55 protein-coding genes (2 of these 55 cut by a window edge) are annotated in these 57671 nt (G+C 36.3%); 54 read left to right on the plus strand and 1 reads right to left on the minus strand.

The window, feature by feature from the left end; all coding sequences use genetic code 11:
• The 30 genes from BHU72_RS00210 to BHU72_RS00355 all read left to right on the plus strand — a co-directional run.
• Positions 1–259: the 3' portion of a motility associated factor glycosyltransferase family protein gene (locus tag BHU72_RS00210; protein ID WP_069700612.1), read on the plus strand. It extends 2663 nt beyond the left edge of the window; 259 of the gene's 2922 nt are visible here — the last part of the coding sequence; the start codon falls outside the window, past its left edge; it ends in the stop codon at positions 257–259.
• A gap of 175 nt (positions 260–434) precedes the next feature.
• Complete coding sequence (rfbB, locus tag BHU72_RS00215) at positions 435–1448, plus strand: dTDP-glucose 4,6-dehydratase (protein WP_069700613.1); 1014 nt, start codon at positions 435–437, stop codon at positions 1446–1448.
• A 12-nt stretch (positions 1449–1460) separates the two neighbouring features.
• Positions 1461–2192 (plus strand): sugar phosphate nucleotidyltransferase, encoded by a 732-nt coding sequence (locus BHU72_RS00220; RefSeq protein WP_069700614.1) that lies wholly within the window; start codon positions 1461–1463, stop codon positions 2190–2192.
• A 21-nt stretch (positions 2193–2213) separates the two neighbouring features.
• Positions 2214–3320, plus strand: a complete 1107-nt coding sequence (locus tag BHU72_RS00225; protein WP_069700615.1) for a DegT/DnrJ/EryC1/StrS family aminotransferase — start codon at positions 2214–2216, stop codon at positions 3318–3320.
• Positions 3321–3328: 8 nt separating this feature from the next.
• Complete coding sequence (locus BHU72_RS00230; protein ID WP_069700616.1) at positions 3329–4603, plus strand: ATP-grasp domain-containing protein; 1275 nt, start codon at positions 3329–3331, stop codon at positions 4601–4603.
• Between the two features lie 4 nt (positions 4604–4607).
• A complete protein-coding gene (locus BHU72_RS00235) occupies positions 4608–5144 on the plus strand; it encodes a methyltransferase domain-containing protein (protein WP_069700617.1) in 537 nt (178 codons plus the stop codon).
• A 2-nt stretch (positions 5145–5146) separates the two neighbouring features.
• On the plus strand, positions 5147–6175 hold the full coding sequence (locus tag BHU72_RS00240; protein ID WP_069700618.1) for a radical SAM/SPASM domain-containing protein: 1029 nt from the start codon (positions 5147–5149) through the stop codon (positions 6173–6175).
• A gap of 15 nt (positions 6176–6190) precedes the next feature.
• A complete protein-coding gene (locus BHU72_RS00245; protein WP_083248147.1) occupies positions 6191–6964 on the plus strand; it encodes a class I SAM-dependent methyltransferase in 774 nt (257 codons plus the stop codon).
• Between the two features lie 62 nt (positions 6965–7026).
• Positions 7027–8940 (plus strand): TDP-N-acetylfucosamine:lipid II N-acetylfucosaminyltransferase family protein, encoded by a 1914-nt coding sequence (locus BHU72_RS00250; RefSeq protein WP_069700619.1) that lies wholly within the window; start codon positions 7027–7029, stop codon positions 8938–8940.
• 38 nt (positions 8941–8978) lie between these two features.
• Positions 8979–10973: a heparinase II/III domain-containing protein gene (locus tag BHU72_RS00255; protein WP_069700620.1), complete on the plus strand. Its 1995-nt coding sequence runs from the start codon at positions 8979–8981 to the stop codon at positions 10971–10973.
• Positions 10974–10997: 24 nt separating this feature from the next.
• Positions 10998–13139, plus strand: coding sequence for a glycosyltransferase family protein (locus tag BHU72_RS00260; protein WP_069700621.1), 2142 nt, complete (start codon positions 10998–11000; stop codon positions 13137–13139).
• Positions 13140–14825, plus strand: coding sequence for a glycosyltransferase (locus BHU72_RS00265; RefSeq protein ID WP_069700622.1), 1686 nt, complete (start codon positions 13140–13142; stop codon positions 14823–14825). It abuts the gene before it with no gap.
• 1 nt (position 14826) lies between these two features.
• Positions 14827–17208, plus strand: coding sequence for a hypothetical protein (locus tag BHU72_RS00270; protein ID WP_069700623.1), 2382 nt, complete (start codon positions 14827–14829; stop codon positions 17206–17208).
• A gap of 27 nt (positions 17209–17235) precedes the next feature.
• Entirely contained in the window at positions 17236–18456 is a 1221-nt protein-coding gene (locus tag BHU72_RS00275; RefSeq protein WP_069700624.1) for a glycosyltransferase family 2 protein, read from the plus strand.
• 96 nt (positions 18457–18552) lie between these two features.
• Positions 18553–19701 (plus strand): UDP-galactopyranose mutase, encoded by a 1149-nt coding sequence (gene glf, locus BHU72_RS00280; RefSeq protein WP_069700625.1) that lies wholly within the window; start codon positions 18553–18555, stop codon positions 19699–19701.
• 20 nt (positions 19702–19721) lie between these two features.
• Positions 19722–19958 carry an acyl carrier protein gene (locus tag BHU72_RS00285; protein WP_069700626.1) on the plus strand — a complete coding sequence of 79 codons (237 nt, stop codon included), beginning with the start codon at positions 19722–19724 and terminating at the stop codon, positions 19956–19958.
• A 3-nt stretch (positions 19959–19961) separates the two neighbouring features.
• Positions 19962–20717: an SDR family oxidoreductase gene (locus BHU72_RS00290; protein ID WP_069700627.1), complete on the plus strand. Its 756-nt coding sequence runs from the start codon at positions 19962–19964 to the stop codon at positions 20715–20717.
• Complete coding sequence (locus BHU72_RS00295; protein WP_069700628.1) at positions 20714–22165, plus strand: AMP-binding protein; 1452 nt, start codon at positions 20714–20716, stop codon at positions 22163–22165. Before BHU72_RS00290 ends, BHU72_RS00295 begins: the two co-directional genes overlap by 4 nt.
• 26 nt (positions 22166–22191) lie before the next feature.
• Entirely contained in the window at positions 22192–23271 is a 1080-nt protein-coding gene (locus tag BHU72_RS00300) for a LuxE/PaaK family acyltransferase (RefSeq protein WP_069700629.1), read from the plus strand.
• Positions 23246–24502, plus strand: a complete 1257-nt coding sequence (locus BHU72_RS00305) for an acyl-CoA reductase (protein ID WP_083248150.1) — start codon at positions 23246–23248, stop codon at positions 24500–24502. The genes BHU72_RS00300 and BHU72_RS00305 overlap by 26 nt, the downstream gene beginning before the upstream one ends.
• A 17-nt stretch (positions 24503–24519) precedes the next feature.
• Positions 24520–25053 carry a UDP-4-amino-4,6-dideoxy-N-acetyl-beta-L-altrosamine N-acetyltransferase gene (gene pseH, locus BHU72_RS00310; protein WP_069700630.1) on the plus strand — a complete coding sequence of 178 codons (534 nt, stop codon included), beginning with the start codon at positions 24520–24522 and terminating at the stop codon, positions 25051–25053.
• Between the two features lie 14 nt (positions 25054–25067).
• Positions 25068–25802, plus strand: coding sequence for a cytidylyltransferase domain-containing protein (locus BHU72_RS00315; RefSeq protein WP_083248152.1), 735 nt, complete (start codon positions 25068–25070; stop codon positions 25800–25802).
• Entirely contained in the window at positions 25803–26888 is a 1086-nt protein-coding gene (pseG, locus tag BHU72_RS00320) for a UDP-2,4-diacetamido-2,4,6-trideoxy-beta-L-altropyranose hydrolase (RefSeq protein ID WP_069700631.1), read from the plus strand.
• The gene (gene pseI, locus BHU72_RS00325; protein ID WP_069700632.1) at positions 26863–27912 is read left to right on the plus strand and encodes a pseudaminic acid synthase; all 1050 of its coding nucleotides are present in this window, start codon (positions 26863–26865) and stop codon (positions 27910–27912) included. The genes pseG and pseI overlap by 26 nt, the downstream gene beginning before the upstream one ends.
• 42 nt (positions 27913–27954) lie before the next feature.
• On the plus strand, positions 27955–28911 hold the full coding sequence (locus BHU72_RS00330; RefSeq protein ID WP_069700633.1) for a GDP-mannose 4,6-dehydratase: 957 nt from the start codon (positions 27955–27957) through the stop codon (positions 28909–28911).
• 45 nt (positions 28912–28956) lie between these two features.
• Positions 28957–30183: a UDP-4-amino-4,6-dideoxy-N-acetyl-beta-L-altrosamine transaminase gene (pseC, locus tag BHU72_RS00335; protein ID WP_069700634.1), complete on the plus strand. Its 1227-nt coding sequence runs from the start codon at positions 28957–28959 to the stop codon at positions 30181–30183.
• 42 nt (positions 30184–30225) lie between these two features.
• A complete protein-coding gene (locus BHU72_RS00340) occupies positions 30226–30420 on the plus strand; it encodes a hypothetical protein (RefSeq protein ID WP_069700635.1) in 195 nt (64 codons plus the stop codon).
• A complete protein-coding gene (locus BHU72_RS00345; RefSeq protein ID WP_069700636.1) occupies positions 30417–31295 on the plus strand; it encodes a GNAT family N-acetyltransferase in 879 nt (292 codons plus the stop codon). The genes BHU72_RS00340 and BHU72_RS00345 overlap by 4 nt, the downstream gene beginning before the upstream one ends.
• A 54-nt stretch (positions 31296–31349) precedes the next feature.
• The gene (locus tag BHU72_RS00350; protein WP_069700637.1) at positions 31350–31568 is read left to right on the plus strand and encodes a YjfB family protein; all 219 of its coding nucleotides are present in this window, start codon (positions 31350–31352) and stop codon (positions 31566–31568) included.
• Between the two features lie 102 nt (positions 31569–31670).
• On the plus strand, positions 31671–31928 hold the full coding sequence (locus BHU72_RS00355) for a hypothetical protein (protein ID WP_069700638.1): 258 nt from the start codon (positions 31671–31673) through the stop codon (positions 31926–31928).
• A 6-nt stretch (positions 31929–31934) separates the two neighbouring features.
• Here the strand turns inward: BHU72_RS00355 and BHU72_RS00360 are convergent, their stop codons facing one another.
• Positions 31935–32366, minus strand: a complete 432-nt coding sequence (locus tag BHU72_RS00360) for a helix-turn-helix domain-containing protein (protein ID WP_176720354.1) — start codon at positions 32364–32366, stop codon at positions 31935–31937.
• A 182-nt stretch (positions 32367–32548) separates the two neighbouring features.
• Between BHU72_RS00360 and BHU72_RS00365 the strand changes: the two genes are divergently transcribed.
• The 24 genes from BHU72_RS00365 to argB all read left to right on the plus strand — a co-directional run.
• Positions 32549–32818, plus strand: a complete 270-nt coding sequence (locus BHU72_RS00365; protein WP_069700640.1) for a hypothetical protein — start codon at positions 32549–32551, stop codon at positions 32816–32818.
• A gap of 39 nt (positions 32819–32857) precedes the next feature.
• Positions 32858–33073, plus strand: a complete 216-nt coding sequence (locus tag BHU72_RS00370; RefSeq protein ID WP_069700641.1) for a hypothetical protein — start codon at positions 32858–32860, stop codon at positions 33071–33073.
• 191 nt (positions 33074–33264) lie between these two features.
• Entirely contained in the window at positions 33265–35934 is a 2670-nt protein-coding gene (locus BHU72_RS00375) for a CBS domain-containing protein (protein ID WP_069700642.1), read from the plus strand.
• Positions 35935–36024: 90 nt separating this feature from the next.
• Entirely contained in the window at positions 36025–37464 is a 1440-nt protein-coding gene (locus BHU72_RS00380; protein ID WP_069700643.1) for a flagellar hook-associated protein 2, read from the plus strand.
• 65 nt (positions 37465–37529) lie between these two features.
• A complete protein-coding gene (locus tag BHU72_RS00385) occupies positions 37530–37928 on the plus strand; it encodes a flagellar protein FlaG (protein ID WP_218076064.1) in 399 nt (132 codons plus the stop codon).
• A 31-nt stretch (positions 37929–37959) separates the two neighbouring features.
• A complete protein-coding gene (fliS, locus tag BHU72_RS00390; RefSeq protein ID WP_069700644.1) occupies positions 37960–38349 on the plus strand; it encodes a flagellar export chaperone FliS in 390 nt (129 codons plus the stop codon).
• A complete protein-coding gene (locus BHU72_RS00395) occupies positions 38350–38760 on the plus strand; it encodes a hypothetical protein (RefSeq protein ID WP_176720355.1) in 411 nt (136 codons plus the stop codon).
• Between the two features lie 581 nt (positions 38761–39341).
• Positions 39342–40124, plus strand: coding sequence for a basic amino acid ABC transporter substrate-binding protein (locus BHU72_RS00400; protein ID WP_069700646.1), 783 nt, complete (start codon positions 39342–39344; stop codon positions 40122–40124).
• A gap of 273 nt (positions 40125–40397) precedes the next feature.
• On the plus strand, positions 40398–41060 hold the full coding sequence (locus BHU72_RS00405; protein ID WP_069700647.1) for an amino acid ABC transporter permease: 663 nt from the start codon (positions 40398–40400) through the stop codon (positions 41058–41060).
• Complete coding sequence (locus tag BHU72_RS00410) at positions 41057–41779, plus strand: amino acid ABC transporter ATP-binding protein (RefSeq protein ID WP_069700648.1); 723 nt, start codon at positions 41057–41059, stop codon at positions 41777–41779. Before BHU72_RS00405 ends, BHU72_RS00410 begins: the two co-directional genes overlap by 4 nt.
• Positions 41780–42061: 282 nt before the next feature.
• Positions 42062–42610 (plus strand): ribosome hibernation-promoting factor, HPF/YfiA family, encoded by a 549-nt coding sequence (hpf, locus tag BHU72_RS00415; RefSeq protein ID WP_069700649.1) that lies wholly within the window; start codon positions 42062–42064, stop codon positions 42608–42610.
• 121 nt (positions 42611–42731) lie between these two features.
• A complete protein-coding gene (locus BHU72_RS00420) occupies positions 42732–42998 on the plus strand; it encodes a hypothetical protein (protein WP_069700650.1) in 267 nt (88 codons plus the stop codon).
• Between the two features lie 286 nt (positions 42999–43284).
• Positions 43285–45846: a preprotein translocase subunit SecA gene (gene secA / locus BHU72_RS00425; protein ID WP_069700909.1), complete on the plus strand. Its 2562-nt coding sequence runs from the start codon at positions 43285–43287 to the stop codon at positions 45844–45846.
• 80 nt (positions 45847–45926) lie between these two features.
• Positions 45927–47621: a spore germination protein gene (locus tag BHU72_RS00430; RefSeq protein ID WP_083248153.1), complete on the plus strand. Its 1695-nt coding sequence runs from the start codon at positions 45927–45929 to the stop codon at positions 47619–47621.
• Positions 47622–47638: 17 nt separating this feature from the next.
• Positions 47639–48760, plus strand: coding sequence for a GerAB/ArcD/ProY family transporter (locus BHU72_RS00435; RefSeq protein WP_069700652.1), 1122 nt, complete (start codon positions 47639–47641; stop codon positions 48758–48760).
• Positions 48757–49911, plus strand: a complete 1155-nt coding sequence (locus BHU72_RS00440; protein WP_069700653.1) for a Ger(x)C family spore germination protein — start codon at positions 48757–48759, stop codon at positions 49909–49911. The genes BHU72_RS00435 and BHU72_RS00440 overlap by 4 nt, the downstream gene beginning before the upstream one ends.
• Positions 49912–50142: 231 nt before the next feature.
• A protein-coding gene (prfB, locus tag BHU72_RS00445; protein ID WP_245671818.1) for a peptide chain release factor 2 occupies positions 50143–51253 on the plus strand; the annotation gives its coding sequence in 2 pieces (ribosomal slippage) (positions 50143–50214 and positions 50216–51253; 1110 coding nt in all).
• Entirely contained in the window at positions 51253–52116 is an 864-nt protein-coding gene (locus BHU72_RS00450; RefSeq protein ID WP_069700654.1) for a YitT family protein, read from the plus strand. Before prfB ends, BHU72_RS00450 begins: the two co-directional genes overlap by 1 nt.
• Positions 52117–52230: 114 nt before the next feature.
• Positions 52231–53079 carry a transketolase gene (locus BHU72_RS00455; protein WP_069700655.1) on the plus strand — a complete coding sequence of 283 codons (849 nt, stop codon included), beginning with the start codon at positions 52231–52233 and terminating at the stop codon, positions 53077–53079.
• A complete protein-coding gene (locus BHU72_RS00460; RefSeq protein WP_069700656.1) occupies positions 53079–54008 on the plus strand; it encodes a transketolase family protein in 930 nt (309 codons plus the stop codon). Before BHU72_RS00455 ends, BHU72_RS00460 begins: the two co-directional genes overlap by 1 nt.
• A gap of 63 nt (positions 54009–54071) precedes the next feature.
• A complete protein-coding gene (locus BHU72_RS00465) occupies positions 54072–54479 on the plus strand; it encodes a c-type cytochrome (protein WP_069700657.1) in 408 nt (135 codons plus the stop codon).
• A gap of 287 nt (positions 54480–54766) precedes the next feature.
• Positions 54767–55831 carry an N-acetyl-gamma-glutamyl-phosphate reductase gene (gene argC / locus BHU72_RS00470; protein ID WP_069700658.1) on the plus strand — a complete coding sequence of 355 codons (1065 nt, stop codon included), beginning with the start codon at positions 54767–54769 and terminating at the stop codon, positions 55829–55831.
• Between the two features lie 203 nt (positions 55832–56034).
• Positions 56035–57249, plus strand: coding sequence for a bifunctional glutamate N-acetyltransferase/amino-acid acetyltransferase ArgJ (argJ, locus tag BHU72_RS00475; RefSeq protein WP_069700659.1), 1215 nt, complete (start codon positions 56035–56037; stop codon positions 57247–57249).
• Positions 57250–57539: 290 nt separating this feature from the next.
• A protein-coding gene (argB, locus tag BHU72_RS00480; RefSeq protein ID WP_069700660.1) for an acetylglutamate kinase crosses the window boundary here: on the plus strand, positions 57540–57671 show its beginning. 738 nt of this gene lie beyond the right edge of the window; the window shows 132 of its 870 coding nt (coding positions 1–132); it begins with the start codon at positions 57540–57542; the stop codon falls past the right edge of the window.

Genomic DNA, 57671 nt, shown 5'->3' on the forward strand with positions numbered 1-57671 from the left:
AACTAATGAATGGGATAGCTATATATATAGTGATATTTTTAATGAAAGCATTTGGAATTGTCAAAGTATAGGTTCGTGGTGTCAAGAACAGTCATTATTTTCGTTTGGTATTCGTGACATAGATAACTATAAGGTCGTTCGAGGGCCTGTAATCTCCGATAAACATAAGAAAGTAATAACTTTTTCTGTATTCACTATAGTAGGAGTTAATCATCTTAGAGGATATAGACCAGTTAGTATCATTAACTTAGAAAAATAAAGAAAACTTAGTTCAGATGAGTTTTTACTCCACCTAAACTCTAGTTGCACTTATTTCGAAGCTTGGCGGCACTTATCTCCCACTTATAGTAGTGTGAGTATTAGTAAACGCCGCTGAGATAAAAGAGTGGCTAAACAATATAGATCCTAATTCAATTTAAAGCGAGGAATATGTCGTGAACATATTAGTAACTGGTGGGGCTGGATTTATTGGTTCAAATTTTTTAAATTTATTTGTACCTAAATACAATGAATATAATTTTATTAATATAGACAATCTCACATACGCATCCAATTTACGTAATTTACGTAATATTGAAAACATGTCGAACTACATCTTCAGGGAAATTGATATTTCTAACCAAGAAGAGCTTTGCAAAGTATTCGAACAGTATAAGCCAGATTGCATTGTTCATTTTGCTGCTGAAAGTCATGTGGATAAAAGTATAATCGAACCACAGCAGTTCGTGCTAACAAATATTATAGGTACATTTAATTTATTGGAACTATGTCGACAATATTGGACTACGTTTGAGGGAAAATTATTTCATCACATTAGTACAGATGAGGTATATGGTTCCTTAGGAAAAACAGGTCTCTTTACAGAAAATACGCCGTATAATCCAAGTAGCCCGTATTCCGCCTCAAAAGCATCCAGTGATCATTTAGTAAAGTCATATTATAAGACATATGGATTACCAGTAAAAGTAACAAATTGTTCGAATAACTATGGACCCTACCAATTCCCGGAAAAGCTAATACCAACTATAATTATGAATGCACTTAATGGTAAACCATTAAAGATCTATGGCGACGGTTTAAATGTTCGTGATTGGCTTTATGTTGAAGACCATTGTAAAGCTATCTGGACAGTCATGGAAAAAGGGGCAATTGGTGAAACATATAATGTTGGTGGTAATAATGAATGGACGAATAAAGATATAGTGATTAGAATTTGTGAACTGCTAGCAGAAGAAATAGGAGTAGAGACCAACGAGCTTCAGAAACTTATTGAATATATTGAAGATCGTCCAGGTCACGATCGGAGATATGCAATAGATTCCTCGAAAATTATGAATGAATTAGGTTGGATGCCAGTAGAAAATTTTGAAACAGGTTTATTAAAGACAATTCGATGGTATATTACGAATCAATCCTGGGTTCAGCATCTTTCTTCTAGAAATATATAGGGGGTTAATATCATGAAAGGTGTTATATTAGCTGGAGGATTAGGAACAAGATTATACCCGTTGACGAAAATTACTAATAAACATCTTTTGCCAGTAGGTAAAGAGCCTATGATATTAAACCCAGTCAAACAGTTAATTTCGGCGGGAATCAACAACATTTTAGTTGTAACGAGTAAAGAGCATATGGGAGATGTTGTGCGATTATTAGGAAGTGGTAGAGACTATGGCTGTAGCTTTACTTTTAAAGTGCAAGAAGAGGCGAAAGGTATAGCAAATGCTCTGTTATTAGCTGAAGATTTTGTAAACAAAGACAGTATTACCGTTATACTAGGTGACAATATCGCAACACATAGTATAAAGCCGTATGTTGATAATTTTATTCGTCAAGAGTCAGGTGCAAAAGTGCTTTTAAGAAAAGTATCTGATCCAGAAAGATACGGTGTTGCGGCTCTCGATGAACAAAACGTTATTGAAATCGAGGAGAAACCAAATAAACCTAAAAGTGATTATGCTGTGATTGGAATTTATATGTTTGATCATAAGGTTTTCGACATTATTAAATCTATTAGACCATCTTCTAGGGGAGAATATGAAATTACATCAGTTAACAACGTATATTTAGAGAAGAAAGAACTCACGTATGACATACTTGGTGGTGAATGGACAGATGCAGGTACATTTGAATCACTTCAATATGCTAATGAAATTCTCTTGAAATACGATAATACTATTATAGATTCTTAAAACAAACACGGGGTAATTCGTATGAGTCATAGTGATGAAAAATTATTCGTAACAAAAGCATTTCTACCACCAATAGAAGAATACATTCAATATTTACAAAGAATATGGACAACGAACCAACTAACGAATAACGGTCCATTATTACAAGAATTAGAAGATAAACTGAAACACTACCTAGGCGTTAAACATTGCTTTGTTGTTAGTAATGGAACACTTGCATTACAATTGTCGATTCGTGCCTTACAATTAACAGGAGAAATTATTACTACGCCGTTTTCTTTTGTTGCTACAAGTTCTTCAATTGTGTGGGAACAATGTACTCCAAAGTTTGTTGATTTAGAGCAAGATCAAATACACGTAAATATTGGTCAGATAAAGAGTGCCATTAATAAGAATACCTCAGCTATTCTACTAACCCATGTATATGGGCAACCATGTGATGTATATGCTTTAGAGGAGCTAGCGAAAGAACATAATCTTAAAATTATATATGATGCTGCTCATGCATTTGGAGTTAAATTCAAAGGGAAATCACTTTTGACTTTTGGTGATATTTCTACTCTTAGTTTTCATGCGACAAAGTTGTTTCATACCGTTGAAGGTGGAGCACTACTTACTGAGAATGATGAAGTTGCACAACGTATATCATGCTTGAGAAATTTCGGGATTTTAGATGCTGAAAATTTTGGCGGAATAGGAATTAACGCGAAGAACTCAGAGTTTCACGCTGCAATGGGTTTGTGCATATTTCCTTATTTAGATACTATCATTCAGTTGAGACGAGAGAAATATACTTTTTACTGCTCACTTCTTAAGAAGTATCAACATCGTATCCATATCCCAATTCCTAGGGAAGGAACAGAGAGTAATTATGCATACTTCCCGATAATTCTAGAATCTGAGCGATTATTATTGGATTTAATACAAGCTTTTCATAACCATAACATTTATCCAAGAAGGTACTTCCATCCGTCACTTAACAAGCTGAGTTTTTTATCGAATTCCTGTAGCTTGCCTTCTGCAGAAGATGTTGCTTCAAAAGTCTTATGTCTACCATTCCATGCAGAAATAACCTATGATGAAATACTGAGGGTGGATCAAATTATTGAAGACGTTATAGGAAAGTAGGAAATCTAATGAATGTACTAGTTTTTCCATGTGGTTCAGAGATAGGGCTGGAAATCAATAGGGCTTTATCTAATGTGAAAGGGATTAAACTTTTTGGAGCATCTAGTGTGTCATCAAACCATGGAAAATACGTATATGAAAACTATATAGGGGATGTTCCGCATATTCACAATGAAGAATTTATCGGGAGGCTTAATGAGCTCGTTGAATCTTATGAGATTGACGTCGTATTTCCTGCTCATGATTCTGTCGTTTTAGAGCTATCGAAACATATCGACAAGGTAAAGTATAAGATTATTACTTCGCCTTATGAAACGTGTTTTTTGTGTAGATCTAAGCTTCGTACATACAATTTCTTTAAAGACATCATTAATACACCGTATATTTTTGAAAATAGCGATATAGAGAAGAATTTCCCGATTTTTATGAAGCCTGATATCGGTGAAGGTTCACGGGGTGTTCATTTAGCTCATAACAAAGAAGATATTGATTTTTATTTAAGTAAGGACCCGTCACTATTATTATTAGAATATCTTCCAGGAAGCGAGTACACGATTGATTGCTTTACGAATACAGCAGGGCAACTATTGTTTGTCAGCGGCAGAGAAAGAGTAAGAATTAGCAATGGAATCAGCGTGGAAACAAAACCTGTAGAGTTAACAGAAGTATATGAGATAGCTCATAAAATAAACAACTCTATTCCATTACAAGGAGCTTGGTTTTTTCAATTGAAAAAACGAAATAACGGTGATTTAGTGTTATTGGAGATTGCACCAAGGATTGCGGGTTCTATGGGATTAGTTAGAAATATGGGTGTGAATCTGCCATTGCTTAGTATTTATGATAAAAGTGGAATTGCCGTTAGTATTCTTGCTAATTCTTATGACATAGTGATGGATCGAGCCTTACATTCAAAGTATAAAATTAAAATAGAGTACAATCATGTATATATAGATTTAGATGATACTATTATATTTAATGGGAAACTGGTACCGACAGTGATGCATTTTATTATCCAATGCATAAATCGTGACATTAAAGTCCATTTGCTATCTAAGCATAGAGGAGAAATTATAAGTTATCTTGAACGGTATAGAATTAAGCAATTATTCGATACTATTACTAGGATTGATGACACAGATGAGAAACATAGATTTATAAATCAACGGGATGCAATCTTTATTGACGATTCTTATCAGGAAAGAATAAGTGTTAGTCAGCGCCTAAAAATTCCAACTTTCGATATTAATTCAATTGAATCACTTATAGATTGGAGAGTTTAAGTATATGAATGTAAGTGAAATCGATAAGCTACATTTACAAATTATTAGAAAAAATGTAGAGGACTTTCTCTTTCAATGTGCTTCTTCGTATGATATGTGCGATACACAACTATTAGAAATCGCACCCCAAATCCATGAAGGGGCTAAAGCTTTCTTTACAAAAACAACAATTTCAACTTTGGATATAGATTCTAGTTCTGGTGCGGATTTTATTGCTGACATATGTCAAGATAACTCTGCAATTATCTCGGCAGAGTCATTTGATTATATAGTTTGTACTGAAGTTTTAGAACACACATTAAATCCATTTTGCGCAGTTGATGAAATCTATAGAATTCTTAGAAAAAACGGAAAAGCATTTATTACCGTACCTTTTAATTTTCGTATTCATGGACCCCTCCCAGACTGCTGGAGATTTACAGAGTATGGGTTGAAGGAGTTGTTTAAGAAATTTAAGATTCTTGCTCTTGAGAAAATCGATACAACTGATCGAGACCTGATGCCTATACAATATACTTTAATCGTTGAGAAGGGGGACTAGCAATGAAATTATCTTTTGCCGAAAAGAATAGTACTCGTATGGACTTGAAAACCATTGTACCTCTAAATATGCCATTAGGAATCTGCATTGAACCAACAAATGTATGCAACTTCAAATGCAAAATGTGCCCTGTAAGCTTTAATGATTTTTATGATATCAATGGTGGTAGAAATTTTATAGACTTTGAACTGTACAAAAAAATCATACAAGACGTATTAGAAATGGGAAGGCTAAATAACCTTAACTTATATGGGGATGGAGAACCTTTTTTAAATAAGAATTTAATTGAAATGATTCGTTATGCTAAGGGAAAAGATGTATCGAATAATATTACAGTAACATCTAATGGCTATTTACTAAACGAAAAGCTTGCAGAAGAGACTGTCAAAAGTGGGCTAGATTATATTCGTTTTTCAATATATGGTTTTAATGATGAGGAATTTAAGTCGATTACACAGACTAAAAACGATAGTAACGTCATTTTGAATAATATAAAAAGACTTCGAGAATTAAGAGATGAGCATAATTCTAACTTGCATATCTATGTGAAAACTATTTTACCGCAAGACCAAAAGAATCTTGAGCAAGATTTTATACGAACGTTTACAAATATAGCTGATGAAATCGGAATCGAGCATCCTATGAACTGGAATGGGTATGACAATAGAAAGTTAATCTCGAATATTGACGAAAATTGTTCCACAGACGAAACTATGATTCAGGGCTATTATAAAGAAAAAAATAAAGGCGGATATAAGAAAGTATGTACAACGCCTTTTACTAGCCTAAACATTAAATCAAACGGCGATGTAGTAATATGCATTGTTGATTGGAATAAAGGGACTAAAGTAGGGAATATCAAGGAAAGCTCTCTGAGTGAGATATGGAATGGCGATACTTTAAGGGAATTTCGAAAAATGCATTTAATAGGACAAAAGCATGAAAATGAATCATGCATGAACTGTAAGCACATGTATAGTAATCCTGATAACATAGACGAAATCTCGGACATTCTCATGAGTAAAATATAGAGGGACGTGCTGCTGATGGAAAAAACTAATACAATACATGAGATGGCTTTTTTGGAAGAAACGAGTAAAACTTATCGAGATTCTCTACAAAGTGATACGATTAGGAGGCTTGCTATTCAAACATTTCTTCCCTATTTAAATGGTGGTGTAGCGTTAGAGTTAGGCTGTTCTGATGGACTAGCTACTAATATGATTGCTTCGAAAGTAGATCAGCTTGATGTTATAGATGGTAGTAAATATTTTATTGAAAAGGCAAAAAACAATCTAGAGCAAGATAACGTGTACTTCTATTATTCTTTATTCGAAGAGTTCCAACAAAAAAACAAACAAAAATACGATTACATATTTGCTTCCTACGTTTTAGAACATGTTATGAATGTGGAAGAAATATTTCATATGATGAGAAGTAATCTTAAAGATGATGGATTATTATTTATAACGGTGCCAAATAGTAGGGCTCTTTCTAGACAATTAGCTCTTCACATGGGTCTCTTAGATGATTTGAAAATCCTGACAGCAAATGACACTTTACATGGTCATAGGCGTGTGTACGATAGAGTCACTTTAAATAAAGAAATAGAGAAATTTGGTTTTATTAGTATATCTCAAGGCGGAATTATGTTGAAAATATTAGCCGATTTCCAGATGGATGAGTTAATGGGAAAAGGAATCTTATTAGAAGAACATATTCAAGGTTTATATAAATTAGGCCTAGAGTATCCTGATTTATGTGGTTCTTTGTTTTCTGTGTGTAAGAAAGCTCGCGATTGTAATCATTCGTCAATATGAGTTAGATCATTCAGTCCTATAGACAAATTGATTATAGAATAGGTGATACAATGAGGATTTTCATGAAAACATTTGAAGGTAAAAAAATAGGAATATTCGGAACGGGGTCAGCTGCTAAGTGTATTACAGAGAAAATGGCTAACTCTGTTTCATTTTATATAGATAATAACCCATACAAGTGGAATGAAGATTTCATGGGGAAACAGATTAAGTCACCGAAAGATTTATTATCTGAGGAAAAAAATAATCTTATTATTATTGTAGCTAGTATGCACTACGAAGAAATTTGTCAGCAGCTTTATGGTTATGGGTTTCAAGAGAATATTAATGTATTTAATATGAATATATTCGTAAACCCCTTAAATCTACCGTTTGAAGCTATTGTTAGAGAAGAATATGAATTGCTTTTAGAAAAAGTGAAAACATATCTACATTCGTCTTTAAGAAACGATGTGGATCAATTTATCGTCGGATATGAAAATTTAATACCATTAGATGAAAGGGTTGTTCTAATAAAAAACTTTCTTGACAATGGGTATGATTTTTTAGATTCCCATTTATATTTATTAAAAGACATTCTTCCGAAGTATGATGTATACTTTGACTATTATCTTGCGTTAAAGTTTGAAAAAGAAAAGTCTTTTAGTGATGCATTAAGCTTATATGAAAAAATATTAGCTTCAGGATTAAATCCAAGTATTAAAGAAAAGACGATTGAACATATAACACATATTTATAATCACAAAATAAGCCAATCACAGAGGTCAATACAAAAGCAACAAATGGAAGCGACATCAGGGAATTACTATGTCCATTTAATGCAAGATAGTATATATAGCGATAAATTCATTGAGTATATTAAAGAAAAACACAATTTTGACAAGCATAAATTTCTAATAATAAGTTATAAAAAGAATATCCAATATGTACATGAAAAAAATCTTAAAGAGGATAATGTATATACTTTTGATAGTAATACATTATCTTTTGTTACTGGTTCTGAGTTGTTTCTAAAACTTATTTTGGAAAGTAAGAAAGTATTAATTCATTCCTTAACTGATCTAATCTGTTGGTGTATATGTCGTTATAATATAGATTATACAAATCTTAATTGGATAATATGGGGCGCAGATTTATATTCATATATTGATGTCAATATCTACACGAAACTTACTGAGAATTGTTTGGAAGAACTTGACTTACTTCCACCAAGTGGGAATAATAGCTTGACAAATGAACAATTGCTTTATCGAAAAGGGGCAATCAGACGCTTAGACAATATCCTGACATGGAATCAAGGGGATTATGATTTAGTGCGAAAGCATTTTTTCACAACAGCAAAATTGAAACATTTCTACTACCCGCTCCCGGTTGACCATGATAGTACAGACCTAACAAATACTGAGAAAAAGTGCAAATTGAATCTTAAAGATAAATTTAAGTATGTATTACTGCTGGGTAATTCAGCGTCACCTAATAACAATCATCTAGATATAATATATTTTCTAGGAGAACTTAGTAGCAAGAACTTTTGCGTGGTGGCGCCTCTATCGTACGGTGGTCCTCAACAATATGTAAATAAAATAATTGATGAGGGAAGGAAAATTCTTGGGGATCGTTTTATTCCTATTACGGAATTCTTAGACCCAACAGACTATCGTGATATTCTAAACCAAATTGATGTTTCTATTATGAATCATAAACGGCAGGCAGGTGTTGGGAATGTCATATCATTGTTAATTCTGGGAAAAAAAGTATTTATGAATTCTGAAATTACTACGTTTTCAGTATTCAAGAATCATGGGATAGCATTATGTAGTATTCAGGAACTCTTTGCTTGCAACAATATTGACGAAATAATATCAATGGATGAATATTACAAAGAAAAAAATATAGAAAACCTTAAGCAATTCTATAATGAAACAAAATTGGATTATTCTCTTCAAATGTTATTTGATGACACAGAAAGCTTATAGCATGGGTGATTATATAAAAAACTAAGGTGTGAAATCAATTGCAGATTCGGGAAAAAGCTATCCTATTTGGCGCATCTACTTTGGGAGTATTAGTTTTTAATGAGTTACAAAAAGATTTAGATATTTTATTCTTTTGTGATAATGAAAGAAAGAAAAGTGGTTCTAGACTATGTAATATTCCAGTTGTTTCACCTGATGTATTGCTAGATGAAAATTTAATGTATGACTATATCATTATTAGTAGTAGCTACATTCATGAGATCCAAAAGCAATTAGATAACATGGGGCTGTCCCATAAAGTGCGTTTTTTGGTGAATGTGAATGGAATTGATTACAACATGAATGATGATAATATATCTAAACTTAGGGTTATTGAATTTAATTTCACAGTAATAGATTCAGAACGAGATAGTACTTCTAAGGTTGATTGTCCAGAGGATTTAATAGTAGATGACCATGTTTATGTAGATCCAAGATGGGAACCCGTTCGTTATACAAGCTGGGATGAAGTTTGGCCTCAAGACCCGTTTTTAAATAATACTTGGAAATTAAGACTGCATATATTAGAACCAATAAAATATCTATTGAATGCTTATGAGATTACAAGAAAAGACATATACCTACTAAAAGCTAAGACAATCATCGAAAGTTGGATGAAAGAAAATATAATTATAATCAATTCAAAGAATTATTTTCTAAGCAAAAGTTATTGGGCATGGAATGATCACGCAGCAGCAGATCGGATTATATATCTAATGGAATGGTTATTTCATTTCATGAAATATGACAATGATAAAAGTTTTTTGAAACTACTTTATAAGTCAATAATGCTGCATGGCTACTTTCTAGCTGATAAAAATAATTATTCATACTATAATCATGGGATAATGCAAGATCGATCGTTACTTCTAATTTCAACAGTTTTCGATACTGAAGAAATATCCAATCAATGGAGAGAGTGCGCCGTCGAACGAGTTGTCGAAAGACTTGAAAAAGATGTCTCGATAAACGGCGTTTATAAAGAACACAGTACATATTATCATTATTTTGCATGGAAGCTGTTTAAAGAAATTTTATCTTTTAGTGAAAGTAATCGGATACCATATATCACCTCTTTTAAAAAGAGGGTTGATCTTATGACTAGATATTTAAAGCATATTTTAAGAAATAACGGTACGTTGCCCCAAATTGGGGACTCAAATAGTTTTAAAATAGATCAATACATAGAATGTATTGAACCGATGAAAGAAAGTGTATTTAGTTGCCAGGATGCTGGTGTTATTGTGGTAAAAAACCAAGCAGATCAGTTATTATTTCAGGCTGGATTCCACTCTTTAATACATAAACACGCAGATGATTGTTCCTTTGTGTTTAGTAAAGGAGATATAGATATTTTTGTCGATTCTGGCATGTATAACTATGAAGAAAGAAATGTGTATAGAAAATATGTCAGGAGCACATATGCTCATAATACGGTCACGGTCGATAATAAAAGTTACGAAATTTCACAATCTAACGTTGGCAAATCTGAAATTTTAGATTTTGCAGAAAAAGATAACATTATTTTTATGCGGGGTAAACACACCTTATATGAAGGGGTAGTTTATTATAGGAGTATATTTTATTTTAAGGAGTATTCCTCTCTATACATTTTAGATGAAATGTTTTCTTGCGAGCAACATGAATATAGGCAAATCTTTAATCTAGGTGAAAACGTTCATATTATCTCATTGAATAGTCAAAAATGTCTTATGAATGTAGACAATAAATACGTAGTAGAAATCATCCAATTAAATGCAGTTACTTCTTGCAAGGAATATAAAGGGAATGATGATCCATTACGTGGCTGGATATCAAGAAAATATAATCAGATTACGCCCACTAATTCTATAGATTTTATTAATTATTCAAATAATGGTAGTTTCTCCACTATTATAAATACCGATGTAACTGGGATAAAACTAGTAAGTAGAAATGGAGATAAGATTCTATTTACTTTTAATAATAATGTAGAAATCATGTATTCATTATAAATCGAGAAGAGGTTTGGTTTATAAATGACAAATAAAAGTGGTCTTAAGAAAGTTAAAGTAGCTTGTATTCTTGATACGTTTAGCTACGAATGTTTCAAATATGAGTGTGATTTGCTGTATTTAATGAAATCAAGTTGGCGAGCCCAGATACAAGAATTTCAACCAGATTTTTTATTTGTAGAATCATTTTGGAATGGCATGGATGGAAGTTGGGAAGCAAACATTGTCGACATGAACTACTTGGATAACGAAGTGGCGAAGTTAATTAGCTATTGTAACGATATGGGAATTAAAACTGTTTTTTGGAATAAAGAAGATCCACCGAATTACTATCGCTTTTTAAATGCAGCTAAATTATTTGATTATGTATTTACTACTGACGAAAAATGTATTCCATATTACAAAAGAGATTTAGGGCATGATAATATTTGGTCATTATCCTTTGCTGCTCAACCTGAAATACACAACCCTATTGGACACAATTATTGTGATAAAGATGGGATTGCTTTCGCTGGATCTTGGTATAATAATAAACACTTTCTAAGACAAATAGAAATGAAAACATTGTTAGATGGAGTGTTAGAAGATACGTTAATAATATACGATAGAAATTATAATGAAATCCAACAAACGGATAATTTGAAGTTTCCGAAAGAATATCAACTTTATATAGAAAAATCACTAACTTACAGTGAAATGTTACAAGCATATAAAAAGCATAAAGTTTTTTTGAATGTTAATTCTGTCCGAGACAGTGATTCTATGTTTTCTCGCCGAGTATATGAAATCTTAGCTTCTGGCTCTCATGTGATAAGCACGTATTCTATAGGAATCCTGAATAGATTCAAAGGAATCGTTCCGATTGTATATTCTGAGAGCGATGTTAAAAAAGCAATAAAAGAAATTCTCCTAGACAAAGATTTTGGGAAAAAGATAAGTATTAGAGGCATAAGAGAAGTATATAAGCAGCATTTATATAGCCATAGGATGAATGAAATTTTAGAGAGAATTGATGTAGAAAAAAGTGTAATCGAAAGAAATATTTTAGTCGTCGGGTTTATTAATAGTTATGATGAAGCAGTTACAGTATTTGAAAGCTTTAATCGACAATCATACCCTAATAAAGAATTAATTATATTTAATGTGGGTATTGAAAATATAGAGATGGATAGGGTAGTTAAAACAGATAGTTATGAAAAGGTAATACATGATATCGATTTTGACTTTATCTCAATCTTTTCATATAGTTGCTACTATGGGGTTAATTTTTTGATAGATTTATTTCATGCTAGCCTAATCGGAAAAACTGAGGTTATTGGTAAAGCTAGCTTCTTTAGTTATTATGACGATGTGCTTTTCGAAGTGAATCCAGGTCATGAATTCACTTATGAGCATGAGTTTACATTACATCCATTTACTATGCTAGTATCTAATAGATTATCAAAAAAAATACAGTTTAATACATTGGATATCAAAAATCTCAATGATACGAATAGTTATATATCGTTATTTAAATCTGCTTTGAATGAATCAATTATTTTTAGTTCTGATCAATATAGCTTCTTAGATAGGCTAAGTATGACAGGGGCTGAACTAAGTACGATTCATAGCGATTTTAAATTAGATTCTGCAATTCAATACGTCTGTGCGGACGATATAGCTTTTTCTCAAAAGCATATACCAGAGAAAGAATATGTCCAATCACTTATAAAGAAAATATTTTCACAGGATTACCCAGGATTAAATTCTTTATTAAAAAACGAAGTAGATTGTAGCGATTCTAAGATTGTTATTTATGGCGCTGGCGATCATACGAAAAAAGTTCTTAGAACTATCGACAAACGACAGTTCAATATTATAGGTATTGTAGATAAAAATGAAAATCTACGAGGGCAGAAAATTGACTGTATTCAAGTCTATTCATTGGATGAACTAGCTTTGTTAGAGCCACAATACATATATATTTCTTCTAGGGCTTTTGAAGAAGAAATATATAATGAATTAACAAAAAGTATCGGCGAAAAATATAAAATAATTCCTATGTATTTAAAGCACACTACATTTGCCGACGATATATACAAGGAACTCTTTTTAGAAGACTTCTCTCCAAGAGCAGTAGGAATTTCAGTCTTTGAAAAATGCAACTTAAATGAAGGTGATGATTAAATGAGAATATTGCATGTATACGACAAGAGCACGGGTGGAGTCAATCGGTACACACTGAACATGAATCATGCCATATTAGATTTGCGAAATGATGTGGAGATTTATAATTATGTTTTGTCTACTGCCAATGAGTCTTTGGATTTGTTGCAATATAAAAATGATCGTAACCATTTTCATTTTTTTTATGACGAAGAAAACGAATTTAGAGAGCTAAATGTTTTAAATGATTGTTCGAATTCAGATATTGAAGCTGATTTCGATACATATATAAAAGAAATAAGACCTGATGTTGTAAACTTTCAACATCTAAACAAGATAGGTATGTCACTAGTATCGATTTCAAAACAAAATGATGTTCCAACCATTTTGACTTTACATGACTATTGGTTAATTTGCCCAAGATATTTCTTGCTAAAGGACGATTTTACCGTTTGTACAGATAATAATCGAGGTATTGACTGTTACGAGTGTAATGAATTGCCAGATGCAAATTATTATAAACTGAAAAATAATGAGTTGGAATACAGATATCGCTATTGGTATATGAAAGGTATTATTTCAGATAATGTGGATAGACTGATTGCAGTTTCAGATTCTATTAAATATAGATTGATGGAAGAAGGTATAGACAAAAATAAAATTACGACTATATATCCAGTTGTAGTGAATCATGAATCAGTTGATAGTCACAAAACAAACAAAAGAGTTGATAACAGTATACACTTTGGTTTTATTGGTTACGTATCTGCGCTAAAAGGGACTCATATATTATTAGAAGCATACAGATTATTAGATCGATGTGATATAGAGTTGCACATATATGGTACGGTTGATCCCTTGTTCCAGAAAGAGTTCGAAAATTTTCAAGGCTTACCTAAGCTTAACATATACGGTGAGTATCGACCTGACGATTTGATGACTATTTTTGAAAATATTGATATATTGATTGTTCCTTCTACGTGGCCTGAAACTGGTCCGCTTGTGATACAAGAAGCATTAATGCATAATACTCCAGTTATTGCTGCAAATATTGGAGGGGCTCCAGAATACGTTAAAGAGGATTACGGCCTATTATTTTCTGCTGGGGATATCGAAGATTTAAAGAATAAGATGTCAATCATTACTCATGAGATGATAGATACGCTTAAGAAGAATATTCCTGTATTCCCTTCCATACAAGATTTTGCTTCAGAAATTATGGAAACTTATATCAATCTCATAAATACTAAGAGTAAAATTCAGAAAAGAAGAGTATATGCTAATAATAATCATAGATTTGTACTGAGTTTACAAGATGCAGTTGGTATAAAATCTGTGAGAATAAGAAATAGCATCAAGAAAATACTGTGTCTTTTAGAGAAATATGGCATGAAACAAGTCATAATTTTTGGTGCAGGTAAATATGGGAAGAAATTGGTAAATGTGCTACTGCAAGAAGGATTTATCGTAGCAGCTATATTAGATAATAATCCTAAATTAAATAACACATTTTACATGAATGTTCCAATTTACGTACCAACAACCTATAGTAAAATGTCACAAATAGAAGCGGATATTATTATTATAGTCTCGGAATGGGAGTTAGAAATCAAAGAACAACTAGGAAATATGGGGCTAGGGATACCTGTTATAGGAGTATATAGCTTTAATAAAGAGAATTTTGAAACTCACAAGGAAGGGCCATAGTATGGATAATCTTTGGGTGAATGATAGATGTTTATATGATTTCTTTGAAAGAAAATGTGAAGTTCTTAGTTTGGATATATTTGACACCTTATTGTTGAGGAAAGTAAAGAAACCGAATGATGTGTTCCGTTATGTTGGAGAACAAGCAATTAAAAGAAGTTTACTTAAATATGGTATATCAGCAACTGAATTCAAATTATTGAGGCAAATCGCCGAGGATAGAGCCAAAAGAAAAAAGTTTTTAACATTCAATCATAAAGAAGTAACGTTAAGTGAAATATATCATGAGTTGCCAGAAAATATCGGCAATAAATATCAAATTATGAAAATCGAGATTGAGTCTGAGAAAACATTAACATTTATTAATCCTAGTGTTTTTAGTTTGATAAAAGTTTACAAAGAAAGACATAATGGCAAATTGGCATTGCTATCAGATATGTATTTAAGTTCGAATGAAATAATGGACGTATTAAGTCACCATGAATTCCCAATCGACTGGATTGATTTACTATTAGTATCTTGTGAGCATGGTGGAGACAAAGAATCTGGACTACTATTTCAGAAATTAAAACAATCATATAGTATGGTTGAAAGTGAATGTATTGTTCATATCGGAGATAAATACACGGCTGATATACTAGGTGCTAAAAATGAAAATATAGGACATATTCATTATGATGTAATTCCTTCAGAACATCATGAGATGTTTTTGTATGAAAGAGTCTTCAAAAGTTACGATATACTTCCTGAAATATACTCATTAAGAAAACTTGCAGTCAATCTGGATGTTCGAGTTCCTGCGGATAAAAAAGATTGGTTTACTTTAGGAGCAGGTCTATTAGGACCTTTGTTAGTATCATTCGCCGAGTGGGTCATTGATGTATGTTTAAGAGAAGGGAAACAAAGAGTTTTTGGTCTTATGAGAGAAGGGGAAATTATATCCCATGTTATTAATTGTATTTCAAGAAAAAGAGATTTAAATATAGCAGTTAAACCGTTATATGTTTCTCGAGAATCAACGGTTACTGCCTCTTACGAAAAAATTGGACACGCAGAGTTAGAGGAATTCTGGGACAGGAAAAATTTCACTGTAAGGAATTTATTTGTTACTTTGCATCTTTTTCAAGAGATGGACACTTTTGAAGAATATCTTGATGTAAGCTTGAAGGAAACAAATGAAGTATTATACAGTCGAGACTTATGTTTAAAACAGAAATTATATGAGTACATTTTAAGTGATAGTATTCAGCAAAAATTAGATGTGTTAATATCTGAAAAGAGACAAATTCTGTTTGACTATTTAAACCAAGAATTTAGTGGAGATTTTTCAGACCTAATTACAGTTGATATTGGGTATAGAGGAACGATTCAAAAATCTATAGAAAAGGTAATGAAATCAAAGTCTCTCATCCCGAACATCACGCACATATTAATGATTGCAGATGAAAAAATCAAATATTTACAATTTGATGGCTTAGATATTAGAGGATTTATCAAACCTGAAATACATCATAGAGCAGTCAAAAGCGCTATGAATATAAGTGAGCCATTAGAGCGCTTGATGATGCCTGAATGTGGTTCTGTTACACATTATAAAAGGATAGATGACACTATAGTAGTTCCTGAGATGAGGGATAACTTATTAGCTGGAGATTCGGAATATTCTTATTATATTAGAGAAGGTGTAAACGCATATTTAGATTTATGGCTTAGTTTAGAAGCACGGATTGATATCAAAGGAACCTTAGAAACAACAAGAATAATTCATCTGGGTGATATAATAGAACGTCTCATTGAATTTCCAACACCTATTGAAGCTAGTAAAATTGGCGAACTCTATTATGAAGAGAACTTTGGAAGTGATACTTGCTCCCAAATATGCACACAAAACGACATACACTTAATTAGTAATCTGGGCGTTGAGAATTTTTTGGAGGTGGTGGGATTCGGATACTATTATAATGGGATAAGGTGGCCGAAAGCTATAATCACTAGATACTCGCCTAATTATTTGTATAGAAAATATTTAGAAGAAAACTCAACGGATTATTACTTCACTCTAGCAATCTTTATGATAAAAAAACTCATGGCAGAAAAAATATCTGAAATAGTAATATATGGCGCAGGAGAAGTTGGTCAATCAATCAAAAAGATTGCTGAATTGTATGATATTAAGGTGAAATACTTTGTAGATAGAAAACAAGAAATATGGGGAACATATATAGATGGTATCGAAGTAATATCATTAGAACAGGCAAAGGACAGACTAGAGGATAAATTTCTGATTGGATCAGTCGCATTTATTACAGATATTAAAATGATAATTGAAAAAGTATATGCCGATAGTGATATTAAACCTAAGATTTATATGCTAGATATTTAAATTATTTTATTGAAAATGGTGATTATTTTGGAAAATATCGAAGAAATATACAATAAAATATCAGTCATAATCCCTGCCTACAACGCTTCGCAATTTATTGAAGCTACATTAGATAGCGTTATAGGACAAACACACCCTATTGATGAAGTGCTAATCATTGATGATTGCAGTACTGATAATACTGTAGAGATTGTAAACAAGTATAGAGGAAGATATAAGAACATCCAACTGATTCAACAACCAATGAATCAGGGAGGTTCTGCAGCGCGCAATCTAGGTTTGAAGATTGCAAGAAATGAGTGGATTCTGTTTATGGATGCCGATGATGTAGCCCATCCGACGTTATTGGAAAAAGAAGTGAATCTTCTTAGTGAAATAAATGAGAATCAAGCAGACATCATATTGGTCCACCCAGCGTATATACAAATTGACGAAAATGGAGCCGAAATTCCTGGTAGCGAAATGCGAGGCAAGCAACTAGAAGCACATGAAATCTTTGGTACATTATTGTTTCGTAACCATATTATTACTCCATCCGGTTTGTTACTGAAAAGAGAAAAAGCACTAGAAGTTGGTGGCTTCCAGAAGTTTCAAATTGTAGAAGACTATGATTTTGTTTTGCGGATGTCAAGACAGGGGTACTTTGCTTATGTCGATGAACCTCTTATCTACCTGAGGCGCCATGGGGCAAATTTAACAAAAGATATTTCAAAGGCAAGAGATGCTGAGAAAGCTATTGTAGAACAGTATGGTATAGATACAATAAAGAAAGCAATATTTGCACGAAATTTACCTTATGCTCAGAATCTTATTGATTTTGTAAATATGCTGTTTCGATATGAACAATGGGAAGAAGGTTTTAACCAGTTAAAGGCTTCAGAAGTAGTAGATGTAGAGAAAGAAAATATACAAATCTCTGTCACTTTCCTCTATGGAATTTACTATTTGCATAAACAATCCTATACAGAAGCTTTAAACTTCTTCCATGATATCATTGAGAAAAAACCATCACATGGTGCTGCTTTGAATAATATATCAGTGCTATATATTCTTGAGAAAAAGAATATAGAAAAATCGATGCAACTACTGAAGAAAGCAATAGAAATATATCCAGGTTATATGGACGCAATGCATAATTTGCAACTTATAGAAGAAAATAGGGTTAATTATGATGAGAATCATCCAACTCAAAACGATTTTAGATTTACCTGGAGAGAATTAAGACCCCAATTATTACGTTATTCATAAGCCCATTACGATTAGTAATTGGGTTTTTCTATTCACATTAATAAAAAATAATGATTAGCCGATAATGATGGTAGTAAATCTTAAAGAGGTGTAACTATGTACGATGTAGTAGTTGTTGGAGCTGGATTTGCTGGATCGGTTTTGGCAAGAAAAGCAGCAGAAGCCAATCGAAAAGTACTTGTAATAGAGAAGCGTGCTCATATTGGTGGAAATGCATATGATGAGTACCAGCAAGATGGGATTTTGATACATAAATACGGCCCACATATATTTCATACTAACGAACGTAAAGTTTGGGATTTTATATCACGTTTTACAGAGTGGTATTTATATGAACATAAAGTATTAGCTGCGATTGAAGGTACACGGGTACCAATACCTTTTAATTTCAACACGTTGTATGAGCTTTTCCCAAGCACGATGGCTAATAGGATTGAATCGCTATTACTCGAAACGTTTGAATTTGGGAGTAAGATCCCTATTCTGCAATTAAAGCGGACTTCAGATAAAGAGTTGAAAAACCTAGCAGAATATATTTATAGATATGTTTTTTTAGGTTATACAGTAAAACAATGGGGCTGTAAACCGGAAGAACTGGATGAGAATGTCACAGCAAGAATTCCTATACATCTTTCTAGAGACAACCGTTATTTTCAAGATCAGTACCAAGGACTTCCCCAGTCAGGGTATACCAAAATGTTTGAAAAAATGTTAGATCATAAGAATATTCATATTATGCTGAATACACCCTTGCATGATGTGATTCAAATTAACCATGAAACGAAACAAGCGTATCTGTTAGACTCAATAACTTTGAACTGTTTAATCTACACAGGGAAAATAGACGAATTTTTCAATTATAAATTTGGTTCGTTACCGTATAGAAGTTTAGACTTTACTTTTGAAACCCTCCCTATGGAACATTATCAAGAATTGGGGCAAGTGAATTACCCTAACAATGACGATTTTACGAGAATTACAGAATATAAGTACCTCACAGGTCAGAATAATAATAATGTTACTACTATATCGAAGGAGTACCCGGTTGCACATAAAGACGGGTTTAATACTCCGTATTATCCAATTCCCAAACAAGCAAATAGTGAGTTGTTAGAACGATACTCAAAGGAAGCATTACAATATAAATCAGTTCATTTCATAGGAAGATTAGCAGAGTATAAATATTATAATATGGACACTGTAGTATCCAAAGCACTAAACTTATCAGAAACCTTGTTTAAATAAATGTGATAGGAGATGCCAGAATGAATGAACAAAAATTAAGACAAATTTTTTCGCAATCTTTAGGGATAGATGAGTCACAAATTATAGACACCTTAGAATATAGCACAATTCCAGAATGGGACTCGATTGCCCATATGTCATTGATAGCAGCAATCGATGAGGCTTTTGATATTATGCTTGATACGGAAGATGTAATTGACATGAGTTCTTATGGAAAAGCCAAAGAGATATTGAAAAAATACGATGTGGAGTTTTAATATATGGACCTTTTACTAGGGAAGATTGCTCTAATAACTGGTGCAACTAGAGGAATTGGGAAAGCCACTGCAAGCATTTTTGCTAGAAATGGAGCAAAAGTATTGCTAAACGGCAGAAACGAGCAGGAATTAAAGCTACTAGCAGACGAAATCAATGAGCTAACTGAGTTTCATGTTAGAAGGGCAGAAGTCGTAGCATATGATGTATGTGATGATAATGAGACAAAAAGGACATTTCAATATATTCAAAAACAATATAAGCGCTTAGATGTTCTAGTAAATAACGCAGGTATTCTAGATGACGCTTTGCTTGGCATGATTCAATATAGTCAATTACAGCAAACGATGGAAACAAATCTCTTTGCGACTATCTCTCATATGCAGTGGTCGGCACGACTCATGCAAAGACAAAAGACAGGGGCCATTATAAATATTAGTTCTATTATTGGTCGCGTTGGTAACGCTGGACAAGTTGTATATGGTGCTAGCAAAGCGGGAGTCATAGGAGCCACTTTGTCTGCTGCTAAAGAATTAGCAAGCTACAATATTCGGGTGAATGCCATAGCTCCAGGGTTTATTGATACAGATATGGTAAAACAATTACCAGAGAGTAAATACTTAGAGCGGTTGCAAAGCATCGCGATGCAAAGGATTGGTAAGCCAGAAGAAGTAGCAAATACTGCACTTTATCTGGCATCAGATTTATCTTCATATGTTACTGGGCAAGTGATTGGGGTCGATGGAGGAATGCTAATATGATACCCAGTACAAGTTCGTTCTTCTGGGATCTTCCAAAAAGCTCGGAAATTGCAATAATCGATTCGGGGTTGGGAAACCAATATACCTATGAATATCTGTATAATAAAACGGCTAAGAGTCAGGAAGTCTTATTACGTATCAATAGACGAGAGCACTATGAGAATAAAAAACTATTAGGTTGTATTCTTACAGGAAATAAACTAAACGATATCATCTTTTATTTAGCGGCATTACAAATTAATGACGCTATTATGCTTATAGACAGTAAAACCACATCGGAGCTTTTGACTACTATTCTAGCACAATATTGTCCTGACTGGATTTCTGGACAAGATTTAAACGATGATATAAAAGCCCATCTTGTGGAACGAGGATATTGCTATCATTTAGAAAGTAATCTCTGGATCAATGATAGTCATCTGAATAGTTATCCACCGATATATGGCGAACTTGCAGTATTACTTTCAACATCCGGATCGACTGGTAATCCTAAAATGGTTCGATTATCGCGGAGAAATCTACAAGAAAATGCTAACTCTATTGCAAACTATTTAATGTTATCATCAGCAGAGAGGGCTATTACCTCTTTACCGATGTCATATTCCTATGGATTATCTGTGATTAATAGCCACCTTTATGCCAATGCATGTCTGATACTAACGAACGAAAGTATTATCTCACCAAAATTTTGGAGCCTTTTTAGAGAGGCAAATGCTACTTCATTAGCGGGCGTTCCATACAGTTATCAAATGCTGCATCGCTTAAGATTTCATACTATGGAATTACCCTCGTTACGAATGCTAACACAGGCGGGTGGGAGACTATCAGAAGAACTTATTTCATGTTTTCACCAACTGTCGTTAGACAATGGATGGAAATTTTTTGTGATGTATGGTCAAACAGAAGCGACCGCTCGAATCAGCTTTGTTCCACCAGAGCGTCTATCAGATAAAATTGGCTCGATAGGAGTAGCAATACCCAATGGACATTTGGAGTTAGATGAACATACCAATGAACTCATATATTCTGGACCAAATGTAATGTTAGGGTATGCTCAGAACCGTTATGATTTAGCAAAAGAGGATGAGTTAAAAGGAGTATTGCACACTGGTGACATTGCGTATCGAGACGATGAAGGTTATTTTTATATCACTGGCAGGATGAAGCGGTTTGTTAAATTGTATGGACTTCGCCTGAATCTAGATGATATTGAGAAACAGATGTATTCAGAATTCAATATTCCAGTTGCATGTACGGGTGACGATGAAAAGTTATCTATTTGGTTAGAAGAAAATACATCAGCAAAGACCATCAAAGAATGGGTTAGCAAACGCTTTCAGATTCATCATTCGGCCATTCAGTTACAAGTGGTTGAGGGAATACCATATTCTTTGAATGGAAAAGTAGATTATAAACTCTTAACAGAAAAGATGAACGAAGTCATATAATATTTTATAAAGCAAGGGAGATCATCATGAAACGGAACATAAATGATTCACCCTATCAGTTAGACTCTAATGAAAAACAAGCTTACATGTTGTCAATCTTAAATGATAGACTCATCCACCATTATCAGAACTGTAGTCCCTACCAGAGAATTGTGGAGAAACTGTTTTCCATAACACAGTACAATACACTTACGAGCTATCCGTATCTTCCAGTGGGACTTTTCAAAACGGTAAAACTCGCATCGGTTCCAGACGATAAAATTATAAAAACTCTCACATCTAGTGGTACAACCTCTAAAGAAGTCTCCAAGATATATCTGGATCGGGAGAATGCTATGAATCAATCCAAGACACTCGTTCAGATTGTTACTGATTGGATTGGTAAAGCTAGACTTCCCATGATTATTGTTGATCATAAGAATGTACTGAAAGACCGCTCATCTTTCAATGCACGAGGAGCTGGAATTGTTGGATTTTCTCAGTTTGGCTACGACCATTTTTATTTGTTGGATGATAACATGATCCCGGATTGGGAGGGTTTAGGGAAGTTCTTACATAAACATGGCAATGATAAGATATTCATTTTTGGTTTTACTTTTATGATATGGCAATATTTCTATCAGGTTGCTGTGAAAGAGCAAATCACGCTTTCTTTAGGGAATTCTATACTGATTCACGGCGGCGGTTGGAAGAAATTACTGGAGAACGCAGTAGGAACAGCTGAGTTTCGCCAATGCTTAGAGCACCAATTCGGAATCCAGCATATTCATAATTACTATGGGATGGTAGAGCAAGTTGGATCTATTTTTATGGAATGCTCAGAAGGCTTTCTTCATGCGCCAGACTATGCAGAAATTATTATTCGTGATCCGAATAATTTATCGCCAGTAAACATTGGCGTGGAAGGAATCGTGCAGACATTAAGTACTCTTTCGAGTAGTTATCCAGGAAATAGCTTGCTAACAGAGGATTTGGGTACGATTCATGGTAAAGACGACTGTAAATGTGGTCGGAAGGGCACCTATTTTACTATCTCTGGGAGAATACCTTCAGCAGAACTAAGGGGATGTAGTGACACTCATGCGTATAATAGCTCCTTTAAATAATCAAGATTTTAATAATCAAATAGACATGGAAGCAATCGATTGGAAAAACCAAGTCGAGTCTCTAGTAGCTACTACGAATCTTCCAGTTTTTTCTCCAATAGCTGAGGAATTCATTCAAGCATTTTCAGCAGCTATATTAAAAGATCAGAGCTTAAAAAAGTATCCAGAAGTAATTTCTCTAGGATATTGGTTAAGAAAGAGTAATATACAAAAGATTAAGCAAGCTTTTTCTGATAAAAACAAACATAGCCTAGTTGTTTCACGAGGGGTTGCACTTGTATACGCACCTGCTAATATAGATACAATATTTGTATATACATGGGTTATTTCCCTGTTGGCAGGAAATGCAACAATCATTCGGGTATCGAATCGCCAATCAGAACAATTTAAAATCTTGATTAATAGTATCAATCTACTCTTATCAAGTAGTATCTATAACGAGATTCGAAAGCGTATATTAATCATACATTATCCTCACGACCAATTGATAACAGAATGGTTATCGCAAAGATGCCATATTCGAGTCATTTGGGGAGGCGATAATACGATTCAGATGATTCGCCAGTCAATGCTAGCGCCAATTGCGACAGAGATGGTATTCCCAGATCGAACAGCATGTTCAATGATTTGTGCTACAGCAATTAAAGACTTAAAAGAAAATGAAATGATTAGGCTTGCAGAAAAGTTTTTTAATGATACATTGTTTTTTCACCAAAAAGCTTGCTCGTCTCCTAAACTAGTCGTTTGGGTTGGTACAGATGAAGATATATATATTGCAAAGAATAGGTTTTGGCAGTATTTCCAACAGATCATTAAGAAGAAGGAATATGCTTTAGCGTCAGCGAATCATATGGAACGCCTTACATTAGGTTTTTACTATGCGACGTTAAAGCAAGTAAAAGAAATATCTAATCATGACTTTGAACTTCCCCTCCGAATTCTTGTTGGGAAACTGGATTCTCCGTTAAGAGAAGCGAATCGCGGAACGGGGTTGTTCTTAGAATATCATACAGAGCATATCTCAGAGCTCTCTAGCTTACTTCAAGATAAAGATCAAACGATTACTTATTTCGGTTTTACTAAGGCGCAACTAGGTGAATTCGCACAATCTTTAAGTGGCAGAAAAGTGGACCGAATTGTACCTATAGGACAGGCTTTAGATTTTTCTTCTATATGGGATGGTTATGATATGCTATCATATTTCACAAGAGAAATTCAGCTTAATGTCTAATTACAAGGATGTATTTCATGGAATTTATAAAATTGAAAGAAGAACATCTTGAAATAGTATATAAATGGCGGCGTGCGCCACACGTTACACAATTTATGTATTCGGATATATCGGAGGACTACAACAAGCATCTTCAGTGGTATCAGACTACACTTAATGATTCTCATAATAAATATTGGATGATTAAGAGCAAAGACTCTTTAATAGGCCTTATTTCTCTGAATCGGATGGACACTGTCCATCGTCATGCTACTTTCGGATACTATATTGGTGATACTAATTTTAATATTATTGGTGGGCGAATCCATCCATATCTTTATAACTATGCTTTCAATACATTAGGGTTACATAAGTTGTTTGCTGAGGTAATGGAAGGTAACACGAATATGTGTAAAATGCACACGATTTACGGGTTCAGGGAAGTTGGTGTGTATAAAGAGCACATATATAAATACGAAAAGTACCATGACGTTACCATATTCGAGCTATTGGCGGAAGATTGGAAAAAAAATCATAAATACCAACGATATGTAGCAGAATTTGAGAAATAGAAAGAGGGATTGCCGTGAATACCATTGCTATTATACAAGCAAGAATGGGTTCTACAAGACTTCCAGGGAAAGTTTTACTACCGTTAGGGCAGACAAATGTTCTAAATTACGTTGTGACACGATGTAAAGAAATTCAAGGTATTTCTAAAGTTATTGTAGCTACGTCTCACTTAGACCAAGATCAACCGATTGTAGATTGGTGTAGAACGAATGATATTCTATATTTCCGAGGCTCTGAGGATGACGTATTAGATCGATACTATCAATGTGCTTTAGAATATAACCCTGATTATGTAATGCGTGTTACGGCAGATTGTCCATTCTTAGACTACCATTTAGCATCGAATATGGTAGATGCAATCCAAGAATCTACTACGGAAATTGATATAGTAACTTTGTTAAGTCCGATACCGCGCGGTATGCCAGTTGAGATTATTTCTTTTGAAAGTCTGCAGTATATACATAATCATGGCAAAGAGTCGTATCATCGTGAGCACGTGACCTATTACGCATATGAAAATCCAAGTACTTTTCATATGCATGGAATTAATGTAGATACACATAAGAACCATCCAGAATTGAGAATCACGTTAGATACCCCAGAGGACTATTTATTATGTCAGGAAATAGTGAAGGAATTTCCAGACGATATACTAGTTCCAGCTGATAAAGTTATTGAGTTTCTTTTAATGCACCCAGAAATTGTTGCCTTAAATGCACATATTGAACAGAAGGTAGTGAAGCTCTAAATGGGTACTAGAACAATTTTAATTAGAGCTGATGCTTCTGTAAATATCGGAACTGGTCATATTATGCGCTGTTTGACACTTGCAGAACAGATTCGTTCGATGACCCAAAATGTAGAAATCTGCTTTATCTGTCAGAGACTTGAAGGTAATCTAATTACATATATTCAAAATCAATATAACATTCCAGTACTAGAAGTTCATGGAGACGACAATCCTGAGCAACTAATTCATAAAATCATTAAGAACTATAGTGCAGTTGATCTCTTAATTGTTGACCATTATCAATTAGATTCCATTTGGCATAAGAAAATGAGAGATATAGCAAAAAATATTTTAGTGATAGATGATTTATCCAATAGAGAACTTGAATGTGACGCTCTGCTAGACCAGAACTATAACGAGAACATGTTTAATAGATACAAGCACTTTGTTCCCGAACATTGCAGGCTATTTATAGGTCCTAAACACCTATTGTTGCGTAATGAATTTTTGGAAACTAAAGCTAAAGCTCGTCTTGTAGGACAAACAAAAGAAATCTTGAATTTAACAAAAATTTTAATTTTCTATGGTGGTAGTGACCCTACGAATGAAACGGAAAAAGCGCTAGAAGCATTAATGCTACTGAAGTGGCAATCATTCAAAATTAAAGTTATTGTGGGGATAACAAATCCAAAAAGTCATGATATCAAAAGTTTTTGTAAGTCGCATAACATTGAAGTGCTGCAAAACGTGTCGAATATGGCTGAAATCCTTATGGATATAGATATTGTTCTAGGTTCTGGTGGTGTTTCCATGTGGGAACGATGCTATCTGGGCATACCAACTATTACAACTATAGTTGCTGAAAATCAAAGACAGACTACAATAGCAGCCAGTGCATTTGGTGCGGTTTGGAACGCAGGATGGCATGAAGAGGTTCAAGTTGATAACTTGGTAGAACTAATACAAACTGCAGTGAGTCAACCTGAGGAATTACATCGCATGGCGAAACTGTCGTTCGAGCTCATGCAGCTTGGAACAGAGGGTAAACTACTAGAGTGGATAAATGAGGTGGTCACTTATGAAGGAAATACGCATTCAAAATAGAATCATTGGAAGTGGGCATAAGCCTTTCATAATTGCAGAAATGTCCGGTAACCATAACCAGTCCCTTGAGAGAGCATTACAATTAATTGAAGCTGCTGCAAAATCAGGGGTAGATGCACTAAAGATTCAAACATATACCGCTGAAACTATGACACTCGATATTGATGAGCGAGAATTTTTTATTAATGATCCTAGTAGTCTATGGCAAGGCAAATCCCTTTATAGTTTGTATGAAGAAGCGTATACGCCTTGGGAGTGGCATGAAACCATATTTGAACGTTGTAAAGAACTTGGAATCATTGCCTTTAGTACTCCATTTGACGAAAGTGCAGTAGATTTTTTAGAAGGGCTTAATGTTCCTTGTTATAAAATCGCATCTTTTGAAAACACAGACTTATCGCTTATACGAAAAGTGGCAAAGACAGGCAAACCCATTATAGTTTCAACTGGCATGTCAACAGTCTCTGAGTTAGATGAGATGGTAAGAGCATTAAGAGAGTATGGATGTGATGATGTAGTATTACTTAAATGCACGAGTACATACCCTGCCACACCAGAAAATAGCAATATATTGACAATTCCTCATTTGAAGCAACTTTTTGATTGTGAAGTCGGTTTATCTGACCATACTTTAGGTATAGGGGTTAGTGTCGCTGCTACTGCCTTAGGTGCATCTGTAATAGAGAAACATTTTACTTTGTCTCGAGCAGAGGGTGGAGTCGACTCTGCATTCTCATTAGAACCTGAAGAAATGAGATTGCTAGTATCAGAAACTGAAAAAGCATGGTTAAGTTTAGGAAAAGTGCAGTATGGTCCCTTAACTGTTGAAAAGACCTCATTGACGCATAGACGTTCCTTGTACATATCGAAAGATATGAAAGCAGGCGACACATTAACGAAAGAAAATTTGCGATCGATTCGCCCAGGTCTTGGACTTCCGGTGAAATATTTAGACGTATTCCTTGGAAAATCTATAAAAGTAGATGCAAAAAAGGGAACACCTATGTCATGGGACTTATTATAAACTAGAGAATAACTTATTATAACTAAGAGAAGGAAGTGAAGCATGAGGGTATTAGTTACTGGCGGAGCTGGTTTTATTGGTCGGTGGGTGGTTAAGAGGTTACTAGAAGATCAGCACGAAGTATGGGCTTTAGACGATTTATCGAATGGCCGCAAAGAAAATCTTGATGAATTTAAGGTTCAACCTAACTTTAAAGATTTTATTATAGGTGATATTCAGAGTCAGGAATTATTAGGCAATTTATTTAACGAAATAGCATTTGATATATGCTATCATCTTGGGGCTTCCATCAACGTACAAGACTCGATTGATGATCCGATGACTACATTTAACAATGATACAATCGGAACATTTTATGTCTTAGAAGAATGCAAAAAGCATAAGGTAAAGATGGTGTTTATGAGTACTTGTATGGTTTATGATCGGTGTATGGATGAAACGGGAATTACAGAACAGCACCCAATTAAACCAGCTTCACCTTACGCAGGAGCGAAAATAGCCGCTGAAAATATGGTGTTATCATACTACTATGCGTATCAACTACCTGTTGTTGTAATTCGTCCTTTTAATACTTATGGACCTTTCCAGAAAACTGGTGGTGAAGGTGGTGTTGTAGCAATCTTTATCAAAAATAAACTAGCAGGATTGAATTTAAATATTTATGGTGATGGAACACAAACAAGAGATTTATTATATGTAGAAGATTGTGCAAGATTCGTTGTTGAGGCAGGATATAATGATAATGTAAACGGTCAAATTGTAAATGCTGGTCTTGGTAGAGATATTAGTGTAAATGAGCTAGCGAAATTAGTCCTAGAAAAAGAGACGGAATATTCGCGAATTCAACACGTAACTCACATTCATCCACAAAGTGAAATCCAAAAACTTTTGTGTAATTATAATAAAGCTAAAGAATTGCTTAATTGGGAACCAAAGATATCTCTTGAAGAAGGTATTAAAAGAACTGAGGAATGGATCAAGAATAGTCACCTGATATAATGGTGGCTTTTCGTATATAATGACATGCATTGTGGAGATGAATATATGAATAATAATAATTTGGCAATCATGGGTGGTCAACCTGTTAGAAACGAATACTTGCCATATGGACAACAGTGGTTGGATGATCATGATATTCAAGCAGTTATTGAAACGCTTAAGAGCCCTTATTTAACGCAAGGACCGAAGATTGCAGAATTCGAAGAAAAGGTTGCTAACTATGTAGGTGCGAATTATGCAGTTGCCTTTTGCAATGGGACAGCAGGACTTCATGCAGCTTGCTATGCTGCAGGAGTTAGTGAAGGGGACGAAGTAATCACAACACCGATTACTTTTGTAGCTAGTGCTAATTGTGTCAGGTATTTGGGTGCTAACCCTGTCTTTGTAGATATTAATAATTCTACATACAATATTGATCCAGAGAAAATAGAAGATAAAATAACGTCGAAAACAAAGGCAATTATACCTGTTGATTTTACTGGTCAGCCTGCAGATATTAAACGTATTAAAGAAATAGCGGACAAGTACAAATTGGTTGTTATACAAGATGCAGCTCATTCTTTAGGAGCAACTTATGATCACGAATATCTGAACATGGAAGAAGGAAATAGTTGTAAAGTTGGAGCCATAGCTGATATGACTATGTTTAGCTTTCATCCTGTAAAGCACATTACAACTGGTGAAGGTGGAATGATAGTCACGAATTCTGAAGTGTACGCTAAGAAATTACGTAGTTTTAGATCACATGGTATAACAAGTGATCGATCCATCATGCTTGAAGATCACGGCCCTTGGTATTATGAAATGTTGGAACTCGGCTATAATTACCGCATGACTGATATTCAAGCATCTTTAGGCATATCACAGTTAAATAAACTTGACGCATACATAAAGATTAGAAGAAATTATGCTAATATATATAATCAAGCATTTCAAGGGTTGAGCGGAATCATCATTCCATACCAACTCAATGGAACACATTCAAGTTGGCACTTATATAGCTTGCGCTTTGAATTACAAAAATTCACGGCGAATCGAAGGCAAATATTTGATGCCTTGCGTGCCGAAAATATCGGTGTCCATGTTCACTATATACCTGTACATCTTCAGCCGTATTATAGAGAACGGGGATATGGTAAAGGACTATGTCCAATTGCAGAACAGTGGTACGAAGAAATAATAACTTTACCTTTGTTTCCTAAAATGACAATGGGAGATATTGAGTCAGTCATCGAAGCGGTTAATAAAGTATATTATGCTTATAAAAAATAGCATATGGTATCATCGATATATTTTACGAAGGGAGACATGTAGATGGACTATGGAAATTTCTTAGATACAATTATAAATTTCTCGTTAATCATTGGTTTCGTCATGTTAGTAAACTATCTTACGAATGTTTACAATAGAAGAAAACAGAATCAAGTTTCTGAATTTCTGAGTGGTGAAAGTGTTAACGAAGACGGTAATAATCAAAAGAATGATCGTAACGGGAAGTATCAGGAATGAAGATTAGTAATTTATCGACAAAGGATAAAAATGCGATTTTCCATCTCATACAGATTTTGAACGATCACGATCAATTCGATTATTCTTTGACGGATGAGTGGTTTGCAGTAGTGTTGAACGAATGTAAGGATCATATATTCGTTGCTTATGTAGACAACCAATTAATCGGATTAGCAACATGTATGATAGATGCTGCTGGGAGACAATCTGCGCAAATCAATGTCATGATTCACCCACAATATAGAAGAAGAGGCTATGGAAAGTCGTTGTTTGATGTCTTAATTGCTCATGCTCATAGGCAAGGTGTTATCCGTGTCGAAGCTTTTGTAAAAGAACGATTCCCTTATATTGTCAAGTTTCTAATGGATAGGGGATTTACTACCGTGCTGCAGTCCTGGAAAATGGAAAAAATAATTGGAGAATCAGCAACGATTAATATCAACGGTGGTTTTCTTGGCAAGTGTGAGTTTCGAAAGGCACGGGAAGAAGATGATAGATATTATCTAGCTATGATGAAAAGCTGTTTTGAGTTAAATGTAGAACAGGACAATTTTCATCAAATGCTGAAAGATTCCTCCATTGAAGTCTTTCTACTCTTTGCGCATCAAGAGCTATGCGGTATGATTTCACTCCAGTCGCGTGATAATCTTCAAATGGGGTATATCTTTGATGTAGCAGTCGCGCCTGAGCATCGTGGGAAAGGTATTGGTAGCCATCTGATTTCAAGAGTGCTTGACCATATGAAAAGGAACTGTTTGATGAAAGCAACCCTGATAGTTGACGGAACGAATGAAAATGCATTATCATTATATAAACGGTTAGGTTTTGAAATCACTGATGTGGATGTATTACTAGAAAAGTATATTAGAATATAGAATAAGTAGCATATAGAATTAGCAGAATATTACATTAACAAGGGGGCAAGTCTTATGGATGTTTCAGCAATGGCACTTTCATTGAGCCACATGAAATTAAGTCAGCAAGGAAATGTTACTATGCTTAAGATGGCAATGGATACAGCAAAAGGGCAAACAGAGGATATATCCCAAATAGTAGCACAAAGCATGAAAAGCTTGGATGAAACAACAAAAGCTATGGAACAATCTGTATTTCCTTATCTAGGGAAAAATATCGACGTTTATTTATAGAAATATTTCAAAAATGCCATCTGCTTCCAGATAGCATTTTTCTTGTTTTACATGTATACACGTTTTTTTAATATTTAACATCTAATAGGAGTTGAAGATAATATGTCGTATGATATCTGTGGTATTTGTGAACGCTTTTATCCAAAGGATGGAAAGGATTACTGTCCTGATTGTAGGGATAAGGATCAGAATGAATTTAATATCCTTAGAGACTACGTGAAGCAGAACTACAACGCTAAGGTGTTTGAGGCATCGAATGCAACAGGTATTCCAATCAATACAATTATGCGTTTTGTGAGAGAACGTAGAATTCATTTAACAGGTGGAGATAGCGGAAGTATCACTTTTAGAGATAAATAGAGTTTTTCAAGTACTATTCTTAAAAGCTTCCCATATTTTTGATAATCGCCTTATATTAACTTTAGGATTTATTTTAATATCCCTATAGAATGCAGGATATTTTTTGAATTCGGTCAGTAGTGCCATTTCCTGTTCAGTGATGAACTGGTACTCACCACTGTATATAGATTCTTGATTTTCCTTTACTTTTAACGCAATTGGTCCTGGTGTATCATATTCTATATATCCAGCGGCCGTCATTAACTCTTGATAAGTAACGTTTTTGAGATGCCGAGACATTTTTTTTAATGTAATGGGATTGATATGTTGCACCCCAGCCTCTACTCTAGAAAGAGTAGCAGGTGAAACACCCGCCTCCAAAGCCAACTGACGTTGACTTTTAAATCCACTTAACACCCTCAATTTTTTTATGTATGCTCCGAAATCTTTAAGGTCCAAGTTCATTCACCATCTATCCTAATTAACTTAATAACGTATTCATTATACCATAATATTGCGTATACGTAATAAAATGTAATTTGTGTTGGAAAATTTATAGAAACAAACCAAAATATGTTGCTTGCGCGAAACGTTTATGGTATATTTTTGTTGCGAGAACGAAACGTGCAGGAGGAGATATAGTGCCGCGTCATAGTTACATAGTTAGGTTGAATGTGGAAGCCTTTGACCGGAGAATCCGAGAAATTGGATTTGTAGATAATCAAGAGGTTGCAAGGGTAATGGGTATATCTACAACCCAAATATGGAGGGCTAAATTACCAATTAACGATTCAAGGTATAATTCTCCAGGGAATTGCTTCATTGCGGGCGTAATTTACACGTTAGGGGGGCCTTTCGAAAACTTTTTTTACATTGAGGAAAACATGAAGAAATGTGGTTTTCACGAGTAAAAATTTGTTGTGGACAAAAAACAGTGAAGGGTGTAAATTATGCGGGCAAAAGCGCAAATAGAATTGGACGGATTTACTATAGAATTAGTTGTTCAAGAACTAAAAATGGGCATATTGCGAGCTGAACAAGAGAGAGATTTCTTTCGAGCCCAGTATTTACAAGTTATCATTAATCAACTTTTGTATGAAAAGATGCAATTTCATAAAGATTGGGAGAGAACACTAAACAATAAATATTCGAAATATAAGAATTAAATAACACCTTGATTATAATGTCTACTCCGTAATATCCTGCCACTATCTTCTAATACTACAATCTGATTTTTTCGCAATCATATACATTTACTGCGTTAGTATCCTCATTAAAATTATATCATTAGTATTAGGAAAAGAAGGAATACTTTGCTAAACTATAGACATAACATTGTGCAGTAGGAGGTATATGAATGCAGGTAATCTTATCCCACTTGAACATAGATTTTGACGGTTTAGCCTCCATAATAGCGGCAAAAAAACTCTATCCGAAAGCGAAAATGGTTTTGCCGGAGAAGCTATCGATTTCTGTAAAGCAATACTTAGCAATCTATAAGGATTCATTTGATTTTCACGCTCCTAAGCAAATTGATTGGAAATCAGTTACACATGTCATAATGGTTGATATAGCGAATTTAGATCGAGTAGGGAATTTTAGCGACGATCTAAGACGAAGCGATGTATTGTTCACGGTTTATGATCACCATCAACCAGCGGAGAACGATGTAAAAGCAGACTCTGGGAAGATTGAATCGATTGGTGCAACAGTAACAATGTTAGTAGAAGAAATTCAAGAAAAGAACATATCTATGAATGCTTTTGAAGCGACTTTAATGGCTTTAGGATTATACATGGATACTGGTTCGTTCCGCTACATAGGGACAACGGCAAGAGATTTACTAGCGGCTGGTTACCTCGTCAACCAAGGGGCAAATTTAGCTGTTATTTCACAGTATGAAGATAAACCTCTAGGTGTTGAGCAGCAAAAGTTATTAAACATTCTTATGCAGAGTGGAACGGAGTTTCCTTTTCAAGGTGTGGATGTGATGCTAGCTACCCATAGGCAAAAAAGTTACCTCGGTGGACTCTCTCTCATCGCAAGTAAGATGATGGATGTTACAGGTGTGCAGGCACTCATACTTATTATTGAAATGGGTAACAAAGTGTTCATTGTTGGTCGCTCCAGTTCTGATCGTATCGATGTGTTGCCTGTAATTAACGCTTTAGGTGGCGGTGGGCATTCAAAAGCTGCTTCAGCAACTATAAAAGATGGTAGTCATGAAGACATAGTAGAAATCGTAAAGTCGAATCTAGCTGCGATTGTAAAACCAGCCGTTACTGCAAGAGATATGATGTCTAGCCCTGTAAAGACAATTTCCCCGGATACAAGTATTGAAGATTCAGCTAGGATGATGCTACGTTACGGACACACTGGGTTCCCAGTTGTAGATGTTGACAAATTGGTAGGTATAATCTCGCGAAGAGATTTAGATAAAGCAACGCATCATGGTTTAGGACATGCTCCTGTAAAAGGGTTTATGAGTAAAGAAGTTCGGACGATTGAACCGAATTTATCTGTAGAAGAGATTCAAAATATCATGATTGAAGAAAATGTAGGTCGCTTACCAGTAGTGGAAGATGACAAGCTCATTGGTATTGTGTCGCGGACAAATGTAGTGGAATACCTGCATGGACGGAGAAATAATAATTTTATTTTAGATGAATCTGCGTTAAAGCCATTAGAACGTAAGTTGAAAGATAGAATGAAAAAGCAAATGGAGCTACCGATCTACCAGCTACTTTTACATATAGGAGAAAAAGCAGATGAGATAGGAGTTAATGCCTACATTATTGGTGGTGTAGTGCGAGACCTTGTAATTGGCTATCCGAACGAGGATATCGATATCGTGATAGAAGGGGATGGAATTCAATTTGCCAATCTTCTTGCTGAGCAATATGGTGGAACTGTCAGAGGTCATGAGAAATTCGGTACTGCTACATGGAAACTACCGAATGAATGTCTATTAGAGACTATGTGTAGACCAGGATTGAAAATCGATATTACTACTGCACGTAGAGAATATTATGATTATCCGGCAGCTCTACCTAATGTGGAAAGGTCAACACTGCGTGAAGATTTATTCAGACGTGATTTTACTATTAATGCAATGGCAATCCAGATTAATAAAAAGAATTTTGGCATGCTAATCGATTATTTTCATGGTAGTAAAGATATTAAAGAGAAAAAAATAAAGGTATTATACAATCTAAGTTTTGTAGAAGACCCGACAAGAATTCTAAGAGCAGTGCGTTTTGAGAAACGTTTTGGGTATGCGATGGACAAGCAAACAAGAGACCTTGCTATTAATTCCGTTGATAAGATATCTTCTGTTTCTGAAGTAAGAATTTCTAACGAACTTCGGATGCTATTCAATGAACAGCACCCAATCGAATCAATTCAACGCTTATCTGAATTAGGTGCTTGGGAGTATATCATCGGGGAAGGCGTTATTACGAAAGATAAAATACATCAATTACAAACATTTAAAGATCTTTGCTATGCATACCATACCAAGAAAATAGCGAACAGTATCTTCAGGTCTCACAACAGTAGAGATAGTAGAGCATGGATTGGCTATTTCGTTATTCTTTTTCATGAATTAGATAATGGTCATGAACGGCTTGTAAAGTACGCTTTGAATAATGAGGATTTAGAGGTTGTTGACCAATTTGTCGTACTGCTAAATCATCAGGAATTACTCGATGCTATCCGTGCAGAAATTCCTACTATGGGAATGTTACATAAGTTTTTAAAAGAATATCGCTATGAATCAATCGTAATCATGATAGCTCTACTGGATCATTTATCTGAGCGCTTAAGTGAACGTATTATAGAATATTTAATGAAAAGAGAGCAGATTCCTCAGTATATTAATGGTGAAACATTAAAGGTGATGGGTCTTAAGCCAAGCCCAATGTATGCAAAGCTATTCTCAGACTTAGAACTAGCATGCATCGATGGGAACATTAAAAGTAAAGAGGATGCTTTACGATGGGTAGAGCAATATATTAAGAAACAATAACTTTCATGCAAAAGTTTAGCGTTATGCTAAACTTTTTTTTTGTATTGCCGATATTTACATTAGATATATTTACACGGAGGTGGCTATTTTATGACGAGTCCAATTCGATTTGGCGGGATTGCCAGTGGTTTAGATACTGAGAGTATGATTAAACAGTTAATGCGTGCGGAACGTTTTCCGTTGGATCGCATGTTCCAAAAAAAGAGAATTACAGAATGGCAGCAAGAGGAATATCGAAGTATAAATACTAAAATGCTAGATTTCAGGACTTCTGCTTCTAATATAAGATTACAAGGTACATTTCTTGCGCGCAAAGTTACTTCAACTAACGAAGCGGCTGTTAGCGCTAAATCTACAGGTGCATCTAGTAACTTTACGTCACAAATTGAAGTTACTCAACTAGCAAAGGCTGGATTCCGTAACAGTGCTGAAGATATTGCTATTACTGACACAAAGAGTAAAACAGCTTTAGCAGACTATGCTGGAGATAAATTTTCAATTAACGGAAGAGAATTCACAGTGCGGGCAGATGAATCGGTCGAAGATTTATTGAAGCGTATTAACGATGCGAAAATTGGTGTGTCTGCTTTCTATGATAGCACAACGAAGAAAGTATCAATTTCCTCACATACACCTGGTGCAAATAAATTGCAAATCACTGATACCGACGGATTCTTAACTAATCAACTAAAGTTAACTGACGGCTTTGCAGGTCAAGATGCTCTATTTAAATTAAATGGACTAGAGACTAGTCGAGACTCTAATACGTTTACTATCAACAATGTAGAATACACATTAAAAGCAGAAGGAACATCTACCATTTCTTCTTCTACCGATACAGATAAAATTATGGATACAATTAAAGATTACATTACCAAATATAATGATTTAATTACTAGTACCCAAGAAAAATTGACAGAAAAGAAGTATCGAAGCTACCCTCCTCTAACAGATGAGCAAAAGAAAGATATGACGGATAAGGAAATAGAGTTATGGGAAGAAAAAGCTCGTAGTGGTTTGTTGAGAGGCGACTCTTTATTAACGAATATGCTGTCAGATCTTCGTACAATGATGTCAGACCAAGTTAAAGGTTTGGGAGCGGGAAAGATTTCTAGCTTATTTGATATCGGTATTAAGTCAAACAATTACCAAGAACGAGGACTGCTTCATATTGATGAGAATAAACTTAGAGAAGCATTAGAAACAAAACCTGACGAAGTCATCGCACTTTTTACAGCACAAAGTGAAAATGTAAGCGAAAAAGGAATTGGTACAAGGGTTTATGATTCATTAAATATAGCGATAGACCGTGTTACGCAAAAAGCTGGTCGAGCAAATATGTCTACAGATAATAGTTTTATGTCAAAGGAATTAAGACGTTTTGATAGTCAGATGGAGCTATTTGAAAAACGTTTAACAGAAAAGGAAGAGCGTTATTGGAAGCAATTCACTGCTATGGAGAAAGCATTACAAGAACTTAACTCTCAGGGAGATTGGTTGATGGCTCAGCTTAGCCAACCGACGAGATAATTCTAAACATAGTGAATAATCAACAGGTAATCGCTTTTACTTAAAATGTGAAAAGAGGTGATAATATGGGATTTGACGGAATATCATCTGTTAGAAGTAACCCAGCACATTCTAGTCCACCAAAGACAATCAATATCTTAAACCATATGCGATCGGAGCAACGAGAACAAGATAAGCAAAAAAATGTTTCCAAAACAGCAGAGGCTCAAGGAAATAGTACAAATATGCAACAACAAGTAAATGAAGAGGATTTAATTAAAGCCATTGAAAAAGCCAATGAAAGCTTTAAAGGGAAAAATGCTAGATTTGAATACTCAATTCACGAAGAAACCAAGAAGATAATGGTGAAAATTGTAAATCCGACAAATGACGAAGTAATTAAGGAGATACCATCAGAGAAAATACTCGATATGGTAGCTAAGATTTGGGAGATGTCAGGTTTATTAGTAGACGAAAAGCGATAGATTAACATTATATTAGGATAGGGTGATTCACTTGGCTACAAGCAATCCATACCAACAATATGCACAGAATAAGGTTTTCACCGCTACACCAGGCGAATTAACATTGATGTTATATGAGGGAATTTTGAAATTTTGCAAACGTGCAAAGGTAGCAATTGAGCAAAAAAACATTCGCGAAGCGAATGACGCTTTGATTCGTTCGCAGAATATTATCAGAGAACTTAAATATACGTTAAAACAAGAATATGAAGTAGGGAAACAATTAGCTCAGCTCTATGATTTTATGCTCAATCAACTTATTGAGGCGAATATCAAGAAAGAAGCTAAATTAGTAGATGAAGTATTGGGGCTAGCTCAAGAGCTACATGATACATGGAAAGAAGCAATTAAGCTTGAAAGACAGCAACGAAAGCAGGCATAATTGATGGTTGGTGCAAAAGATACAGTCAAGAACAATGTGCTTAAGCTTATCGACGAATTACTAGAAGTGAGCCATCTGTTACAGCAGGATGATATCTTAATAAGAAATCATTTAATCGAACATCTAGAACACCGAAATACACTTTTCGTCAGTATGCAAGAGTTATTAAACAGTGAACGTGACTTAACACACGATTCATTGGTGCGTAAGAAATTGCAGGAAATATATGATTCGCATAAAGCAATAGAAACTATTGTGGAAAAACAGAAGCACGATGCTTCTGAAGAGCTTCAGAAAATAGAGCTAGGCAAACGGTCTTCCGAGTTATACGAACACGGGCGCGGTCGGGTTACCCGTAGGAATCCCTATCAAGCAACCCCAGACGCTGCGTTCTTCGATAAGAAGAAATAGTAAAAAGACGGTACGAGTCGCTTTAACGCGCACTATACCGTCTTTTTATATCTTGTGCTCCTCGCGATGAGTAAACAGCATCATTATGTGCACATGTCTCAAGTAATTACTACTTATCCACATTATATGTGCATAAGTGCCGATTTTTATAGGAAAACCTGTGCATAACTTGCGAATTTCTCACATGACATTCCACAATCCTCAATATGAAAAAGTTTAAAATCTGTGGATAATGTGTATAACTCTGTGAATAACTATGGAATTAAGGTTTTTGTTGTGAGTAAATATTTTATGTAAGAAATTTAAAACACCCGTTCTCTTGACTTTTCCGTTTTAGAGGACTAAAGCACTAAATAGCTATCCTAATTCTTTAGGACGATAGAATTTGTTACTTCACATTACTCTTTACGATAGTAAAAGTGAAGTACAACTATTGAATTATCAATCATATGTGTGTATAATTATCAGTGTTGCAAAACTAGTGGGACATCTTGTTTCTTTGAAATTCCTAGTTTTGCATTTATATTGTGTAAGAATGTTGTATGTAAGATTTTTCTATTAAACAGGGGGAGAGAATACAAATGAAAAAGTGGACAAAGCTTTTCGTAGTAATGACTTTAGTATTAAGTTTAGCTCTAGTTTCTGTTGGTTGTGGTTCTAAAGACAATACTGCACCTGCAGATGGTAAGAAGGTATTCAAAGTTGGAACTGACGCTGCATATAAGCCATTTGAATGGACTATGCCAAACGGCGATATTGTAGGTTTTGACGTTGATGTAATCAAGGCTGTAGCTGAAGCTGGTGGCTTTGAAGTGCAAATCGAACACAAGGGCTGGGAAGGTCTTTTTGAAGCTGTAAATAACGGTGAAATTGATATGGCAGTTTCTGCAATCACGATTACAGAAGAGCGCCAAAAGGAATATGATTTTGCAAATGCATATTTCGAAGCAACACAGTTAATTCTTGTACCTGAAGATTCTACGATTGCTTCATTAGCTGACTTAGAAGGTAAGAACATTGGAGTTCAACAAGGAACAACGGGTGATATTTCAGTTCGTAGTGCATTTGGCAAAGAATATGCTGGCGTGAAGCCTTTTGAGAACACTCCATTCGCGATTCAAGCGTTAACAATTGGTCAAGTAGATGCAGTTGTAGCAGATAACGTAGTTGTATTAGAGTACATCAAAGCAAACCCTAACGCAAAAGTTAAGTTTGTTTCTGATGATGCATTTGAGCCGGAATACTATGGCTATTTAGTGAAAAAAGGTAACACAGAATTACAACAACTTTTAAATGAATCTTTACAAAAAATTATGGACAATGGTAAGTACGAAGAAATTTACAATACTTACTTTGGTAAGTAATTCGAAGATTGCAATTCAATAGATAATCACAGAAAGCTTATCTTTCTCCGAAAAGAGATTGATAAGCTTTTTTATAAGAAAGTATATCATTCTTATCACAAATAAGTGCAACTAAGGTATTCTCTTCACCAAAGCTTGGCGAATGCCAATTTCTTTATGGTAATTCTGCATTTTATATTGCATGGCTTGTCAACTCAAGGTATAATCAAGCGTGGTATTATACGTTCGTAATGTAACGAATTAGTATGTCAAAGTGAAAGGAAGCGATTTTCTATGTACGATTTTGACTGGGATGTAGTCATAGATTACAGTCCTTTATTTATCAAAGGTGTTGGAATGACAGTTCAATTAACTACAATCGGGATTATCTTTGGGATGATTCTTGGTCTAATCTTAGCATTTATGCGATTATCAAAAAATCCTCTATTTAATTGGCCTGCTACTATATACCTTAATATTTTCCGCGGTACACCGCTTTTTGTACAATTATTAGTCATTCACTTAGCTGCAATTCCAATGATTTTTGGAACGTCTCAGGGACCTTTCTTTTCCGGCTCAGTGGCATTAGCACTCAATAGTGCAGCGTATATCTCGGAGATTTTCCGTGCAGGGATTAAGTCCATCGATAAGGGCCAAATGGAAGCTGCAAGATCTCTAGGTATGACCCATTGGATGGCAATGCGTGAAATCATTCTACCGCAAGCAGTGAAGCGAATGATTCCGCCGTTTGGGAACGAGTTCATTATGCTTCTTAAAGACTCGTCGCTAGTGGCTGTCATCGCGGTTCACGATTTAACACAAGCGGGACGTATGGTCATGGCAGCTACTTTTAAACCGTGGGAAGCGTACTTGCCTGTCGCTGTGCTTTACTTAATGTTGACTTTACCTCTTACTTATCTAGTGGCATATCTAGAAAGGAGGCTGGAAACGAAATGATTATTGTAAGAAATCTGCATAAGAAATTCGGCGAATTACATGTATTAAAAGGCATTGATGCTGAAATACAGGAAAAAGAAGTAGTAGTTGTAATTGGACCGAGTGGATCGGGTAAGAGTACCTTCCTTCGTTGTTTGAACTTATTAGAAGACATTACTTCAGGTGAAGTGTTCGTAGAAGGCGCGAATATCGCTGACAAAATTACAGATATTAACCTAGTACGCCGACAAGTGGGGATGGTGTTCCAGCAATTCAATCTATTCCCGCATAAAACAACTTTAGATAATATTACGTTAGCACCTCGAAAGCTATTGAATAAATCGAAACAAGAAGCAGAGGAAAAGGCATACCAATTGCTAGATAAAGTAGGGCTTAGAGATAAAGCCCATGTTTACCCTGACAATCTTTCTGGTGGTCAGAAGCAACGTGTTGCGATTGCCCGCGCGTTAGCGATGGAGCCAAAGGTAATGCTGTTCGACGAGCCGACTTCTGCCTTAGACCCGGAAATGGTTGGAGAAGTTCTTGGTGTAATGAAGCAATTAGCTTTAGAAGGCATGACGATGGTTGTTGTTACTCACGAAATGGGCTTTGCTCGTGAAGTGGGTGACCGTGTGATTTTTATGGATGAAGGAATTCTGGTTGAGCAAGGAACGCCAGATGAAATTTTCAAAAATCCGAAAAACCCAAGAACGCAAGCTTTCTTAAGCAAAGTACTGTAATAACAGTGAGTAAAAAGTAAAATATAAAAATCCGATGATATATACGATGTAAACTCGGCGCACACTGAAACAACGAGTGGTAGCTATAATTACTTCTCCTGATTAGACTTTTTGATGAAAATACAGTACAATAACTTTACTACAAGAAAACTTTTCCATTGCACATTGGAGATGAAAGGAAAAGAGGATTTTGTAGAAAAAGGACGAATATAGTAGGTAGTACCAACACAATCTAAACGTTGTGTAGATCAAGAATTCATCAGAAATTAGGAGGGGTTATTTATGAAGTATAACCTTCGAGGACACAATGTCGAAATTACAGACGCATTAAAAGATTACGTAGAGAAGAAACTGGGCCGCATCGAGAAGTATTTTGATACTCCGCCGGCAACAGACGTCCAAGTAACATTACGTGTATTACGTGCAGATCATACTGTAGAAGTAACGTTACCTCTAAATGGAATGATTATACGTGCTGAAGAAACATCGAATGATATGTATGCAAGTATTGACCTTGTCGGGGAAAAGTTAGAACGACAAATTCGCAAATATAAGACTCGTGTGAATCGTAGATTTGAAAATCAAGGAATCCGTAATCTATTTAAAGATTTTGCTCCTACTGTGGATGAAAAAGAAGAAAAAGACGAGGACTTCTCTGTAGTAAAGACAAAATCTTTTGGTGTAAAACCTATGGTAGTAGAAGAAGCAATTCTTCAAATGAACTTGATTGGCCACGACTTCTATGTGTTCTTAAATGCAGAAGAAGATGCAGTAAACGTTGTGTATAAGCGTCGCAACGGTCAATATGGTTTAATTAAACCAGAATTCTAAAAATTGTTCATTCAGATTTAGTAACAACATTTATTTAGCAAAACTCCACATTTGCCTATTTCGAAACCTAGTCACATGTCATATGTATATTAGTATCAGACTATGGCGGAGGGGATCGAAATTGGAAGTACTATTACTGACGATCCTGTTTTTCTCATTATGGGTTTCGACGCATATTGGGTTTTGGAATTTCCGGCAGATGTACTACATACCAAGCCTGTTCTTATACTTTACGCTTGGCCTTAGTACTGTAGGAGTTGTCTATTTTATTCGTAACACGGACGTAGTCATACTCTACTTTGGAGTTGTCCTTGGCACTATTCAAGGGAATCAAGAAGCAGAATGCTTAGAAGAATATAGAGGAACCAGACCTAGAGCGTTATTCTAGGTCTTTTCTATTTTCTTTTCTAGTCTCCTTATTGTTCTATCATGCTGCTTTATGTTTCTGGTGTTCTCTCCATATGTTGTGTTCACTTTGGAAAACTGTTACAATTAAATGATGGAATAGTTATAATTTAATGATGTGACATATGAAACGTTAGTTAGTATCCATGCGTCATATTAGATGCTAAATGTGTAACGATTGAATTAGTGATTTTAATTGGAATTTGGTTCGCTATTTACTTGGTATCGATGAGATACGATAGGAGTGGTAATACGTGTTATTAGATTTAATGAAGAAACTATTCGGGGATGGAAATGAACGAGAAGTCAAGAAACTATATAAAGTTGTCGATCAGATTAATGCTTTAGAGCCTGCAATTACGCAATTAAGTGATGATCAATTACGTGGTAAAACTCAGCAATTCAAAGATGAGTTTACAAATGGTAAAAGCTTAGATGATATTTTACCGGAAGCCTTCGCTGTAGTTCGTGAAGCATCGAAACGCGCTCTCGGAATGCGCCATTTTGACGTGCAGTTAATTGGTGGTATTGTGTTACATCAGCATCGTATTGCCGAGATGCGTACAGGGGAAGGTAAAACCTTAATGGCGACCTTACCTACATACCTTAATGCAATTACTGGTAAGGGAGTTCACGTCATTACAGTCAACGACTACCTGGCTAGACGTGACAGTGAATGGATGGGGCAAATCTATACATTCCTAGGTCTTACAGTAGGTCTGAACGTTCACGGACTTACCCATGATGAGAAACAGGATGCGTACCGTTGTGATATTACTTATGGTACGAACAACGAATTCGGTTTTGACTACCTTCGCGATAATATGGTGTTATATAAGGAGCAGCTAGTGCAGCGACCGTTATATTACGCAATCATTGACGAGGTCGATAGTATCCTGATTGATGAAGCGAGAACACCGCTTATCATATCTGGGAAAGGAGAAAAGTCTACAGACTTCTACCACCAAGCGAGCCGATTCATTACAAAGTTAACAGAAGAAGACTTCACACTTGATGAAAAGGCGAAATCAGTCACCTTAACGGAATCTGGTGTAGCCAAGGCGGAAAACCACTTTAAGTTAGAGAACTTGTATGACGATCAGAACATTACAATCAACCATCAAGTACTACAAGCGCTGAAAGCTCGTGTACTGATGAAACGCGATGTTGACTATGTAGTAGAGGATGGCGAAGTCATCATTGTTGATGAGTTCACGGGTCGTTTAATGCAAGGGCGTCGTTTTAGCGATGGTCTTCATCAAGCAATTGAGGCAAAAGAAGGACTGAAAACTCGCGAGGAAAGTAAGACTCTCGCGACAATCACCATCCAGAATTACTTCCGTATGTACCAAAAGCTTGCGGGCATGACAGGTACTGCGAAAACAGAAGAAGAAGAATTCATGAAAATCTATGGTCTGGATGTAGTGACAATTCCTACGAACCGCGAGATGATTCGTAAGGATATGCCAGACGTTGTATATAAGACAGTCCGTGGGAAAGTATCTGCCGTCATCGAAGAAATTGTGCGCCGTCATCAGACAGGTCAACCGACTTTAGTAGGTACTATTTCGATTGAGAATTCGGAAATGCTATCTCAGCTATTGCAGAAAAAAGGTGTACCACATACGGTTCTTAACGCGAAATATCACGCACAAGAAGCAGAAATCGTATCAAAAGCCGGTCAACGTGGTGCCGTTACAATTGCTACGAACATGGCTGGTCGTGGTACAGATATCGTCCTTGGTGAAGGAGTTGCTGAACTTGGCGGACTTCATATTATCGGCACAGAACGCCATGAGAGCAGACGTATTGATAATCAGCTACGTGGTCGTGCAGGACGTCAAGGGGACCCTGGTTCTTCGCAATTCTACGTTTCTCTAGAAGATGACTTGATGCGCTTGTTCGGTGGCGAATCAATTACTGCTATCATGAATCGAATTGGCTTTGATGAGGACCAGCCGCTAGAGTCTGGTATGCTTTCAAGAGCAATTGAGAAAGCACAAGAAAAAGTAGAGACGAATAACTTCATGTTACGCCGTCACATCCTGCAATACGATGATGTCATGAACAAGCAACGTGAAATCATGTATAAGCAGCGCCGCGAGGTCTTAGAGAATGATAGCATCCGCGATATCGTCATTCAGATGATGGAAGACGTGTCAAGTCGCTTGGTTGAAATCTACTGTCCGGCAGAAGAAGTACCAGAAGATTGGGATATGAATGGATTGCTGGATGGGTTGAATCGTATTTACTTAAAATCGGGTCAGTTAACAATTGAAGAACTAGATGCATTACGTATTCATCATGAGCCAGAGAAAGTCATGGAAATGCTTAAGGAATTGATTGAGAATCTCTACGATGCTAGAGAGCATGAGTTAAGTCCTGAAATGCTTCGTGAGCTTGAGAAGGTTATTGTTCTTCGTGCCGTTGATAGTAAGTGGATGGATCACATCGATGCGATGGATATGCTACGTCAAGGGATACATCTGCGTGCGTATGGTGGTAAAGATCCTGTCATGGAATATAGCTTTGAAGGCTATGAGATGTTCGAGGCTATGATTCACACGATTAAAGAGGAAGTATCGACATATATTATGAAGGCCCATGTACAGACACAAGATCAATTGGAGCGCGTAGAAGTAGCGCAAGGTCAAGTGGCAACCCATGGCCAAGGTGGTTATGTTGCTGGTTCTCAGCCTCCTTTAGGGCAACCGAACAAAGGTGTCGAAGCGCCAAAGAAAACCCCTTATGTGAATGATAATAAAGTTGGTAGAAACGATGACTGCCCATGCGGAAGTGGTAAAAAGTATAAGAAATGTTGCGGTACGTAAAATAGTACGTAATATAAAAAAAATGCATCTATAGGAAATGTTAGAAACCATGCCGATTTTTGTCGCATGGTTTTTTTTATATGGGGAAGAATATTTTAGTAACGGAAATTGAATCATACACTGGTGGTGACTTTATGGTAAACGGACAATCATCGAAAAAATCACCCTTTAAATTATATCGTACAGTACCGATAAATTACATTCAAAAGCCAATGCAACTCAAAAGAGTAAAAAAAATGCTCCAGAAGCTATTTCATAGTAGCTTCGATTTGGTGTTCCGTCCCGTTGGTGATCAATTTCTTGTTGCCTATTTATACCCGGTTATCGATATGGATCGCATGGAGCGAACAGTGCTTACTCCTTTAAAAGAACATATGCAAGAAAAAGAAAGCTTGATTCAAAGTCAAAATAAAAATCAAAAAGAACAAACGTCTACAGCACTTGAGGCACCTCACATAAATAATGAAACACAAAAAAATCAACTAACCAATATAGGGTACTTCGATCAAGTGTTTACGTCAGGGGTTATAGTGTATCAAAAAAAATGGAAGAACATATGCAGTGAAATGATTAAGGGCTCTGTTGTAGTATTTCAACAGCAAGGAGCTGAAGCTGCGGTACTTCGTCTGCCGAATTTCGAACACAGGGCAATTACAGAACCCGATAGCGAAAAGCAGGTCCGTGGTCCGAGGGAAGGTTTCATTGAAGATATTGGTGTCAATATGTCACTTTTGCGTAAGAAAATGCGATCACCATCCCTAGTATTTGAACAACAAACGATTGGGAACTTGACAGAGACAAGGGTAGTTCTAGCATATGCAAAAGGCATCTGCGATCCGGAAATTTTGCAAGAATTAAGGGACCGTTTATCCATGATTAATATTCAGGGTGTACTGGAGAGTGGATATTTAGAAGCATTTATTGTGGACCACCCATGGACCCCATTCCCACAAACTGAAAACACAGAGAAACCTGACAAAGCAATTGCAGAAATTATGGAAGGTAGAATTGCGATTTTAGTCGATGGTTCCCCAAATGTAATACTTGTCCCTGTTGTGTACGGACAGTTTATGCAGGCAAGTGAGGATTATTATGAAAACTTTTGGTATGGTTCGGCATTGCGTATTTTGCGAGCACTAACATTTTTTATTGCTCTATTCTTACCTGGTATTTATGTAGCGATAACATCTATGCATCAGGAAATGTTGCCGACAAGCTTTGCGCTGAAACTCGCAGGAGCAAGAGAGGGTGTGCCGTTTCCTGCGATTGCCGAAGCGTTTTTCATGGAAATCGCTTTCGAATTTTTACGAGAAGCAGGGATACGTTTACCAGCGCAGATTGGTCAAGCCGTTAGTATTGTAGGGGCGCTAATTATTGGTCAAGCGGCAGTAGAGGCAGGGATTGTTTCACCTGTGTTAGTGGTAGTAGTTGCGCTCTCGGGGATTGCCTCTTTTGTAATTCCATCCTATCGATTAGCTATTGCTTTTCGGTTGATTCGATTTGCAATCCTTCTATCTAGCGGGATTCTAGGTCTTATTGGCATTACTTTTGTAGCGCTTTTATTCTTAATCCACTTATCTTCTATGCACTCCTTTGGGGTTCCGTACTTTGAGCCTGTAGCCCCGTTCAAGAAAAGCCATTTGCAGGACTGGTTTTATCGCGCCAATTGGCAGACAAAAGCGAAAAAACCTTTCAATATAGCTATCAATAAGATGAGAAATAAGGTAACTTCTGAAACAGTACCGTTTTCTAAAAAAGGAAATTACCCTCACTAGAAAGGGAGTTACGGATAGTGGATTCTAATAAAAATATGGTTCTACCGAACCAATGGATCACTAACTTTCAGTTGTTCTGTCTAATCATTCTCGTGCGGTCTATGGCTGCTATTAGTTTAACGCCTGTACTTACGTCAGGTTATACAAGACAAGATGTTTGGATTGCAGTACTACTATCTATTTTCGCAAGCTTTATCCAACTCTGGATTGTAGTGAAACTATATAAGATGTTTCCTACATTAAAAATTGGCCAAATTATTGACCATGTGTTAGGAAAATATCTTGGGAAAATAGGTAATTTTATATTTGTACTATTCTTTTATATTTTGGCTATATATTGGTGTGCGTATGTAACGAATCTAGCAGATGTAATTCTTCCTGAGACACCGCGTCCAGTCATTAAGTGGAGCTTTTTGTTCGTATGTTTCTACGCACTCTATAAAGGGCCCGCAAGTATTTTACGGTCTAGTGGTTTTATATTCATCTCGTTAGTTGGGTCTTATTTTTTCTTGGTGGTGTTTTTAGTGCCAGAGTTTGACTTTGCGCAGTTTAAACCCATCCTATATTATGGTTGGACTCCCATATTAGTAGGTACTATTGTGCCTTCCGTACTATTTTTTGAAAGCATTATGCTTTTGCAATTTTTACCTATGGTTAGAGCAAATCAATGGACCGTGCGAATTCCGTTTTTTGCGCACGTATTTGCCGGACTATTGTTATTGGTTACTGCTTGTTTATTAGTCATGGTATTTGGACCGATTGAGGCGGAGAAAATACAGTTTACAGTGTTTACATTAGTACGAGCCATTTCATTAGGTGACTATGTAGAACGGTTAGAATTTGTTGTAATCGCTGCATGGTTTTCTGTGATTTTTTTTGGGACGACAACATTTATCTATATCACCAGAGAAATTCTATTGAATATGATAAAAAGGTTAAATAGCTATGATCAATATGTGAATGTTGGAATGGTATTGGTGATTGGCTGGTTGGTTCCCAAAATGTTTCCAGATATGCTTGTTTTGCTTGAGTTCTATCGTGTAGATCAATACGGATTTAGTGGTTTTGTCATAGCTGGGGCATTTCCAATAATATTATTCATTGTCGCGAATTTGCGTAAACAGGGGGCGAAGCTATGAGAAGAAACATGACGGCGGTAATGCTTGTATGCTGTTTGTTCATCACAGGCTGTTGGAACCGCGTAGAAATGAATGAACTTAACTTTGTCATAGGCGCTGGAATTGATGTAAAGGATGATGAGGTTCAACTTATAGCTCAAGTAGCAAGACCGGATGTATTAGCAGCTGACGCACCACAAGAAAAGGCGTATCGAACATTTACTGGCACTGGGAAGACAATCTTCGATGCGATTCGCGACGTTACGTTGCGTTCACCAAGAAAGCTGTTCTGGGGACATCATCAAGTGTTGTTGGTTAGTGAAAAAATGGCGGAAGAAGGTTTATTAGAGACGCTCGCATTCTTTGCACGTGATCATGAAACTTCTCGTCACGTGCATATTGCCATTGGAGAAGGGGAGTTTAAAAAGCTATTTACGGAACACGTTTATGAGAGATCCATTCCAATGATGTTTCTTGTTCCATTAATGGAGGGTTATAAAGCAAATGCTAAGACTTTTGCGATTAAACTTCATGAATTTTTAAAAATTAATAGCACACCAGGGATGTGTGTATCGTTGCCAATCGTAAGACTTCGCCAAGAGAATGGATTTAACATGTATGAAATGCATGGAACAGCCTTATTTAATGAGAATAAAATGGTGGGTAAGCTGACGCCTGAAGAGACACGAGGGCTGTTATGGTTGCGTGATGAAGTGGAGTCAGCCATTATTCCCATGAATATCACGGAAACGGCAAAGGAGAAAGATCCATTAGTTCAAGAGGTAAGCTTTGAGGTTCTGAGTGCCAAGACCAAAATTACAGCAGATGGTGAATTAAAATTTACTGTGAAATCAGAAGTAGACGTTAGCTTTGGTGAGGACAATTTCCGTGAAGAAGTTCCACGCTCGGAAGAGCGAAAAATTATAAAAAAAATGACGGATAAAGCAAAGAAAATCATCGAATCAGATATGAAACAATATGTTGAACGCTCTAAGGAGTTCACCACCGATCCCGCAGGTTTTGGCCGTGCAATGTACCGCCAAAAGCCAAATGAATGGCGAAAGTATGAGGCTATATGGTGTGAAAAAATGTACCCTCAAATTGAAGTGACCTATGATATCACTGTTAAGAAATCAGGGAATATGATGCTAAGGGACTTAGATGCACAATAGAAAAATGGATGAAATGATGAAACGAATTATTCGATAGACAAAGTATTTTATCCTTAGAATTTGTTTGTCAATTTCCTAGAGAGTTGTGATATAATAACTGATTGTATACTAACATATGGTATAATCTGAGGGATAATATAAAGCGGAACGGATATTATAGAAGGTTTAAAGAGTGACTTGAATTGTGAGTTTCTTTTTTGTAATAGTTTGTTAAGGGTAGGGGATGTACATATGCTATTAAGTGAAATTAAGACAGATATTATGAAGCTGAAGAAGAATTATGAAGAGATTCGGAGGTCTCTTTGACTTAGCAGATAAAGAACAACGCATCGAACGCTTTGATGCCATGATGGGGGAGCCTGACTTTTGGAATGACCAACAGGAAGCGCAAAAGGTCATCAATGAAGCCAATGCGATTAAGAAGTTTGTCGATCGATTTCGTGTTTTAGAAGGAATCCATGACGAGATGACTACCCTGTACGAACTGATTGAAGAAGAGAAGGAAGAAAGTTTACTACCGGATTTACAGAAAAGTTATGATGACTTAGAACGAGAAATTAATGTTTTTGAACTAGAATTGATGCTAAACGGTCCTTATGATAAGAATAGTGCAATTCTTGAAATTCATCCAGGAGCTGGTGGGACAGAATCGCAGGACTGGGCCGAAATGTTGTTACGCTTATATACGCGATGGGCGGAACGGCGTGGCTTCCAAGTCGAAACCTTGGATTACCTTGCAGGGGATGAAGCAGGAGTCAAGAGTGTAACATTATTGATAAAAGGATATAATGCGTACGGATATTTAAGCTCAGAACGTGGGGTGCATCGATTAGTGCGAATTTCCCCGTTTGATGCATCTGGTCGTAGGCACACTTCCTTTGTGTCAGTCAATATTATGCCAGAGCTAGATAATGATGTAGATATTGAAATTCGCGAAGAAGATTTGAAGATTGATACATACAGGTCTGGTGGGGCTGGCGGTCAGCACGTCAACACGACAGATTCGGCAGTGCGCATCACTCACTTGCCATCGGGTATAGTGGTGACTTGCCAATCCGAGCGTTCCCAAATTAAGAATCGAGCGGCTGCTATGAAGATGCTTCAAGGCCGCTTACTAGAAAAGAAGTTAGAGGAACAGCGTCAAGAAAATCTAGCAATTCGTGGCGAGCAAAAGGATAATGGTTGGGGAAGTCAGATACGATCCTACGTGTTCCACCCGTATTCAATGGTGAAGGATCACCGCACGAATGTAGAAGTAGGCAACGTGCAAGCAGTCATGGATGGCGATATCGAAATGTTTATCGATGCTTGGCTTCGTCAGAAATTGAAGGTGACAGAATAATGCCAAATAGAGAAGCAGGATTAAAGAACACTTTACAAGAATATGTACTATTATCCTTTGGTAGCTTGTGTTTAGCCCTGGCACTGAATTGGTTCTTGATTCCGAATCAAATTGCATCCGGTGGAATTAGTGGTATCGCCAATATTATTTTCCATGTGACTGGAATCCCTGTGTGGATGTCACTGCTAGCGATTAATGTACCTGTATTTATCATAGGAACGATGATTCTCGGTTCGAAAACAGGGATAAAATCTTTTATTGGGCTTGTGCTTGTGTCGGTATTTATCTTTGCGACCGATTGGGTCGATCCTTTAACAGATAATTTATTGCTCGCCGCACTCTATGGGGGGTTACTTGTCGGTGTTGGCTTGGGCTTCGTATTCCGGGCTCGCGCAAGTACTGGTGGGACAGACCTTATCGCTCAAGTCGTACATAAGTATACAGGGTTAAGCCTTGGAATCTGCATGCTGTTTATTGACGGGATGGTCATTGTGACAGCGGCGATTGTCTTCGGGGCAGAATTTGGTCTCATGGCACTTTTAAGTTTATATGTAACAAGCAAGACGATTGACTTAGTGCAAGAAGGGTTTAGCTTTGAGAAATTCGCTCTCATTATATCGGAGAAATCAGAGGATCTGCAGCAGGCAATCCTAGTCGATTTAGACCGAGGGGTGACAAAGCTTCACGCCCAAGGTGGTTTCACCGGAATTGACCGCCCGATTTTAATGTGTGTAGTGGAACAGAAAGAAGTATCGGCACTGAAGAAAATGGTCAAGGAAGTTGACCCCGATGCTTTTGTCATTATTGCTCCTGCACAAGAGGTACTTGGAAGAGGTTTCCGAGGGGTCAAGAAGATAACATAGTTTACTCGAAATAAGGCGACTAAGGTTCAGTGGACAAAAACACCACAGAACACGAGTCTTCTTTAATAATTATTATTAATGAATCATTAATGAATCATGTATGGAGGGATTATTATGCAAAAAGAGCAATTGATTCTTATTCAAGAAAAAGCAAGACTCATTCGTCAAGATATTTGCACAATGACATGCAAAGCAAAATCAGGACATCCAGGGGGATCACTATCGTCTGCGGATATCGTGGCATATTTGTATTTCCATGCGATGAATGTAGACCCGAAAAACCCGAAAGACCCAAACCGCGACCGTTTTGTTCTTAGTAAGGGACATGCTTCCCCAGTATTATACGGTGCACTTGCGGAGAAAGGTTTCTTTCCACGTGAAGAGCTTTTAAACTTTAGAAAAATTGGTGCTATGCTGCAAGGTCACCCAGAAATGAAAGGAACTCCTGGTGTTGATATGAGCACTGGATCATTAGGACAAGGCCTTGCGGCTGCTAATGGTATGGCACTTGCAGGGAAGTTGGACAAGAAGGACTATCGCGTATTCGTAGTCATGGGTGACGGAGAAATCCAAGAAGGTATGATTTGGGAAGCGGCTATGGCTTCTGCCCATTATAAATTAGATAACGTAACAGCATTCTTAGATTATAACGGCTTACAAATTGATGGACCGACAGAAGAAGTTATGTCTTTATGTGACGTAGCGGCAAAGTGGCAATCCTTCTGCTGGCACACGATTGAAATTGATGGACATAACATTGAGGAAATTCATGCAGCTGTGGAAGAAGCGAAGACGGTGAAAGGCAAACCGACGATTATTATTGCGAAGACAGTCAAAGGTAAAGGTGTATCGTACATGGAGAATCAAGTGGGCTGGCATGGAAATGCACCAAGTGATGAACAACTAGAGACTGCATTAGCAGATCTAGCGGATATAGCTGATTTTTGTGGAGGTGCACAATAATGACGAAAATTGCAACTCGTGATGCATATGGGAAAGCGTTAGTAGAATTAGGAAAAATAAATCAAAATATCGTGGTATTAGATGCGGACTTATCGAAGTCAACGAAGACTGCGGATTTTGCGAAGGAGTTTCCAGAGAGATTCTTCGATATGGGAATCGCTGAGCAAGGAATGATGGGTACTGCTGCGGGTTTTGCTACGGCAGGGAAGATTCCTTTCGCTAGCACATTTGCGGTATTTGCAACGGCACGTGTTATGGACCAAGTTCGTAACTCGATTGCCTATCCGAAGTTAAATGTAAAGATTGCAGCAACCCATGCAGGCTTAACTGTTGGGGAAGATGGTGGATCTCACCAAGCGATTGAAGATATAGCGTACATGCGTGCAGTACCGAATATGACGGTAATTGTACCTGCTGATGCAGAAGAGACGAAGCAAGTAATTTTCCAAGCAGCTGAATACAACGGGCCTGTCTATATCCGTTTAGGAAGACCGAATGTTCCAGTTCTTTTTGATGAAAATTACAAGTTTGAAATCGGTAAAGGTCATCAGATGCGTGACGGTTCTGATGTCACAATCATTGCTACTGGGATTATGGTGAGTAAAGCATTAGAAGCTGCTGACAAGCTTAAAGAGCAAGGGATTTCTGCTCGTGTCATTAACATTGCTACGATTAAGCCAATCGACAAAGATATTATCATTAAGGCAGCAAACGAAACAAGGGCAATTATCACGGCAGAAGAGCATTCTATCATAGGCGGTCTCGGAAGTGCTGTTGCGGAAGTGTTGTCAGAAAACGCACCAACTAAAATGAAGCGAATCGGCGTGCAAGATACTTTTGGAGAATCTGGAACGCCTGATGCACTACTAGAAAAGTATGGATTAACGGCTGTTAAGATAGCAGAAGCTGCGATTGAAATTTTAAAGTAATATATTTCTACACACCCTGCATATAATGTACAAGCTTACAAAACTCGTATGAAGGGTGATTCCATGAACCGCGTTAATCTAATTACCATTGGAAAAAGAGAAATCATATGGATTGCAATTGCTGTAGTAGTCGTAGTTGTTACAATCCTTGCAATTGTTTTCCGAGATGGTCAAGAAGTGATTTCAAATCAATCGGGAGTAGCGCCGATTGGGAATAAGCAAGAGCAATCAGAAGAGTCTACGATTGATGATCGAGAAAGCGCTGCTCGCTGGTATAAGCAATCCTGTTCCTTATGTCATGGAGATGATAAGGAAGGACGCTTGGATTATCCTAGTCTAATACATGTGAAAGAGAAGTACACTGTGGATGAAATCTACTTGATCATTACTGAAGGAACGCGTGAGATGCATGGTGGATTCCTTCAAGGCAAGGAAGCAGAAGCAGTTGCTAGGTGGCTTAAAGCAGAGTAAACGTTTATATGGTATATATAATTTGTTGAAGGATATTCTTACATATGATCTTAGAGAAGAAGTCAGTTCGATATGACATTTAAAAGAGAAGTCGGTTTGATGAAGTAAACTGAGAAATTATGATGATTGAAAACCTGTGGAACTAGCATTAGTTTCATGGGTTTTCTTTATCCTGAAAATCCGGAATATTAATGATTGCAATATTATGCAATACTATGTATAATATTGCATATTGCACGAAATGATTGACTAGAATTTGACTCAATTCTATGTAGGGAGGGCTTTATATGAAGGTTGGTATTATTGGCGTTACAGGTTATGGTGGCATTGAATTATTGCGATGGTTAAAGGGCCATCCTCATATAAAAGTAGCGTATCTTGGTTCGCATTCGCAGGTAGGGATTGATCTGGTGGATGTGTACCCGCATTTAGAGGGTCAATTATCTCATGTGATAGATACGGAATTAAAAGCGATTGATATGGACTTAATTGCTAGTAGTTGTGAATTTGTATTTTTGAGCCTTCCTTCTGGTGTAAGTAGCCAATGGGTACCGCAGCTATTAGAGCGCGGGCTAAAGGTAGTAGACCTTGGCGGTGACTTCCGACTGCGTGATGCAGAAGCACACGAAAAGTGGTATAAGAAGACAGCTCCAGACCGAATAAGCCAGAGTAAAGGTATTTACGGTTTAACAGAATTTCATCGAGAAAAGATTGCGAACGCTGAATTTATATCAAATCCAGGATGTTATCCTACTAGTGTATCGCTAGGGTTAGCGCCACTATTGTTACATGATTTCATAGAAACAAAAGGTATTATCATTGATGCAAAATCAGGCACTTCAGGTGCTGGTCGAGCAGCCGCTGTAGGAACTCTGTTTTCAGAAGTACAAGAAAGTATCCACGCTTATAAAATTGGCGAGCATCAACATACACCAGAGATTGAACAATTCTTAAGCGATTTAACGAATAAAGAATTGCGCGTAACTTTTACACCCCACCTTGTTCCGATGACAAGGGGAATACTAAGTACGATGTACGGTCAATTAACGGATAAAGCGAAGGCAGCAGGGATTACGACGGAAGGCTTGGTAGATTTCTATCGTGAGTTCTACGCGAAAGAAAAGTTTGTAAGAATTCATAAATCTGGGCAATTTCCAAAGACTAAGCTAGTATATGGAACGAATTTCTGTAATATTGGTGTATATGTTGATTCTCGTACAGATCAAGTTGTCGTTGTATCGGCTATTGATAATATGGTGAAAGGCGCTGCCGGCCAAGCGATACAAAACATGAATGTAATGTGTGGTTGGGAAGAAGCCACAGGAATCGATTTACTACCGTTGATTCCATAATCAGGATCCCGTCGTAGTTGAAGCTTCAATAATGTAAGCTGTATAAACAAAGAAATGAATATAATGCATAAATATACATCGTTATGCATTGTATGATAATAAAGCTTGTGAATTTTACAAGAAACAGAATTGATGATTGACGCGAATAGTTTTAGAGATATGAAATGAAACCGAAGAGATAAGAGGATAGGAGTGTTTATACAATGAAAAAGAATTTTACGATTATAGATAATGGGACTGTTACTACACCAAAAGGTTTCTTAGCCCAGGGTGTATATGCAGGGATTAAGAGAAAGAGAAATGACTTAGGAGTTTTATACTCCGTGAATCCAGCAAGTGCAGCGGGCGTATACACATTAAACGTTGTGCAAGCTGCACCGCTAAAGCTAACGAAGCAATGTCTAAAGCAGACGGGAAAGCTGCAAGCAATTGTTGTAAACAGTGGGAATGCCAATGCTTGTACAGGTGTAGAAGGTGACAAGAACGCAAAAATCATGCAGGAGCTTGTGGCACAAGGGTTAGACATTCCGAATGAATATGTAGGAGTTGCTTCTACTGGGGTTATTGGACAGCAGTTACCAATGGACTGCGTTCGTAAAGGGATAGAACTGGCGCTAATGGATCTATCTGAAAATGGTGGCACGGGCTTTAGTGAGAGTATTCTAACGACGGATACTTGCGACAAAAACCTTGCCGTGCAAGTGGAGATTGATGGTGTTACGATTTCTATTGGTGGAGCAGCTAAAGGTTCAGGTATGATTCACCCGAATATGGCAACAATGCTTGGGTTTATTACCACAGACGCGGACATTGAGCCGGGCCTACTACAGCAACTATTATCAGACGTAACGGACCAAACGTTCAACATGATCACGGTTGATGGTGATACAAGTACGAATGATATGGTACTGGTGATGGCAAATGGTTATTCTGGAGTAAAACTTGATACGAACCATCCGCAGTGGGAAGTATTTAAAGAAGCGTTCAACTATGTTTCTGAGTACCTAGCGAAGACTATAGCGCGTGATGGTGAAGGTGCTACGAAGTTGATTGAAGTGACTGTCAAAAAAGCAAAGTCGAAAGAACAAGCTTCTATCATTGCAAAATCAGTAATCGGCAGCTCGTTAGTGAAATCGGCTGTCTTTGGCGCTGATGCCAACTGGGGAAGAATTGTTTGCGCTGCGGGTTATAGTGGTGCTGACTTTGATCCAGATAAAATAGAAGTATATCTGATGGGGACGTTGATTTTCCAAAATGGAATGGGTATTACCGTAGATGAAGATGTGCTACAAGAAAAGATGAAAGATGAGTTTGTTCCAATTGAGTTAGTTTTACATGATGGAGAAGCACAAGCACGAGCATGGGGCTGTGACTTGACGTATGACTACGTGCGTATCAATGCAAGCTATCGCTCGTAATCAAGCGACAAGACAACTAATGTAGCAAATTTACAAAATAATCAATCAAAATAATCAATCAAAATAATCAATCAAAATAATCAATCAAAATAATCAATCAAAATAATCAATCAAAATAATCAATCTATAAAATCAATCAATAAAATCAATCAATAAAATCAATCAATAAAATCAATTAATAAAACTAGTCTATTAAGCGACTTAAATATACATGAAGCAACTTAAATAACATGAAGCAACTCAAATATACATGGCTTAAAAATGAACATGGGAAATTGGAGGTTGGTATGATGACGGCTGGATTGCATAGAGCACAGGTGTTAGTGGAGGCATTGCCTTATATTCAAAGATTCGCGGGGAAAATTGTCGTTGTAAAATACGGCGGCAGTACGATGGGGGAAGATACATCTTCTTTTATACAA

It is taken from the genome of Desulfuribacillus stibiiarsenatis (assembly GCF_001742305.1).
Classification (GTDB): Bacteria; Bacillota; Bacilli; order Desulfuribacillales; family Desulfuribacillaceae; genus Desulfuribacillus_A; species Desulfuribacillus_A stibiiarsenatis.

Coding starts and splice junctions, on each gene's coding strand:
- BHU72_RS00220 (WP_069700614.1), top strand. CDS start 1,461: ATGAAAGGTGTTATATTAGCTGGAGGATTAGGAACAAGATTATACCCG.
- BHU72_RS00225 (WP_069700615.1), top strand. CDS start 2,214: ATGAGTCATAGTGATGAAAAATTATTCGTAACAAAAGCATTTCTACCA.
- BHU72_RS00230 (WP_069700616.1), top strand. CDS start 3,329: ATGAATGTACTAGTTTTTCCATGTGGTTCAGAGATAGGGCTGGAAATC.
- BHU72_RS00235 (WP_069700617.1), top strand. CDS start 4,608: ATGAATGTAAGTGAAATCGATAAGCTACATTTACAAATTATTAGAAAA.
- BHU72_RS00240 (WP_069700618.1), top strand. CDS start 5,147: ATGAAATTATCTTTTGCCGAAAAGAATAGTACTCGTATGGACTTGAAA.
- BHU72_RS00245 (WP_083248147.1), top strand. CDS start 6,191: ATGGAAAAAACTAATACAATACATGAGATGGCTTTTTTGGAAGAAACG.
- BHU72_RS00250 (WP_069700619.1), top strand. CDS start 7,027: ATGAAAACATTTGAAGGTAAAAAAATAGGAATATTCGGAACGGGGTCA.
- BHU72_RS00260 (WP_069700621.1), top strand. CDS start 10,998: ATGACAAATAAAAGTGGTCTTAAGAAAGTTAAAGTAGCTTGTATTCTT.
- BHU72_RS00265 (WP_069700622.1), top strand. CDS start 13,140: ATGAGAATATTGCATGTATACGACAAGAGCACGGGTGGAGTCAATCGG.
- BHU72_RS00270 (WP_069700623.1), top strand. CDS start 14,827: ATGGATAATCTTTGGGTGAATGATAGATGTTTATATGATTTCTTTGAA.
- glf (WP_069700625.1), top strand. CDS start 18,553: ATGTACGATGTAGTAGTTGTTGGAGCTGGATTTGCTGGATCGGTTTTG.
- BHU72_RS00285 (WP_069700626.1), top strand. CDS start 19,722: ATGAATGAACAAAAATTAAGACAAATTTTTTCGCAATCTTTAGGGATA.
- BHU72_RS00290 (WP_069700627.1), top strand. CDS start 19,962: ATGGACCTTTTACTAGGGAAGATTGCTCTAATAACTGGTGCAACTAGA.
- BHU72_RS00295 (WP_069700628.1), top strand. CDS start 20,714: ATGATACCCAGTACAAGTTCGTTCTTCTGGGATCTTCCAAAAAGCTCG.
- BHU72_RS00300 (WP_069700629.1), top strand. CDS start 22,192: ATGAAACGGAACATAAATGATTCACCCTATCAGTTAGACTCTAATGAA.
- BHU72_RS00305 (WP_083248150.1), top strand. CDS start 23,246: ATGCGTATAATAGCTCCTTTAAATAATCAAGATTTTAATAATCAAATA.
- pseH (WP_069700630.1), top strand. CDS start 24,520: ATGGAATTTATAAAATTGAAAGAAGAACATCTTGAAATAGTATATAAA.
- pseG (WP_069700631.1), top strand. CDS start 25,803: ATGGGTACTAGAACAATTTTAATTAGAGCTGATGCTTCTGTAAATATC.
- pseI (WP_069700632.1), top strand. CDS start 26,863: ATGAAGGAAATACGCATTCAAAATAGAATCATTGGAAGTGGGCATAAG.
- BHU72_RS00330 (WP_069700633.1), top strand. CDS start 27,955: ATGAGGGTATTAGTTACTGGCGGAGCTGGTTTTATTGGTCGGTGGGTG.
- pseC (WP_069700634.1), top strand. CDS start 28,957: ATGAATAATAATAATTTGGCAATCATGGGTGGTCAACCTGTTAGAAAC.
- BHU72_RS00340 (WP_069700635.1), top strand. CDS start 30,226: ATGGACTATGGAAATTTCTTAGATACAATTATAAATTTCTCGTTAATC.
- BHU72_RS00345 (WP_069700636.1), top strand. CDS start 30,417: ATGAAGATTAGTAATTTATCGACAAAGGATAAAAATGCGATTTTCCAT.
- BHU72_RS00350 (WP_069700637.1), top strand. CDS start 31,350: ATGGATGTTTCAGCAATGGCACTTTCATTGAGCCACATGAAATTAAGT.
- BHU72_RS00355 (WP_069700638.1), top strand. CDS start 31,671: ATGTCGTATGATATCTGTGGTATTTGTGAACGCTTTTATCCAAAGGAT.
- BHU72_RS00370 (WP_069700641.1), top strand. CDS start 32,858: ATGCGGGCAAAAGCGCAAATAGAATTGGACGGATTTACTATAGAATTA.
- BHU72_RS00375 (WP_069700642.1), top strand. CDS start 33,265: ATGCAGGTAATCTTATCCCACTTGAACATAGATTTTGACGGTTTAGCC.
- BHU72_RS00380 (WP_069700643.1), top strand. CDS start 36,025: ATGACGAGTCCAATTCGATTTGGCGGGATTGCCAGTGGTTTAGATACT.
- BHU72_RS00385 (WP_218076064.1), top strand. CDS start 37,530: ATGGGATTTGACGGAATATCATCTGTTAGAAGTAACCCAGCACATTCT.
- BHU72_RS00400 (WP_069700646.1), top strand. CDS start 39,342: ATGAAAAAGTGGACAAAGCTTTTCGTAGTAATGACTTTAGTATTAAGT.
- BHU72_RS00405 (WP_069700647.1), top strand. CDS start 40,398: ATGTACGATTTTGACTGGGATGTAGTCATAGATTACAGTCCTTTATTT.
- BHU72_RS00410 (WP_069700648.1), top strand. CDS start 41,057: ATGATTATTGTAAGAAATCTGCATAAGAAATTCGGCGAATTACATGTA.
- hpf (WP_069700649.1), top strand. CDS start 42,062: ATGAAGTATAACCTTCGAGGACACAATGTCGAAATTACAGACGCATTA.
- secA (WP_069700909.1), top strand. CDS start 43,285: ATGAAGAAACTATTCGGGGATGGAAATGAACGAGAAGTCAAGAAACTA.
- BHU72_RS00430 (WP_083248153.1), top strand. CDS start 45,927: ATGGGGAAGAATATTTTAGTAACGGAAATTGAATCATACACTGGTGGT.
- BHU72_RS00440 (WP_069700653.1), top strand. CDS start 48,757: ATGAGAAGAAACATGACGGCGGTAATGCTTGTATGCTGTTTGTTCATC.
- BHU72_RS00450 (WP_069700654.1), top strand. CDS start 51,253: ATGCCAAATAGAGAAGCAGGATTAAAGAACACTTTACAAGAATATGTA.
- BHU72_RS00455 (WP_069700655.1), top strand. CDS start 52,231: ATGCAAAAAGAGCAATTGATTCTTATTCAAGAAAAAGCAAGACTCATT.
- BHU72_RS00460 (WP_069700656.1), top strand. CDS start 53,079: ATGACGAAAATTGCAACTCGTGATGCATATGGGAAAGCGTTAGTAGAA.
- BHU72_RS00465 (WP_069700657.1), top strand. CDS start 54,072: ATGAACCGCGTTAATCTAATTACCATTGGAAAAAGAGAAATCATATGG.
- argC (WP_069700658.1), top strand. CDS start 54,767: ATGAAGGTTGGTATTATTGGCGTTACAGGTTATGGTGGCATTGAATTA.
- argJ (WP_069700659.1), top strand. CDS start 56,035: ATGAAAAAGAATTTTACGATTATAGATAATGGGACTGTTACTACACCA.